The sequence below is a fragment of the Caballeronia eucalypticola genome (assembly GCF_047608185.1).
Lineage (GTDB): Bacteria > Pseudomonadota > Gammaproteobacteria > Burkholderiales > Burkholderiaceae > Caballeronia.
Map to the genome: position 1 here is coordinate 1 of NZ_JBLKRU010000040.1, position 57,671 is coordinate 57,671.

At 56.7% G+C, this 57,671-nt stretch carries 51 protein-coding genes and 2 tRNA genes; 15 read left to right on the plus strand and 38 right to left on the minus strand.

Annotated elements, in window-relative coordinates; all coding sequences use genetic code 11:
* Window positions 1-31 precede the first annotated feature (31 nt).
* Window positions 32-1,054, minus strand: a complete 1,023-nt coding sequence (locus ACMX25_RS31505) for an IS30 family transposase (RefSeq protein WP_414948293.1) — start codon at window positions 1,052-1,054, stop codon at window positions 32-34.
* Window positions 1,054-1,884 (minus strand): hypothetical protein, encoded by an 831-nt coding sequence (locus ACMX25_RS31510; RefSeq protein WP_414953828.1) that lies wholly within the window; start codon window positions 1,882-1,884, stop codon window positions 1,054-1,056. The genes ACMX25_RS31505 and ACMX25_RS31510 overlap by 1 nt, the downstream gene beginning before the upstream one ends.
* Window positions 1,885-2,197: 313 nt before the next feature.
* Between ACMX25_RS31510 and ACMX25_RS31515 the strand changes: the two genes are divergently transcribed.
* Complete coding sequence (locus ACMX25_RS31515; protein WP_414953829.1) at window positions 2,198-3,730, plus strand: hypothetical protein; 1,533 nt, start codon at window positions 2,198-2,200, stop codon at window positions 3,728-3,730.
* 115 nt (window positions 3,731-3,845) lie between these two features.
* Here ACMX25_RS31515 and ACMX25_RS31520 read toward each other — a convergent pair whose 3' ends face one another.
* From ACMX25_RS31520 to ACMX25_RS31535, 4 genes are read right to left on the minus strand one after another with little or no spacing between them, the layout of a single operon-like run.
* Window positions 3,846-4,727, minus strand: a complete 882-nt coding sequence (locus ACMX25_RS31520) for a hypothetical protein (RefSeq protein ID WP_414953830.1) — start codon at window positions 4,725-4,727, stop codon at window positions 3,846-3,848.
* Between the two features lie 7 nt (window positions 4,728-4,734).
* Window positions 4,735-6,510 carry an AAA family ATPase gene (locus tag ACMX25_RS31525; RefSeq protein ID WP_414953831.1) on the minus strand — a complete coding sequence of 592 codons (1,776 nt, stop codon included), beginning with the start codon at window positions 6,508-6,510 and terminating at the stop codon, window positions 4,735-4,737.
* Window positions 6,511-6,552: 42 nt separating this feature from the next.
* Window positions 6,553-6,756: a hypothetical protein gene (locus tag ACMX25_RS31530; RefSeq protein ID WP_414953832.1), complete on the minus strand. Its 204-nt coding sequence runs from the start codon at window positions 6,754-6,756 to the stop codon at window positions 6,553-6,555.
* Complete coding sequence (locus tag ACMX25_RS31535; RefSeq protein ID WP_414953833.1) at window positions 6,710-7,345, minus strand: hypothetical protein; 636 nt, start codon at window positions 7,343-7,345, stop codon at window positions 6,710-6,712. The genes ACMX25_RS31530 and ACMX25_RS31535 overlap by 47 nt, the downstream gene beginning before the upstream one ends.
* A gap of 319 nt (window positions 7,346-7,664) precedes the next feature.
* Here ACMX25_RS31535 and ACMX25_RS31540 point away from each other — a divergent pair, with 319 nt between their 5' ends.
* From ACMX25_RS31540 to ACMX25_RS31550, 3 genes are all read left to right on the plus strand, one after another.
* Window positions 7,665-8,114, plus strand: coding sequence for a hypothetical protein (locus ACMX25_RS31540; protein ID WP_414953834.1), 450 nt, complete (start codon window positions 7,665-7,667; stop codon window positions 8,112-8,114).
* A 29-nt stretch (window positions 8,115-8,143) separates the two neighbouring features.
* A complete protein-coding gene (locus ACMX25_RS31545) occupies window positions 8,144-8,917 on the plus strand; it encodes a uracil-DNA glycosylase family protein (RefSeq protein WP_414953836.1) in 774 nt (257 codons plus the stop codon).
* Between the two features lie 187 nt (window positions 8,918-9,104).
* Window positions 9,105-9,449, plus strand: a complete 345-nt coding sequence (locus tag ACMX25_RS31550; protein ID WP_414953837.1) for a response regulator — start codon at window positions 9,105-9,107, stop codon at window positions 9,447-9,449.
* 252 nt (window positions 9,450-9,701) lie between these two features.
* Here ACMX25_RS31550 and ACMX25_RS31555 read toward each other — a convergent pair whose 3' ends face one another.
* The 4 genes from ACMX25_RS31555 to ACMX25_RS31570 all read right to left on the minus strand — a co-directional run bounded on the left by ACMX25_RS31555 (window position 9,702) and on the right by ACMX25_RS31570 (window position 18,811).
* Window positions 9,702-13,319 (minus strand): SIR2 family protein, encoded by a 3,618-nt coding sequence (locus ACMX25_RS31555; protein ID WP_414953838.1) that lies wholly within the window; start codon window positions 13,317-13,319, stop codon window positions 9,702-9,704.
* 598 nt (window positions 13,320-13,917) lie between these two features.
* Window positions 13,918-17,847: an SIR2 family NAD-dependent protein deacylase gene (locus ACMX25_RS31560; protein ID WP_414953839.1), complete on the minus strand. Its 3,930-nt coding sequence runs from the start codon at window positions 17,845-17,847 to the stop codon at window positions 13,918-13,920.
* 245 nt (window positions 17,848-18,092) lie between these two features.
* On the minus strand, window positions 18,093-18,353 hold the full coding sequence (locus ACMX25_RS31565; protein WP_414953840.1) for a hypothetical protein: 261 nt from the start codon (window positions 18,351-18,353) through the stop codon (window positions 18,093-18,095).
* Entirely contained in the window at window positions 18,350-18,811 is a 462-nt protein-coding gene (locus ACMX25_RS31570; protein WP_414953841.1) for a hypothetical protein, read from the minus strand. The genes ACMX25_RS31565 and ACMX25_RS31570 overlap by 4 nt, the downstream gene beginning before the upstream one ends.
* A 389-nt stretch (window positions 18,812-19,200) precedes the next feature.
* Between ACMX25_RS31570 and ACMX25_RS31575 the strand changes: the two genes are divergently transcribed.
* Window positions 19,201-19,350, plus strand: coding sequence for a DUF4113 domain-containing protein (locus ACMX25_RS31575; protein WP_414953842.1), 150 nt, complete (start codon window positions 19,201-19,203; stop codon window positions 19,348-19,350).
* Between the two features lie 52 nt (window positions 19,351-19,402).
* Window positions 19,403-20,086, plus strand: a complete 684-nt coding sequence (locus ACMX25_RS31580) for an SOS response-associated peptidase (RefSeq protein ID WP_414953843.1) — start codon at window positions 19,403-19,405, stop codon at window positions 20,084-20,086.
* 343 nt (window positions 20,087-20,429) lie between these two features.
* On the opposite strand, the gene ACMX25_RS31585 is transcribed toward ACMX25_RS31580, so the two are convergent.
* Window positions 20,430-20,630 carry a hypothetical protein gene (locus ACMX25_RS31585; RefSeq protein ID WP_414953844.1) on the minus strand — a complete coding sequence of 67 codons (201 nt, stop codon included), beginning with the start codon at window positions 20,628-20,630 and terminating at the stop codon, window positions 20,430-20,432.
* Window positions 20,631-20,941: 311 nt separating this feature from the next.
* Here ACMX25_RS31585 and ACMX25_RS31590 point away from each other — a divergent pair, with 311 nt between their 5' ends.
* Window positions 20,942-21,220 carry a helix-turn-helix domain-containing protein gene (locus ACMX25_RS31590; RefSeq protein WP_414953845.1) on the plus strand — a complete coding sequence of 93 codons (279 nt, stop codon included), beginning with the start codon at window positions 20,942-20,944 and terminating at the stop codon, window positions 21,218-21,220.
* Window positions 21,221-21,482: 262 nt separating this feature from the next.
* Here the strand turns inward: ACMX25_RS31590 and ACMX25_RS31595 are convergent, their stop codons facing one another.
* The 3 genes from ACMX25_RS31595 to ACMX25_RS31605 all read right to left on the minus strand — a co-directional run bounded on the left by ACMX25_RS31595 (window position 21,483) and on the right by ACMX25_RS31605 (window position 23,432).
* Entirely contained in the window at window positions 21,483-21,698 is a 216-nt protein-coding gene (locus ACMX25_RS31595; protein WP_414953846.1) for a hypothetical protein, read from the minus strand.
* Between the two features lie 82 nt (window positions 21,699-21,780).
* The gene (locus ACMX25_RS31600) at window positions 21,781-22,338 is read right to left on the minus strand and encodes an HAD domain-containing protein (protein WP_414953847.1); all 558 of its coding nucleotides are present in this window, start codon (window positions 22,336-22,338) and stop codon (window positions 21,781-21,783) included.
* Between the two features lie 728 nt (window positions 22,339-23,066).
* On the minus strand, window positions 23,067-23,432 hold the full coding sequence (locus ACMX25_RS31605; protein ID WP_414953848.1) for a hypothetical protein: 366 nt from the start codon (window positions 23,430-23,432) through the stop codon (window positions 23,067-23,069).
* 292 nt (window positions 23,433-23,724) lie between these two features.
* Here ACMX25_RS31605 and ACMX25_RS31610 point away from each other — a divergent pair, with 292 nt between their 5' ends.
* Entirely contained in the window at window positions 23,725-24,180 is a 456-nt protein-coding gene (locus ACMX25_RS31610; protein WP_414953849.1) for a helix-turn-helix domain-containing protein, read from the plus strand.
* Window positions 24,181-25,369: 1,189 nt separating this feature from the next.
* On the opposite strand, the gene ACMX25_RS31615 is transcribed toward ACMX25_RS31610, so the two are convergent.
* The 4 genes from ACMX25_RS31615 to ACMX25_RS31630 all read right to left on the minus strand — a co-directional run bounded on the left by ACMX25_RS31615 (window position 25,370) and on the right by ACMX25_RS31630 (window position 27,265).
* Window positions 25,370-25,446 (minus strand) — tRNA-Arg (locus tag ACMX25_RS31615).
* Between the two features lie 410 nt (window positions 25,447-25,856).
* Window positions 25,857-26,687 (minus strand): undecaprenyl-diphosphate phosphatase, encoded by an 831-nt coding sequence (locus tag ACMX25_RS31620; protein WP_414953850.1) that lies wholly within the window; start codon window positions 26,685-26,687, stop codon window positions 25,857-25,859.
* Window positions 26,638-26,904 (minus strand): hypothetical protein, encoded by a 267-nt coding sequence (locus tag ACMX25_RS31625; protein ID WP_414953851.1) that lies wholly within the window; start codon window positions 26,902-26,904, stop codon window positions 26,638-26,640. The genes ACMX25_RS31620 and ACMX25_RS31625 overlap by 50 nt, the downstream gene beginning before the upstream one ends.
* A gap of 7 nt (window positions 26,905-26,911) precedes the next feature.
* The gene (locus ACMX25_RS31630; protein WP_414953852.1) at window positions 26,912-27,265 is read right to left on the minus strand and encodes a hypothetical protein; all 354 of its coding nucleotides are present in this window, start codon (window positions 27,263-27,265) and stop codon (window positions 26,912-26,914) included.
* On the opposite strand from ACMX25_RS31630, the gene ACMX25_RS31635 reads away from it, so the two are divergent.
* The 3 genes from ACMX25_RS31635 to ACMX25_RS31645 all read left to right on the plus strand — a co-directional run bounded on the left by ACMX25_RS31635 (window position 27,264) and on the right by ACMX25_RS31645 (window position 29,444).
* Complete coding sequence (locus tag ACMX25_RS31635; protein ID WP_414953853.1) at window positions 27,264-28,166, plus strand: aldose epimerase family protein; 903 nt, start codon at window positions 27,264-27,266, stop codon at window positions 28,164-28,166. The genes ACMX25_RS31630 and ACMX25_RS31635 overlap by 2 nt on opposite strands.
* Window positions 28,167-28,341: 175 nt before the next feature.
* Window positions 28,342-29,040, plus strand: coding sequence for a peptidoglycan DD-metalloendopeptidase family protein (locus ACMX25_RS31640; protein WP_414953854.1), 699 nt, complete (start codon window positions 28,342-28,344; stop codon window positions 29,038-29,040).
* A 128-nt stretch (window positions 29,041-29,168) separates the two neighbouring features.
* Entirely contained in the window at window positions 29,169-29,444 is a 276-nt protein-coding gene (locus ACMX25_RS31645) for a hypothetical protein (protein ID WP_414953882.1), read from the plus strand.
* On the opposite strand, the gene ACMX25_RS31650 is transcribed toward ACMX25_RS31645, so the two are convergent.
* The 3 genes from ACMX25_RS31650 to ACMX25_RS31660 all read right to left on the minus strand — a co-directional run bounded on the left by ACMX25_RS31650 (window position 29,407) and on the right by ACMX25_RS31660 (window position 31,036).
* Complete coding sequence (locus ACMX25_RS31650; RefSeq protein WP_414953855.1) at window positions 29,407-29,640, minus strand: hypothetical protein; 234 nt, start codon at window positions 29,638-29,640, stop codon at window positions 29,407-29,409. The genes ACMX25_RS31645 and ACMX25_RS31650 overlap by 38 nt on opposite strands.
* A gap of 368 nt (window positions 29,641-30,008) precedes the next feature.
* On the minus strand, window positions 30,009-30,542 hold the full coding sequence (locus ACMX25_RS31655; protein ID WP_414953856.1) for a transcriptional repressor: 534 nt from the start codon (window positions 30,540-30,542) through the stop codon (window positions 30,009-30,011).
* 417 nt (window positions 30,543-30,959) lie between these two features.
* Window positions 30,960-31,036, minus strand: a tRNA-Pro gene (locus ACMX25_RS31660).
* Window positions 31,037-31,179: 143 nt separating this feature from the next.
* Between ACMX25_RS31660 and sixA the strand changes: the two genes are divergently transcribed.
* Window positions 31,180-31,638: a phosphohistidine phosphatase SixA gene (sixA, locus tag ACMX25_RS31665; RefSeq protein ID WP_414953857.1), complete on the plus strand. Its 459-nt coding sequence runs from the start codon at window positions 31,180-31,182 to the stop codon at window positions 31,636-31,638.
* A 195-nt stretch (window positions 31,639-31,833) separates the two neighbouring features.
* Window positions 31,834-32,667 carry a GNAT family N-acetyltransferase gene (locus tag ACMX25_RS31670; protein ID WP_414953858.1) on the plus strand — a complete coding sequence of 278 codons (834 nt, stop codon included), beginning with the start codon at window positions 31,834-31,836 and terminating at the stop codon, window positions 32,665-32,667.
* Window positions 32,668-32,859: 192 nt separating this feature from the next.
* Here ACMX25_RS31670 and ppx read toward each other — a convergent pair whose 3' ends face one another.
* Entirely contained in the window at window positions 32,860-34,377 is a 1,518-nt protein-coding gene (gene ppx, locus ACMX25_RS31675) for an exopolyphosphatase (protein ID WP_414953859.1), read from the minus strand.
* Between the two features lie 342 nt (window positions 34,378-34,719).
* On the opposite strand from ppx, the gene ppk1 reads away from it, so the two are divergent.
* A complete protein-coding gene (gene ppk1, locus ACMX25_RS31680) occupies window positions 34,720-36,783 on the plus strand; it encodes a polyphosphate kinase 1 (RefSeq protein ID WP_414953860.1) in 2,064 nt (687 codons plus the stop codon).
* A gap of 48 nt (window positions 36,784-36,831) precedes the next feature.
* Here ppk1 and phoR read toward each other — a convergent pair whose 3' ends face one another.
* The 11 genes from phoR to ACMX25_RS31735 form a co-directional block, all read right to left on the minus strand.
* Complete coding sequence (phoR, locus tag ACMX25_RS31685) at window positions 36,832-38,145, minus strand: phosphate regulon sensor histidine kinase PhoR (RefSeq protein ID WP_414953861.1); 1,314 nt, start codon at window positions 38,143-38,145, stop codon at window positions 36,832-36,834.
* Window positions 38,146-38,220: 75 nt separating this feature from the next.
* Window positions 38,221-38,931, minus strand: a complete 711-nt coding sequence (phoB, locus tag ACMX25_RS31690) for a phosphate regulon transcriptional regulator PhoB (protein WP_299718529.1) — start codon at window positions 38,929-38,931, stop codon at window positions 38,221-38,223.
* 60 nt (window positions 38,932-38,991) lie between these two features.
* Window positions 38,992-39,696 (minus strand): phosphate signaling complex protein PhoU, encoded by a 705-nt coding sequence (gene phoU / locus ACMX25_RS31695; RefSeq protein WP_414953862.1) that lies wholly within the window; start codon window positions 39,694-39,696, stop codon window positions 38,992-38,994.
* A 38-nt stretch (window positions 39,697-39,734) separates the two neighbouring features.
* Window positions 39,735-40,490 carry a phosphate ABC transporter ATP-binding protein PstB gene (gene pstB / locus ACMX25_RS31700; protein ID WP_031363387.1) on the minus strand — a complete coding sequence of 252 codons (756 nt, stop codon included), beginning with the start codon at window positions 40,488-40,490 and terminating at the stop codon, window positions 39,735-39,737.
* A gap of 153 nt (window positions 40,491-40,643) precedes the next feature.
* Entirely contained in the window at window positions 40,644-41,540 is an 897-nt protein-coding gene (gene pstA, locus ACMX25_RS31705) for a phosphate ABC transporter permease PstA (protein ID WP_414953863.1), read from the minus strand.
* Window positions 41,537-42,520, minus strand: a complete 984-nt coding sequence (gene pstC, locus ACMX25_RS31710) for a phosphate ABC transporter permease PstC (protein WP_414953864.1) — start codon at window positions 42,518-42,520, stop codon at window positions 41,537-41,539. Before pstC ends, pstA begins: the two co-directional genes overlap by 4 nt.
* 84 nt (window positions 42,521-42,604) lie before the next feature.
* Complete coding sequence (gene pstS, locus ACMX25_RS31715; RefSeq protein WP_414953865.1) at window positions 42,605-43,636, minus strand: phosphate ABC transporter substrate-binding protein PstS; 1,032 nt, start codon at window positions 43,634-43,636, stop codon at window positions 42,605-42,607.
* A 377-nt stretch (window positions 43,637-44,013) separates the two neighbouring features.
* Window positions 44,014-45,372 (minus strand): phosphoglucosamine mutase, encoded by a 1,359-nt coding sequence (gene glmM, locus ACMX25_RS31720; protein ID WP_414953866.1) that lies wholly within the window; start codon window positions 45,370-45,372, stop codon window positions 44,014-44,016.
* A gap of 75 nt (window positions 45,373-45,447) precedes the next feature.
* Window positions 45,448-46,386: a dihydropteroate synthase gene (gene folP / locus ACMX25_RS31725; RefSeq protein WP_414953867.1), complete on the minus strand. Its 939-nt coding sequence runs from the start codon at window positions 46,384-46,386 to the stop codon at window positions 45,448-45,450.
* Between the two features lie 215 nt (window positions 46,387-46,601).
* Entirely contained in the window at window positions 46,602-48,497 is a 1,896-nt protein-coding gene (gene ftsH / locus ACMX25_RS31730) for an ATP-dependent zinc metalloprotease FtsH (protein WP_414953868.1), read from the minus strand.
* Window positions 48,498-48,694: 197 nt separating this feature from the next.
* Complete coding sequence (locus tag ACMX25_RS31735) at window positions 48,695-49,357, minus strand: RlmE family RNA methyltransferase (RefSeq protein ID WP_414953869.1); 663 nt, start codon at window positions 49,355-49,357, stop codon at window positions 48,695-48,697.
* Between the two features lie 395 nt (window positions 49,358-49,752).
* On the opposite strand from ACMX25_RS31735, the gene ACMX25_RS31740 reads away from it, so the two are divergent.
* Window positions 49,753-50,307: a YhbY family RNA-binding protein gene (locus tag ACMX25_RS31740; protein WP_414953870.1), complete on the plus strand. Its 555-nt coding sequence runs from the start codon at window positions 49,753-49,755 to the stop codon at window positions 50,305-50,307.
* 70 nt (window positions 50,308-50,377) lie between these two features.
* On the opposite strand, the gene ACMX25_RS31745 is transcribed toward ACMX25_RS31740, so the two are convergent.
* The 5 genes from ACMX25_RS31745 to ACMX25_RS31765 all read right to left on the minus strand — a co-directional run bounded on the left by ACMX25_RS31745 (window position 50,378) and on the right by ACMX25_RS31765 (window position 57,589).
* Window positions 50,378-50,899 carry a DUF4149 domain-containing protein gene (locus ACMX25_RS31745; RefSeq protein WP_414953871.1) on the minus strand — a complete coding sequence of 174 codons (522 nt, stop codon included), beginning with the start codon at window positions 50,897-50,899 and terminating at the stop codon, window positions 50,378-50,380.
* Window positions 50,899-51,375: a transcription elongation factor GreA gene (gene greA, locus ACMX25_RS31750; RefSeq protein ID WP_414953872.1), complete on the minus strand. Its 477-nt coding sequence runs from the start codon at window positions 51,373-51,375 to the stop codon at window positions 50,899-50,901. The genes ACMX25_RS31745 and greA overlap by 1 nt, the downstream gene beginning before the upstream one ends.
* Window positions 51,376-51,528: 153 nt before the next feature.
* Window positions 51,529-54,783 carry a carbamoyl-phosphate synthase large subunit gene (carB, locus tag ACMX25_RS31755; protein ID WP_414953873.1) on the minus strand — a complete coding sequence of 1,085 codons (3,255 nt, stop codon included), beginning with the start codon at window positions 54,781-54,783 and terminating at the stop codon, window positions 51,529-51,531.
* Between the two features lie 66 nt (window positions 54,784-54,849).
* Complete coding sequence (gene carA / locus ACMX25_RS31760) at window positions 54,850-55,989, minus strand: glutamine-hydrolyzing carbamoyl-phosphate synthase small subunit (RefSeq protein ID WP_414953874.1); 1,140 nt, start codon at window positions 55,987-55,989, stop codon at window positions 54,850-54,852.
* 364 nt (window positions 55,990-56,353) lie between these two features.
* A complete protein-coding gene (locus ACMX25_RS31765) occupies window positions 56,354-57,589 on the minus strand; it encodes an MFS transporter (protein ID WP_414953875.1) in 1,236 nt (411 codons plus the stop codon).
* Between the last annotated feature and the right edge of the window lie 82 nt (window positions 57,590-57,671).

A 57,671-nucleotide genomic window follows, 5' to 3' on the forward strand; every position in this document is an offset into this window, starting at 1 on the left:
GGCGGTCTCAAGTCGAAGTGCAACAACTGGTCTAATGTTTAGATGACGTTGCGAGATCCGCTGCTTTTAGTGTCGCGGCAAATACCTCGAAGGGTGAATGAAACGCATGCGTAGCACGAGGGCGGTTGTTCAAGCTGTCTGCAATGACGTCGAGGTCGGCCTGACTATGGACGGAAAGGTCGGTGCCTTTGGGCAAGTACTCGCGCAACAGGCCGTTGGTATTTTCACAAGTTCCTCGCTGCCACGGGCTGTGTGGATCGCAAAAATAGACATTCACGCCTGTTTGAGCGGCAAGTTCTTGATGCCGTGAGAGTTCACGCCCCTGGTCGTAAGTGAAGCTGTGACGCAAGTGCTCGGGGATCGAGTTGAGCTTGGCGGAGAAGCCAGCCAGTGCAGATTCGGCTGTGGCATCGTCCATCTTAGCCAGCAGCACTAGACGGCTGGTTCTCTCCACCAACACGCCCACTGAAGAGCGATTGCCTTCGCCTTTAATGAAGTCGCCCTCCCAGTGCCCGGGCATCACGCGATCCTCTATTTCAGGTGGGCGCACGTGAATGCTGACCATATTTGGAATTTGCCAGCGGCGATCACTACCCCGTGTCCGCGACATACGGGCGCGATGAGCACGACGCAAACAAGCAATGAGTTGACGCCGTAGTTCGCCGCCTGGGTGGGCGTAGATAGTGGTGTAAATCGTTTCGTGCGAGACCTGCAAAGTCGGATCGTTTGGGAACATACGCTTGAGGACTCCAGAGATTTGCTGAGGCGACCAACGCCACTCCAGCAGCGTGAGGACGACCCTCCAGCAAGCGCTGTGAGGCCCGAGTTTGGGCGCGACCGCACTGTTGGATCGTCGGGCCGAACTGAGTGCGTGCGCCGCTGCTGGGACATAACCAAGCACAGAACTATTGCGCCTGAGTTCGCGGCTAAGGGTAGAGGCCGAGCGCCCGAGTATTCGGGCCATGGCCCGAATACTAGAACCCCGTTGACGTAGGCTCGCAATCTCCAAACGTTCCTCAGCTTGCAACTGCTCGTACTGATTTGCTTTATGCATTACAACACCTTATACGCTTTGGTGTTGCGCTTCAATTTTGAGCCCGCCCTGCCTTGGTCATCATCGACCTCTGTGAAGTCGCCTGAAATTGGCAGTAGAGTCTCCAGTTTTCTCGCCAGCCAATTCGGTTCGAGAGTCGAAAGCTCCACATGGATAACAACGTCGAGCCATACCCATTGCGAGACATTTTTAACGACCGGCTCAGCCACTTCCCATTGCTTTCGCCACAGACGCTCCTCCTCGACCGCGTACTGAGAGCGGGAAGACATGCGTTTGCATTCCACGAGGAAGCTGTCGCCGTGCATCTCGACTCGCATATCGGGAGTCCGGGCACTGCCTTCTGGAATGAATTCGACCGTGAAACCTAGCTCGGCATAAGACAGTGCAACCAATATCTCGAAGATTAAACCATCTGGCTCGCGCTTTCTCTCAGTCGCTGTCTCTAATAGTTTCGCATCGAGGTTACGGACCGAGGCCTGATAATGCAGCTTGCGGCCAATTGCTCCGAGGAACGGCAAGACTCTGGACGAGTAATAGGTAGGGCTTTCATGTGGGCGTGCGATGGTCAATTCGCAAAGGTAGAGATACCAGCCAAATGTGTCTTCAAGCCAGAAGATGGGTACGTCGACCAGTCCAATGGATGCGGCAGAAAAAGCTTGGTATTCAGCTTCGATTGCATCTCGGCGCCGCAACCAGTTTTCGATTCCTATTTGCGAGACGAAAGCGTCGAACACGCGGCGCAGGATAACCTCGTCGGCCTCTAACACCTCAACGTCGGAGTCACCATTCGTATGCGACGATACGTTAGCCCAGATTTGATGCGGTCGCATCAAGTTGTCGAGTCGATTCGAGCTGTCCGAATTGGATTCGGTCCGAGTTCTCATGGTCAGCACCTTCGTTTATAGTTCACATCGACCTCGCACGCGCCGGCCAAAGGCAGCCTCCGCAGCCGCATCGGTTCTGTCAAAGAGTCCCGACACGGCCGGATATTTCGCATGCTACCGCTTTCGCACGAAAATTGAATCAGTATTAGTCACACTGAGAAGTCAATGCACATGCCATCCGCAATTACGCTTGGCACTTAATTCCATCCTTCATGCCGCGAACATCGCTCGCGAAGCTCACGATTATCGTGGCCAACTCATGCCAAACAAAGTCGAATTCTTCGTTCCGGACCCTGCACAACTCCCCCTGGTCTTTACATTAGCGCCCGCAGGCTTCATGGCCCAATTCACTCCCATGATGGTCCCGGGACCGGAGGTTGCAGCGGTCGCGTCGCCGTTACCTAACCCGTCCATACCCAACGAATACATCGTGCTTCTCGCCGATGCGCTGGACTCGGGGTATGGCTCCAACGCTACGCCTATGCCCACAATGCCACTCGCTGACCGCATCGCGTTTTACTGGCATTTAGCGTTACAGTTGGATTTGGCATTCACCCTAGTAAAGCCGTTGCCTCCCGTGGGGTGGGTTCTGCAACCGTTCGCGTCTGAAATCGAAAAGACAGCAAAGACAACGTACTCGTACCTACTTGGTATGCTTTACACGAGCGTCGCCACACGGCTTTGGGGCGAAGCAAATGGTTGGGGGAATATCCGTGAGTTTTGGCATTACGGCGTCCTGGCAAGCCGTGCTACTAACTTCATGGCCGGAGTTGCATACCAGCAAGAGAATCCTGATTTTCTCGTCGAATTTCACGGCGGAGCCGGGACTTGGGCTTGTGTGGAGGCAAAAGGAACGCTGCACAATCGGGATGATGCAGCCATTAAGAAAGGACTTTCGCAGGCCTGTAAGTTGACGCAGGTTAAATGGCAAAGCATTGGTGCGCCAGTGACAGTTGTGTCGCCGGCTCAACAGGCGTGCGTCATGACCTATTTTCATCCTCTGCAGCAAAATTCGTTGGAAGTCGTAGTGATAGACCCGCCGGCAGATACGAGTATCAGACCATCTGCGGACTCCAAGGCGCCGCTATTCTTTAAACAAGGCGGAGATTTGGTTCGCTGGGGGCAAGCGTTAGACCAGTTCGAATCCATGGCTAAGGCAGCCGAGGGGGAGGACCCGCGTTTGCAGCTCGAGCGGTTTGATTGGGCGCGCACCAACAGTCAGCATGACGTGTGGGTGGGCGTCCCGAAAATCATGCGGACATATGCTGGGACGATAAACTCTGCGCTGGTTCTGCTAGATTGGCTGGTGCCGTATTTGAGCTCCTGGCGAAAGAAACCGAGCGTCACCCCTCGAGGAGTCAACATGCGGTTAGCTAACATGGCTAGCTATGCCAAGACGCGTGCGAACACCGTAGAACCAGACGGCATCGAGAATCACGCACTAGTGTGGTCACGCGTGGCGCTGTTCCTCGACGTACTCCGCAAGGGAAACAAAGAAGTCCTCGCATGGGAAATGGTGCTCCGCGATATTTGGTCTTTGCAAATATTCCGGCGGTTGGACTTGCCGGCAAATCTGGGATACAGCGCAGTCAAGACGCTGGAAGACCTGTGGACCATGTTCAGCAGGGCGGTCGTCATCGAGCGCGACCAATGGGAAATAGCTGATGCTGCGAATGGTGCAGACGCCGGAAACGTTCCGTACGCGAAGACGATGCACGGTTTGATAGTCGTTGCGTTGAGTCCGGATTCGAATAAAATCGTGCGGACGGAGCGCCGTCCACTACGTTTTTGACGCCACCTGAATGGACTGCGGACACACTGAGTCCATTACTGGCGTTTGCGTGACGCTCAACAATGACCACTTCCGCGCTCTTAGTCAGCAAGGCATCTACAGCATCGCCCCTTCCTTATCGGTTAGGTCGAAGGTCGAGTTGACCTAGTTCCTCAAGCGTTAGAACGACCGCCTCGACCATATCGCCGTCGAAGTCATCTCTTTCAGCCTCTTCGTGTGTACCTTTATTCAGATAAGTCCAGACAAGATTCTGCGCAGGTATTCCGAGAACCCGCCCATAAGCTGCAATCAACGTTTCCTTATTTACGTGAGCAAACGTCCCAGCTTCACGCAACCGCCTGAGCTGTGCTTCGCACAGGTTCCGCAGCGCCGGTTCGGCTCCAACTCCCGCGAGCGGCAAGCTGATTAGGCCGAGTTGGTGGCTGACGAGCCATTTCCACACCTTCTCAGAAAGCATCTCAAGTGCCTGCCGGGATGCTGCCAAAGCCTCCCGGTCATTGAGTTCATTGCGAGCCGCACGAGCTTTCAAGATGTAGTTGGCGCTTGACACGTTGCCCGTTACCCGTGGCTGGTAGTCACCCGTATGATGTCGCAAAACATAGACTTGGCAATTGTTTCGACGCTGAGCCGGAAGATGGTTCTGAATGTCCTTAATGAATTCGTTGCTGTGACAGGTGACGATGAACTGAGTATCGGCGAAGATGTCGTTCTCAAACAGCGCTTCGCGGATGCCGCCACGATGGTCATGGTCGATGGCATTGATGGCGTCGTCGAAGATGATGGTGGGGCAATGGACACTCTTTGCCTTTGCCAACAGAATCGCAAGTCCCAAGCATCTAATGTGGCCTTCGCTGAGGACATGCAAAGCATCGACCTTCGCATTAGGGCTGCCCCGGAACGCAACCTCAATCTTGCCCTCCGCTGTGACCGGCAGATAAAGCCCGGAGAGCTTATCGGCGTCGAGGTCGTTCCGGTTGAACTCGTTATACAGAGCCATCGCCGTTTCATTTAGGCCGGCCATAAGCTGCCCCCGGCAGCTGGTCACGATATGCTTTTAACTCTTCGAGGAATCTATTGTAGACCTGCTGCAGGGGAGTATCTCGCTCGATTTCTGCACGCTCTTGGTTCGCCTGCGCAATCAATTCCGCGTTTGCTGCAGAGAAGGCTGCTATTCGGGCCTTTGCTTGCGTGATGCCATCTTGTGCCTGCTGCCGCTTCAAGTCTTGAGCTTGAACCTTGAGTTGAAACTCGTTCAAGCGTCGGCGCTCATTACTATTAGCCTGGCGCTCTTGTTGCGCTTGTTGGTTTGCCTTATCGAACGTCTCGATGGAGTCGGCAACTAACAGCAATTCTGCCAGCACATCGTACCCTTCACGTTCGACTTGTTTCGCTGCGAGTACCTCGTGCCACTTCGCAAAGGGCTGAGCAGGAATTTTTTCGAGAACAGTAATCAGTTGCACGGGCTTCGCTGCCTGGGCTGACAGGTGTTTCGACACAAGTCCGACAAGTTGATGAAGCGCCCGCGATGCGTCATCCGCGCCATTTTGTGCCTGGGTCAGTGTAGATTGAAGGAGCGCCAACTCCTTCAGGCCTTCCAGCCCTGAAGTCGCTTTCTCGTAAGGGTTTCGGACAACCTGGATTTCACCAGTCAACGGCGTGTCGCAGGCTGGGCATCGGTCGCCCACGGAAGCTTGCAAAAAAAGAACAGCGTCGTAAAGCTTTTTGAACGACACCTGCTCACTGCGCGTGCGAAGGGACTCAGCGGCTTCGGTTACAACCGCCTGCTTAGCGTTGGTGGTATCGAGTGCATTCACGAGACCTTTGCGAGTAACTCCAACGACGCTCGGCAAGACCTTATCAAGGATGGCGTCCAACACGTGCAGTCGGCCGGGCGCCTCGTCTGAACCAATTAGCGTCTTAAGTCCATTAAACGTCATGCCTTCCGCAAACTCAAGCCCCAGGTTCGATTCCGCGACGGTAATGGCCTTGGTTACATCTTCCTCGCCTTGAACAAGAGTCAGGTCGTTCGCCAAGGTCGCCTTTTGCGTAGCAAGCGCGGTTTGCTTTACATTGGTGAGCTTGAGCTGGTTATCAATGTTCTCGTTGAAGTTACCGACGAAATCATTGAATTGGTCCATCCCAAACAGCGTTGCTATCAGCTCAGCACGTTGCGTCGGTGAACGGGCCGCTAGCCTAGAGAAAGAATCGATTCGATTCTTCTCGATAAAACAGAACCGATACATGTCTGCATTTGGCGTAACGTTGATTTCCCTGCCTTCGTTATCAACTGCGGTGAGCACTGGAGGCACGAACCTCCGGGCATGAAGGTTCGTGAAATATGTGCGAGGTGCTATCCGTTTGCTTTCCGCCTCTTCAACAGCACCCAATAGTGCGTGCTCAAGGCCTTCACAGACACTCGTTTTACCACTTCCGTTGGGGCCGTAGAAAAGTACATACTGTTTCGCTAGGTCAAAGGACTCCGACACACGGAATCCGCGAAACGGCCCGAGGGTGAACGTCCGTAACTTGTTCCACGACCAAGCGTCATCGTTTTCTTCAACTGCCGCAACGGGCGCTTCATCGACAACTGAGTGCAGAGAACGCCTGGCGATATCGACGAGGTAGACCGAACGGGCGCTGCGCTGCCGAGTCTTCTCAGCAATTGCATTGAAATCTCGCAAGCAAAGTAGTGCAAGCCGGCGGACATCTGGTGGAATTTCGCGCTCCGGCTGATAAAGCCACGCAACGAAACGTTCAAAGTCCTGCTTGGCGGTGGCCATGACTTCCTCTCGGTTCTTTTTCTAGTGTTGAGCACGATGATGCTAAGCGCATAGTGAGGATGAGAGAATATCTTTCCCGTGCTTATCGGTGACATCAAAAGCGTTGTGATGTAGGTATTCGCCAGCGAATGGCAGGTCAACCAGGTTCTGTAGCAAATCGCGTCTTAGGGCCGCCGGCCGTAAATTCGTGGCTATTTCGTCAGCCGCCCTTGCTCTTGAAAAGTCGCTCGTGCATCCAGCCATCATTTGTGGCTACGAGAACCGCTTTGTCACCAGCATTAGCCCTCAAGTCCTTTTGCAACGAGGGATATAGGGCTTGAATAGCGGGCTGCTTCGCCCATGCCGGCGCATCGTCAACCGTGTAGAGATAGTTCACTTGGGAAATCTTGGTGCCGAACATATCGGCCGGTTCTGTAAAGTTCTCGACTTCCTTTACTTTATATTTCCCACCGCAGAATCCGTCCCAACCGCCGAGGTTACCCGACCCGCCCTTGACGAGATACTTTTTCCCTTCATCGGTGAGAGTGTATTCCGAGCCTGCGACCATCCTATTCGACCCCATGAGAGGAACGGCAGTGTCGCGTGCTGATAACAATCCGGCGCTCACCAGTGCCGCTGCCTTCTCGTGCTCTTGATTGAAGTTGAATCCGCCGACCTTCTCTAGTTTAAAAGGTGCATCCTTCGCCGGCAAAGCGATGCACACGCCGCTTCTGGTATCAAGATAACTTTGAATTGCGGATTCGAAGTTGCTTTTATTCGCGTCTTTCTTGCTTCCACAGCCTCCAAGCATAGCAAACGCGAGGATTGATACCCCGATGACGTTAGTTCTCTTCATTTCACGTTCCTATTGTCGTCGTTTTTAATCGCTTCGCGCACTGGCGGCGCGGCGCGATTATCTCGCGGCCAACAGGCTTCGCCAAACGAACTTTCAAATTGAATTGCGTCCGATTCGAAGTATTCCAGTTCGATTGGCAACACCCCTAAAGTATCTCGAATCGAAGCCGTTAACCTCTGCATCAAAACTTTAAAAGAGAGGTATCGACGTGAGATTGCATCTGACATTGGTCGCAAGTATGGTGGCGCTAGCTGGTTGCGCGGAGACGGGCGCGGCGCTTCAAAGCCTTAACAACGGGCTTGCTCAAGTGAACCAAACGATGGCAGGTACTTCAAGCGGTGCGCCATCGATGTTCGGGCCGACACTTTCGACGGAGCAGCAAGGACAAATGCGAGGCGCAATGACGGCATCGCTGGGTTCCCGCGACGCCACGTTTCGCAATCTCATTGGCTCCGCGCAACCGGTCATGGTCGCTGTAATGTCGAAGGCTGCCTGCTACCAGGAGTACAACGACTCACGCGTGCTCAGCATGTATTCCTCGGCGAGAATAGGTAATGGCTGGATTGCGTCGCCATGGAGCAACATTAAGTACGCGCCAAAGAGTCGTTGCCTGAGCGTTCTTCGTACTGATTCGTGGACACAAAAATCTTTGAACTCGTTCCGATACCGTACGGTGTATTACAGTCCCGAGAGTGGCGAGAGCCAAGCGCTCACATATGAGTTCATCAATCAAGACGGCACCTGGCTGCTTAACGATGTGTCGTTCTAGTGGGTATCCCAAGTCCGCATGAGGACAGTGTGTGCAATGAAAACAATGTTAGCTCCGTCAACTTCATACCCTGGATTGGCTCCGAATATGATGTCACCGGATTCGACGGCCTGCGCGTCCTCATCGTCGCGGAATCACACTATGGCAGCAAACGCAGCGAACGCCCGACCGCAACGCCAGAGCTCGTAAAAGCGCTTGGTCAACGGCAACAGCACCCGAGCGCGACAGCTCGCCTGCGCAAGCACCCGCATTTTGCCCGCATCGTCACTACCGTCAACAATGCCAGCCAAGCATCCAAGTTCAGCACGATGCAACGGTCGGATTTCTGGGAGCACGTCAGCTACTACAACTTTCTCCAAGAGTTCATGTCTGCAGCCCGAGTTCCGCCGTCTGACAAAGCGTGGGCGGACGGACGTGAAGCGTTTCCGGAGGTGCTTGATGCGCTCAGGCCAGACCTCGTCATCGCGTTTGGCAAGAGGTTAAGCAGGCATCTCGACAAGGTGAGCGGCAATTGCGCGGTCGCGAAAGTGCATCACCCGTCGACGGGGTTCTCATATAACCGATGGAATCCGGTAATCAACGCGGCTCTCGCGCAGGCAGCGCAGATAAAGCGAACAGCCATGCGCTCGCAACACAAGTTGCCTGCGAACCTCAACTTCGTGGAGTGGTACGAAACGTCTCGTAAAGTGCTGCCATCACATGGCCCGCATCTGCCGGCGGCCATGCTCGCCGAGGCGCATGTGACGTGGGCACGGCAGATGACCGAGTTGAGGAGGCGCAGAACCTCTACCGGTCAACGCTAGCAGACGGTGCCGTTGCAAGAGGCCGAAGCTTGAAGGGTATTGTTCGAAACTGACCTCAATATAGCTGTTGGATTGGACCCGAATTCGCCCGTTTCCATACAAGAAACGCCACTTGGTGATAAACGCCAACGAACCGGTCATCAGATATAGTTGCGGACAACTCAAACTGAGACCTAGGAGACAAGCCTTGAATGTCTTGTTTGTTGACGACAATCCTGATTCTGCAGATGCCCTAGCCAGCCTCGCGGCGGCGATGGGACACGAAGCATCTGTGGCGTACGGTAGTCAAGGAGCTGTTGCGCTTGCGCGCGCCACGACTTTCGATTTGATACTCCTGGATATCAAGCTTGGAGAGGCGGATGGGCGAGACGTTTGCGCGGACATACGACGCGAAGGTGCCTCACAGCATTCTCAAATCCTTGCGATGACAGGGCATGTTGGATTGGAGCAAGGGGTTAGTCTTGGCGACTTCAATGGTTACGTCTTGAAGCCCATTGAATTTGACCGCCTTGAAGAGCTGCTAACGTCATAGCGTTTAGTCTTCCTTTAAGTCAGAAGGCGGTTGAGTCGGTGCGAAAACCGGGCCGCCTAATTGATGTATTTGGTGGACTGGAACGCGGGCGTTCCAAGGCTTCTGTCGCAGTCGGCATAGCGGTTGCCGAAGAACTCTTTCGTCACAACTCTGAGTCAGAAGCGTGCAAGTGAGACCACACATTGGCCGCGACGGCAGCAAGCAGAATCTGTCGACGTCATCCGCCGAATGTTGTTGCGCGGCCATCAACGGTCATTGCGAAAGAAGGCCTGCCAAATCTCGCCACGACTTACGTGTCCTCATGCTCTTATCCGCGTCGGCGAGCACATCCAATATCGCGCCTAACTGATATGGCGCACTCGATGTGTCGAGACGGACGGTCTTCGTCAATACGGCAAGGGTTTCCTCGGGCCAACGTGCCGCTATCGTGGTCCCATCTTGGACATCCAACAGGCCGAAAACTAACGTGTCGGGATAGTCAACGAAGGTAAGGTACTCGTGGATAACCTGTACTACTTCGGGAAATCGGGCAGGCATATTTGTGGCGAGGCGAACCATGCACTCAGTGCTAAAGCCGGACCGATAAATCACCTCTCTTGGCCACGCAGATTGAAAAAATCTCCTGCCAAAACTATCCCAATTTTTCTGTATCGGTACGATTTGTTCGACTGCCCACAAAGCAGCGTGGCGGCCAGACTCACTGCAGGAACGCAGCGCATCTCTGCATTCGACGAAGCTGACATATCCCGGGTTTTCAACATTCCAAAACGTCGCCTGCACCAGCATCTGAGCAATTTCTCGGTCTGCGCCTTCGTCAAGATGATACATGTTGGGTTCGTGCAGAATCTTCAGAAAATCGGACTTTATAGCCTTGAAGAATTCAGCCGGGTATGGCAAGTCGGACTTTGCAATTGCGCCTGCCCAAAAAGACTCAGATAATGCGTCTTCCGTAGAAAGATGGGGTAGGACGTGACGTTTGAACCATCGTGCATCGACGAAGTACAGGAAATTTAGCCGCCTCCCGAGCAAAATGGCGGCATGCGATGCTCCGTCTCCTGGCGCGCTCAACGTGTTGCGTACCCTCCGGCGAAAGTCGTGAGAAAAGCCCTCGCCTTTAACAAACTTCTTGTCGGCGAGGGTGTTGAACAATGCGTTCAACAAGTGTCCCATTGGACCGTTGATGGCATGGGTCACTGTCTTCGTTGAGCGCGGGATGCCCTCCGAATCCCTTGAGGAAACGATAGCGCTGGCCGTCGCCGTTTCTGTCTTCTGACCGAGCGCGTTGAATAGGCTGTCCCAAATTAGCCAGAACTCCGTGGGTGCGAGTTGATGAAAACGGGCGGCAAAAATCTCCATCCATCTTGTGACTTCGTGCCTAAGCTCGAATACCGTCTCTACAGGCAAAGTGGCAAGCCGGCGCGCAAACATCAGAAAGAGCCTTGGGGATGTCGACGGTGGCCACGCTGAGATGAGTTGGCGCCAGAGGAGGAGTGGAAAGTTTCTCCTTCTACGCTCAATGGTCAGCGCCAGAAACGCCTTTACTGGATGTTTTTCAATCAGACCGACGAACGGGCGCTCCTCAACGAAGTCATTGCGATGGCGACCCGACAGTTCGAGCGCGCGTGAAACAATCTGTCCGGTAGCAAGCCCGCCGAGTTCGCTCGGGTCTTTACGCTGCTCTACCCAACCGGCTTGGCCTTCCCAATCGTGGTCTGCACCGCGTTCATGTTCAATGGACCAGTCTTCGGCTCCTCGAATCATTCCCAGAGCCTTTTCGGTGCTGCCAGAAAGCACACATCCGTTAAGTTGCAGCCATCCCAATGACGTCCCAGCATCATATTTTGATGACGCAAGATGCTCTTCTACTGACTCGCCGTCATAGCGTTGACGACCTCTCAAGATGCGACGTTCGACATCGCGTCGGCGAGCATTTGAGAAGTCGCTCCAGCGTGCTCTCAACAGGTGAAGTAACTCGCGTCGGACATACGGATTCCAGAAAATTTCGTCCGGAAAACCTTCAATGCTCATTCCAACCGTGAGGCTGTCGAAGAGACTTCTGTCCATCCAGAAGTGTAGCTGCAGCCTCGCGAAAAAATAGCCGTCAGCGTTTGGCCACGCCTCCATCTCTTCTCGCAAGGATTTCGGAGACAGTTTACGCAGCCGCTCACAGAGGTCAACGAACCACAGGAAATCAGCATCTATCCCGCTTAGGTGATTCAGTCGGGAGCCGCTTTTATCTTCTGGCGAAATCGCTGGCGCCCGATAGAATTTGTGCGAGCCCTGGACGTCGTCTAGAAGCGTTATTGCACACTCAAGCGTTCCCCGCATGATTTGGGTGACCGGGCGCACGAATTCATCAGGGACCTCAATGTCGGCTCCTCTGCGACTATGCGTTTTGACGTCAAAGCGAACTAACTGCCCGACGTCAACAGGTTCTCCGTTGACCGGCGGGCGGTCAAAATTGAAAATTACCGGACGCGCGGCCAAATATGGTTGAGCGAGGTCCCGTAGCTCCCGCAGGACCGCATTCGTCCATCCCTCTGCGCGAACTCGCATCTGAAACGTAACCCACTTAAAGTCGTCAGTGCTTTTGCCCGAAGACGCCAGGCCTTCATACAACAGGGCCCAGACGCGCTTCGTCGAAGCATCGAGCGGTGACGCAGTCGGGTCCAGAATCGTGAGCCTGCGTCTGATGGCAGCAAGCATCGCGGGATGAAATTCGTGCTGACGTACTGCCCACCAAACAGCACTCGGTTGCTCTAGGACACTTACGAACCATTGCATGAGGTGCCGAACGCGAGTGCCAAGTGGCACCTCCCGGCATAGCACATTCGAAAGGCGAGCATTAACTGGCTCGATAGCATCTGTGGGCAGTGTTGAGAGAAGGTCGAGGCCTTCTTGGATAGCGCGCGGTCCAGCTGCTACAACCCGAGGCGGGTCGTCATCGAGTCCGTAGTCTTCGTGAGGGTCGACGTCATCTTGTCGCAGTGGCGGGCGAGCCTTCTCTACGCGACCATACCGAGACAACTTATCAAAAACGCAAATCCATTCTGCCGGAGGCTTCGGCACGGCTTCCGAGAATGACTTCGCGCCCTCCGGTGTTGCGACCAAGGCTGCTACCTGACCTCGTTGAAAGGCATGCAGAGCGCGCGGAGAGGTGCGGGCTAAGGAGATGACTTCTGATACCCAACCGTTCTTGTCGCTCGACCGGTTGGCCCAAGCTTCCAGTGTCGCCCAGAGGTGTGAGAATTGGTCGTATCCAATCCCCACAATCCCAAGCTCGCTCCATTTAGCACGCACATTTTCCGCTGGGCCTTGACCAAACGCGTAGATAGTACGCAGTTTCGAGGACGAACTCGCAGAAAGCCCTTCTAGCAAGTATCGAATCGGTGGGTCGCCGGCTGAATATCCCAGCAAGACGACCACTCGACGTTCGAGCAGTTCTCGCATGAAAACGGTCGACCACCCGTCCGCCAGGTAAGCTCTGCCAAAATCTCCCGAGCTGAGAATTAGATTTCCGATTTCGTCGTGATTGTGAGCTAGACGCCCATGCAGATAGACGATTCCAGTGGGCGACTCATTAAAAACCATCGACGGTAGCAGTGGGGCTGACCATCGCTGCAGTTTGCTATCTAACTTCTCGAACATAAGGTCGAAGTTCGTCGTCACGACGAAGGGCTTGCCATTTGCGTCGGTCGAGAGTTTAAGTATCGATTCGTGGTTTTTTGTTTCGACCTTGCGTGGCGTTTTAAGTAGCGCTCTTACCTCCGTTTCGATGGTGGAGCGAGGATACTCCCGCTGCAACAACCCAAATACTTGGTCGAGTGGGGGGGCAAGTGCGGGGTCGTTTTCGCGTATCGCGTTGGCCATTGCGATGCCAACTTGTGATGTTGCGGACACCCCCAACCGGGCCATCACTTGTGTGGTAAGTCGAAAAAAGCTTGGCAAGCCGACGGGCATAGAAACCCCAGCCCCGCAAAAGAAAACAACCTCTCCCCGGTCTCGGTAGGCGAGCAATTCGTTGGGGATAATTGGACCAGCAGCGAGGAATCTCAGTTTATGCTCCTATTCGAATGCATGTTCAGCACATCTTCGCCAAGAGAAAATCATATAGGACCGCGTCGACACGGCGGTGTCCTCGAATGACTATGTATGTCGAAAACATAACGCGTCGGTCGGAGGCAAGTACTGAAACTGTCGCTCGCGTTGATATCTGGCTCGGAATTGGTTATTCAATAACTCGCGTTATTGTAGAGAATCGAGCGCCCACAGATAAGCGAATTCTTGTCTTCCGCGAGGACTGTGCGCTTCTCGTTGCAAAAAACTTCTCTCTGCTGGCTCAACCTATTTTGACAGCGACTCTTAGAGAATTAGTAGTGGACGATTGAAGTCACCTCAAAAGCGGTCCCACTCTTCAGTTCTACCCCTCACCCAGAAGCATCTAACGTGGGCCGGCTGACGATGCTGTCTATTCCAATTGATTCCGAACCAGAAGAATTGGGTCTGTCCTAACGATATCCGCTGCGACACGCCAATTTTCATCGAGCACGCAGTGCGGCACCCTCTCCTTCAAGACCTTCAATGTTTTCCCAACAGCGACCCGCAGCAGAGGCGTTGCGTAAAAGTTCACCCGCCGAGACCTGCTCGCGGCTCCGCTCCTCAGGTCGTCTAGCAAAGAGCAAAGCGTTCCGCTAAGCGTCTCCAAGTAGGGTTCGATATGAGGTGTTGATGCTTTCGATAGCAGGTAACGAACAGCGCCGAGCTTTTGCTCGACTAAAAAGTCGGGACCGCTTCGAAGGCTATTGATGAGGTAATGCACCAGACGACTCGTTTGCACTGAGGGCAATTGATGCTGACAAAGCCACTCGTTAGCCATTTGCAAAGCGTCGGCCGTTACCTCTCGATTCGAATTGCTCTCTAATATGTTAACGATGCGGTCGATGACCAAATTGGATTTGTCCGGCCACCAATGCAATCCAGCGAATAGGAAGGCCGTTGCGGGCAACTCAAGAAGAACGGAAGCGTCCCAAAGTTCGGCGAACCAGACGTCAAGTCGTTGCGTCTGAAGCATCGCAAGGCTCAAATTAGGCCGCAGTACGTGGAGGCAGAAATACGAAATGGCGCGAAGCCGGTGGCTAAGCATCAGGCCATCTAACCCATCTGACGAAGGTTCTCGCATAACCTTTTCCAAAAAACCAACGCCTTCCCGCGTCCACCACGTTCTCACTTTGAGGACTGCGGCTATCAACTCCATCCCTTCCCATCGGACCGGCACCGGCAAAATCGCGCCGTATGTAAGCGATGAGACCAGAAGGTCATTAGGGAGAAGTGCGAACTTCTGCCTCCTCCCCGCAAACTCTTCCTCGCGCACAATGTCGGGGCATTCCAGCTGAACTACCCATTTTTTAAACAACTCATCTCTTTTGGGTCTTCCGGGCACCGTGGGCCAGGAAAGAAAGGCATACTGATAAAATCCGTGGGTGAGGGGATGACTGTTTACTGCGACCCCCTCCCATAAATTCTTAGCGAACAGATTCTCCTGAGTTCGCGTCAAGAGCTTTCCTTTATACAACCAATCGAGTGCGGCAATGTGCCTCGCACGAACTGTCTTGTCGACGCTAGCACTCAGTTTTACGAGAATCTCGTCTGCGAGGATGGCCACCACCTCTGTTGGGTCAACATCGTTCGACGGTGGCCCAAGCAACGAAACGGGATTTGGCCACAAATGCATAAGGTCAAGCGTGTCGAAATCGACAAGCGTGAGAGCGATGACTCGAGGAATGACGACCCTGCGACGCGCCTTCGGCAGCAGACGTACGGCCCGGGCAAAAAAGGCCGAATATCCCATGTGAATCGAGTAGTCGCGCTGGAGCGCCCTTGAGCTGTAGAGCTTAATTGCAACGTCACACACCGTCTCCGCGTCGTCCGGGTCAAGCCTGAACGCCAGTCGGGAGACTATTTCCATGAGAGCTTTCAGGGTAGCGACCCCCTGAGCATCCAATTCCATGTCCACGGCGAGAGAATTGAGAGCGGTAAGCGCATTTTCGAATGCAGACTTGGCTAGCGTCTGCTTCAGGGCCGACACTGTGGCAAGGTCTAGCTCATCCACAGAGTTACCTAAACCATCACATGCGCGAAGCATGAGTCTCAGGCTCGATGTCTGGCCGCCGGATGTAGACAGAATTCGAAAGCAAGATGCAATGGTCCTAGCAGTGTATGCGACACCAACTAAGACGGGCGGCAAGGAAACGCACTCGGTTAGCCGAACATACTGCAATGCTAAAGCTTTCGCGTTCGTGACAAGCCCCGGCATAACCCTATTGTCAGGAACTGATACGGCATCGATGTTTACCGCACTCTCCTGCAATAGCCGAACCGCCTCATGAACCCCGGCGCGCGCTTCGTCCATGATGAGTGTTGGATGTTCAATGCTGTCTCTTGCCTCTTCGTCCCTAACAATCCTTTGGTCCATGCCCTCTCTGCGCGCTGCATCATCGTCTGTCGTGTCTACCCCGTACGGATTGTCGTTGTGAATGCTCTTCGCTGAATCGGCTTCAACCCGAAGTCCTGGCTCCGGCGACCATGGAACTTTATCACTGCGAGTCGAAAATGATTCCGCGCCTTTGACAGCGACCCGAAATGTTGAATACAACCATTCTGCCCACTGTTCGCGTGAGACCAACTGAACCTTTTCGCCTTCGAACTGAATCGCCTCACGGATGGACCTTAGCCCGTCTCGAACACGGTTGAAGCCTGTGCGAAGATGACCGAGCTCCCCGAAGAGTGCTCCCACCCGAATCGGCCAATATGAATCCAGTGCGCGCGTCGAGAGCTGGTCCAATTCCTGAACCAACAGTAAAGCTTCCTCTTTCGCGCGGCGCTCGAGCTTGAAAAGGATGGCCTCATACAGCAAGCCGCATCGTTGCTCGATGGAAAGCTTTCCAAATTTTTCTTCCTTCAGTCTTCCGTACCATTCCTCGAACACGACGTCGTCATTTGTTTCTCGCGCATTCCTCAGGAGCGCAAACGCGAGGTTTGCTTTCAGTATCGAGTGGTCTTCACAACGAACAGAAAAATTCTCATTGCGATTTGGGGTCCGATTTTCGAACACGACAGCATCTTGCAAAGCCCTATCAGCTAGCTCATCGTTAATCAAGCGCGCAGCGTCTTCTGGAAGTGGACTGAGAGTTACATCAATCAGCCAGACGAGCTCGTCGAGGAACACAAGGCGGACCCAGCGAGGCAATGACTCTCGCAAAGTCTCGTAGGCTTGAATTGCAAAAGTCGGAATTCGCGAGTCAAGCGCTCGCCGTCGACAATCTGCGGGAGCAATAATCCAGCCGGGGTATTCGGCTCGATTTCGCTGGACCTCGGTCAGCCATCGGCCAAGCTGCCCGGAGTTCGCGGACATTGGAGGCAATATTTGAACGTTCGACTCGTAAGGCCATTCCACGGTGCGTACGGGAGGGTCATCCCTCCAAAAACTCAACAGAGCTGTAAGCGCTTTCGCATAATCGCGGACATCTTTTGACCCGTTCAGCTCAGCAATGCTGATTGAAAAAATCTTTCTCTTTTCCAGAAGTATTCGCTGGCCCTCAGGGACAGGACGAAAAGTAATTAGGTAGAGTGGCGGAGCGTTCTCCCGCAAGTGGTCCCGCACCCATCCTGCCCAAGCGAGAAAATTTGGGTCATCTCCTGAAAACCCAATCAAAACGAAGACGTTCTCAAGCATTGATTGCTGTACTGTGTTGACGAAGGACGCGTAGTCTTTCGGATACTCACGGTAGTCGGTCTCGGTGACAATCAGCTTGCTTCCGGAGCGGAGCGACCCATGGAGTTTGATGATTCGAGGCCTACCGTCCCGCCTCGAATACGGAACGTCTCGTGCCGCAACGACTACCCGATAACGCGATTTGATAGTTGGGAGCAAAGCGCTACGGTCAGCATCTAAAGTTCGCTCAAGGAGCGTGTCGTAGTTCGTCGTGAAGACATCGGTCCAGTTCAGAGCAAGCAACTTTCTGTGAATATCGCCAGGAAAGACGACTCCAGCGTCGGGCAGCAACTGATGAAGTTTCGCTTCGAGACGAGCGCGGTCAAGCACCGCGACGTACTCTTCCGCCAGCCTAAGCATACCGCTCGTCCCGCCGAACCTTCGCTTAGCGCTTACTCGCGTGGCCTCGTCTGGATATATGTCTTCAAGCAAACCATCTATTAACTCTCCCCAAAGCGGTAAATGATTTCCTCCCTTTGCGTTCAAGCTGAATCCCGAACCAATCATGACCGCAGCATGGCCCTGCTTTAGTGCAGTTCGGATGGTGAAGAGATGCCCACCACCGGCAATCCGACCGACGATTTCGCTGGTGGATTCCTTGCTTGTAGCGTTTTCTTGTTGAGTCATCGCTGTCCGTCGGTAAGGTCCAAAGACCGTGCTGCTGTCAAATGGTTGTGCGCAAATGGTAAGTTTGTCGCAAGTGACGTCTTCCGGCTGTTACACAGCCTAGAGCTTCTTTGCACGAACCTAGTTGCAATTCGTGTTGACCGTATTTCCGAGGTTGGTCGACGCACAGGAAACGCTTGGACCAGTTAGGCGGACGGTCTGTGGCTGCCGCGCAATGACCGCCTGCATGTAGTTGGCCCACGCATTCATACTGTTGGCGAACTAGCAAGCTGCTGTTCCTGTAGCTGGCGCTCTCGGTCTTGTGTCATCCGCGCTTCGCGATATTGGCGCCCCGCATCCATTGCGGCCCTTCCAATCGCATACCGGCGCTGCGCGAATTCCCCGTATGTGACCTTCTCCTGATAAAGACCGACGACAAGCTCACTGACTTTCGCCTCGCCTTCGAGGCCGAAAGCCATCTCCTGCCGGATGGACGATTCATTGCGTAGAGTGGAATTTAGTGTCATCGGATGGCATGCTCACGCTCAATGCATGTGTCGCGCAGCGTCGCCCGCTTTGCGCTGAGCGGCCGCTCGACCGCAGTCGGAAACAAATCAAGCGACGCATACGGGACCAGGGAGTCGAGCTTGCGACCAGACTGAATCGTGTCGCGTAAAGGGTTCAGGTCGACTACGGCCATATCGGCCTCACAGCGACTGCGTCCAGCCTCGAATAGGGCCGCAAGCGAATTGCGCTGTGCGTCCGATGCTTCAGTCGCTTCTTTACGATGGAGACTCCCACCTCCGTTTGCATACCCTCTCGTCCCCGGAAGGCAATCCGCCCAAGCGATACCGAGTGCGCAATCCGCAGGGTGGTTGGCAAAACCAGGTCCGACGCTAATGCCCGCTTCGAGCTTCGCAAAAACTGCGGAGGCATTGACGAGTTTCTTGTTCATTTTTAGGGGGAGTTTGATGCGGATGCTCATCAGTCGAGCCGGCGGGGCACTCCACGCTATTAGGTGGTATTTCCGGTGAATTCTACTATCCGGATGCAATGCAGTCAGGACAATATATGAGCCGCGCGTGCGCAGAGGTTCGCGTGCCAAGAATTATCCGCAGCACCTAAAGAAAGCATCCCACATGCCTTAATCACCGTCAGCGGTTACGACTCGTCAAAATCAAACGAAAAAATCGAGGAAGCAGGTGGCAGTGGTTAACGCGTACGCTCGTCGATTCAGCCCTTCTAGGACTAAGTCAGATTTATCGGGAGGGCTTCCGTTACGCAAAGGCAAGCGTCCTGCTTCACGAACTTCAAGCAACGTCGGTCGAACATGGTGAGCTCTTCGGCCGAGATGCAACCCGGCAGGCGAAGTTGATGGTCGCACTCGATGCCATCAATGACAAGTATGGGCGCGGCACGCTGAAAGTCGGTGCGGTCGAGCAGCGTCGCACTTGGCACATGAATCAGGACAGGCGAAGCCCCAGTTATACGACGGACTGGTCGGCGCTTCCAATCGTGCGCTAGCAACGTTTTTCCGCGCCGGCAGTATCATAGGCTCGTCGACCGGAGGTGAGCCGTGTGCACGAGTTACGAGACTAATGAGTACCGGAAATTTGAAGCGTTCACTATCTTCTCGAAGCCGAACTTCGCATTTAAGTCAGAGATTTACAAGGACTACCCCGGCGCAATTATCCGGCGTATCGCTGATGGTTGGAGCACCGACTTGGCGACTTTTGGGATGGTGCCCAGAGAACGGATTCCGCCTCATGTCAAGGCGTATGACACCATGAATGCACGGGCGGAGAGCATCGGCGAAAAGCGCAGCTTCTCAAGCGCATGGAAGAATCTCCAGTTGTGTCTCATTCCGTGCGAGACGTTCTTCGAGCCAAGCTACGAAACCGGCAAGGCCGTCCGCTGGCGCATACGTCTTGCGGACGAGCAGCCCACGGCAATCGCCGGCCTATGGCGGGCCTGGGAAGAGCCTGATGGGCAGCCTTCGTTCTCATTTACTATGCTCACAGTGAATGCGGACTCCCATCCGCTTATGCGCCGCTTCCACAAGCCCGACGCAGAGAAGCGGTCTGTTGTCATCATTCGTCCAGACGCTTACGAAGATTGGCTAGCTTGCCGGTCGACTGACGAAGCCCGGTCGTTCCTACAACTATATCCCGCTGACGAGATGCATGCAGAACCGTTCCCACTGCCCCCAAGGGCGCCGCGCGCAAAACCTCCAGACGAGTCGCAGCAGTCGTTGATATGAACTGGACCAAACTGCGCTGACGTCGCAACCTGGTGATGTGAATGGCTGCTGAAATTAAGGCGCTGCTCTTTGACGTCGTTGGAACTGTGTGGATTGGCGCAATGGCGTTGCGCAAGAGGCGGAGCCCCTGTTCAAAAGTCACGGCCTAAATATCGACGCCTTCGAGTTCGCTGATTCATGGCGTGCTCAATACGCGCCCGCAATGGAGAAGGTGCGTAGCGGAAGGCGTCCGTTCGTCCGCATCGATGTTCTACATCACGAAAATCTCGTCCAAGATATTGAGCTTCGGCGTGGACGCCAAATCAATTCGAAATGCGGTCGGCACCAGTGGCTATTTCCCGTTTCAATCCTTCATGCGGAGCATCGCACGACACTGCTTTAAGTCTTTGCTGAGCGCGTCTATTTCCGATTGCATGCCGGCCGTTCGCCTGAGCAACTGCCCGACTTGGTACCAGTATGCATAACCCAAGTCTCCGTCCGCCAAGGCAAGTTCGTGGATTTTACGCAGGGCAATCTCTAGGTCGATTTGGTTTTCTGAAGGCATGTTTTTTTCTCTAGTACTTCAAGGTTGATGATTGGGCCGCGAAACTGGCGGGGTCTGAACAAGACCCCGTCGTTCACAAAAACGCTTCTTGATGCGTAACATGACCAAGGTGGGTAGACCGTTATTTTGCTGAGGCTCACGTCCGCCATATAGTGACGTGGTGCACTGCATCCCTTGTGGTCGGACAGGCGCGCCCCTCACTACCGCTCGTACCGTACAGCTGCGATTGATGACTAATTCGTCCCGACCACCCTAGACCCGTTCGTTTTGCATCACAATAGATAAATAGCTCTTGAGTGCGGAGAGGTACCATGCCAACGGCTTTAAATGCTGCTGCGCACGACCGGATGTTATCCACCGGGGAAGTAGCGACTATTTTGAATGTGTCTCGTCCTTATGTAGTCAGGCTGGCCGACTCGGGCCAATTAGGCGCAGTAAAAAGAAACGCAGACGGCCGACGACTAATCCCTGCTGCGGCAGTTGAAGACTATCGCAGGGAGCAAAACTCCAATGCAACCATTGCGCTTAATGAGCTTGCTGTCATATCGCAGGAAGCCGGCTTGTACGACGCCGGCGGACAGGATGACTGAAGACCGGACATCCGGTGATACTGGGTACCTTTGCTTACATGCCTGCCGCGACGTCTCTTTTATTCTGGGCCGGCGGGTCAAAGCGAGCGTGCTGGATTGGACATATGCATTCCGCCGCGAGATGCTGCAGTTTTGGACAGACAGCTCGTTAGCTGCTGGATTTTTGGACAAGTTGAAATCAACACTCGCTTAAGCGTCGAGAAATTGGACACTCTCTCGCCGACGTCTCGCAATCGAGGCATTCAGGACAGAGCACACTTCGCTAGCCTTCGATTCCACTTCGAAAAACCTCGCGCACGATGGCTTCAACTCGTTGCAGAACATCGTCTGGCAGATATCCGTATCGGCTACGCCCATCGAGAGGTAGCCGCCCGCGATTTGCGACAATTGACCGAATGAGGGCCGATACGTCGTACTGCGGGATGTCGAACTCCGCATCAATCCTGAGGATTGCAAGTTCGTAAGCGTCGTGGCTCATACAACAACCTTCCTATTTCCGGTCGTCTAGCAATGACACCTTGGTGTTGAAAGACGGTGCAGTCGTATTCCATCGGAACATCCTACGCCCCTTTATCAGGCGCAAGCCCGAACATCCACTCAAGCCTTTCGACAAAACGTATTTGCACGTCTTTGTCCCCAAGACCCACGCCGGGCTGGCAGTGGACAAGGCGTGATTCGGCGCCCTCAAAGCCGCCTCGCATGTCATCAAGCGCGAGCCACCTTTTGATGCCAAACGTTTTCGCATGCCGGCGGATTTGCTGTCCTCGGGGAGTCTGCGACCACACGTACGGCAGGTCTCTGTCCGGATTGAATGTTGAATCCACTACCCTTGCGCGCAGCGAAGGCATAGGCAAGCTGGCGCGTGCAACTTCGAAACCAAGTGCCTCTACCCAGCTTGTCGACAAGACAATCTGTACTGCCGGATATGGCGAGAGTAACTCTTCGAGCACACGTGCAAACTCGAAGAAAATCGCTGAAGGGTCACTCGGAACTGAGCCGGCCGCAGTTTTGTACGCATCACAACGATGGAGGCAATTATCGAAGTCGACGTAGAGGACCTGCGCATCGCCGTTGAGCTTGCGCATGCTAGAGCGGGTGCGTTCTTCAGGCGTTGTCATCGTCGACCTTGGCGCTGCATCTGCTGATTTATGCGCATTTTTAATTCCTTTGAACGTCATGTCGCACGCCTCAAAAGCTTTTACGCATGAAGGACGGAACCGTCTACTCGACGCCGTCGACTTCGATTGAAAATACGTTACCCGATACCAGCTTATGGGCCAGGTGAGCGCTACTTATACCTCGAAGTCGACCAAGGTTGTCTGTAGGCAAAAGCTCCCGATTGCGTACCATCGTCCTACGCGCTTTCAGCACATCGCGCGGCATATCCCGCAGCCATTTGGGTGTCGAACTCGCCATCGCGTTTAATCACCACGGGAAATGTCGCGACCTGAGAAATTCGTCATCGACAGACAGTACAACTACGGCGAGCGCATCATAGACGACGTTATCGCATTGTTGTCTGAGCTCGCGATGAGGCTCCCCTGCGTAAATGAATTCATAGGGTCGACCTTTATCGACCCCGCGTTCACGTGTCCAATGTGGTCCGAAAGTCGCGAAGGCGTTGACATTTTCCAGTTCGTCCTCGTCGGCCCCCGAAGGCAGAAACATGACCATCGCGTCGGGTTCGGCGTCTCTCAACTTATGCAGTAAGTCTCGGACTCTCATAGCCACCTCTGGTTTTTTACAAATGCCTGGACCCATACAATTAATGGGAGCAGGGTTGAAGGCTGGATTGCTGAACAACAAATCAGCATGCGAGTTCGCGCTTGCGGCCTCCTTGAACACACTACGTGAAGCGCCGCGAGTTTAAGAAGGCCGCATCACTGGCCACAACGACAACTTCGACGGAATCAACGGCAATGTTCTCGCTCTCCGTCCGGAGTTCCTCGCGAGGCTCCCCTGGGTAAAGGGATTCGTACAGTCGCCCCTTTTCGGTGAGGCGTTCACGGGTCCATTTTTCTGTTAACACAGCTACGGCGCCGACTACCTCAACTCCGTCCTCGTCAGCCCCCCACGGCAAAAACACTACAGCAGCTCGCGGATTAGCGGTACGCAATAATTCAATCAGTTCACCAGCAGTCATGGTTTCCGTTCCCTCTCCGGACGGCGAGATATCGAGGCCGTTCTCGACGAAGTCGTCACCGATTTCCATGGTCATTCCCCTGCAATTCACCGCACGTCGAATCCATCGACCGAAGCAAGTGAGCCTCGGCCTTTCAACTGAGGTCTCTAACAGCGACCACGTAAGGGCAAATTGCACCTCAATCGTCCGCATGGGTCATCGCTTTCGCACTGCAAAACTGTCGCCCTGTGCCTGCAAGAGCTAACGCTTCTAGGAGGCAGTGTAGCATTCGGATTGTACTTTTCAATGATGTCAATTCGAATACCGTGGACGTTGGAATTGTAAAGCCGGAAAGTGCAGGCTTTACAATTGACAAGGCCGAATGAAGAGCTTGCGCGAGTCCTTCGCGGTGGCAGTTAAGCGCCGCCGTCTGAATTTAGGTGTGTCGCAGGAAGAATTAGCACTCCGCACATCGCTCGACCGCACCGGGATAAGCCGATTAGAACGGGTAGCGCCGAACATCACGCTGGATACGGCCGACTCCGTATCGAGGGCACTCGACAGTTCGGTGCCAGAACTTTTAGGAGAACAAGTATCTAAAGAACACAAATTGGCGGCGTCAAGAGATGTTTTCGCAGCCCGAGTGCGTGAGGAACGGGTTGCCCACAGCCTCACACAGGAGGAAGTCGGCGACCGGGCAGGAGTCGACCGAAACTATGTTAGCGATGTTGAACGCGGAAAGAAAAACTGCCGGCTAGACACGGTCGACGCATTCGGACGGGGCTTGGGAGTGCGACCATTGGTGCTGCTCAAGTTTGATATTGAGATAAATGAGTGACAGCGAAATAATCGGGCCCGTACATGCGGTACAAACTGAAGCGTGATGACGCCCCTTGTAGCAGGCACGTTAAACCTGAATATACAGCCGATGACCAGAAAAAATATAAACTAACTCGGAGGACAGGGAGTAACTTCGTAGATGCGTCCCGTTCAATGGGGAAGCAACGGCACTTCTCCGGCGCCGCGCAGCACAGAAACGCGCAAACAAATGTTGCATGTTTGAACTGCCATCGCCGCACAAGCTCATTAGTCAACTTGCTGGAACCGGTAGTATTTTAGGCACAGTTTTCGAAGAAAACTAACAGTCCTGCAAAGGCAACCTTCTCAATGCTTTCACATACAAGCTGATACTGCCGCCAATCATCACCGTTTAGCGGCCAAATATGCTGCTAAATTAGGTAATCAGAACTCGTTACTATGTGCCAGACAAGGTTTGAATTCAACTGACGGAGGCAGGTTGCGATTCAGTTGAACATCTTATCGATACCTGCTGACGAAGGTGACCCCGCAAAAGCAAATGAAACTGCCCCGCCCAGATTGGTATCGACCTGCACTTGGCGTGAACCTCGCTGCAATTTAATTGGAGCTTAGCCTCGCCATGCTCCGACCAATAGTACAAAGCGCGGCAACGGCCTTCGCTTAAGTTCGAAAAACCCAAAGGCCATCTTGAATAAGCGCGGCCGATAGCCACTTAGCTAAATCTGCCCGCAAACGCCTTTTTGGCTGCGCCCCAATCGAAAATGATAAGGCTAACGATAAAGCCATTATTTATACGCAAGCTAATAATAAATATCGTTTTAAAGCGCGGTTCGCACGGTTTTTTGTTGCTTTGGCTATGGAAAAGTCGACCCTGTCGACTTCGTGGGGACAACCTATGGACAAACTCGGAAAACCATAAGGCCGGTTTCCCGAAGTTTGCCCACAGGTTGCCCCCACTTTTCCACAGCAGCTGTTGGCATATCACGCAAATGCGCTATCAACTAATTGTAGATAAATCTCGTTAATAGTATAAGCGGGCCCGCAGATGCGAACATCAGCTAAGTGTTAGTCAAAACTTTCAGAAGGGAAATCGAAGAATGCTAATGGAAAACTAACGGTAGAAATTGCGTATAAAAATCCTTAACGCCGCGTCGCGCCTGCGCGTATAAAAACACAGGGAAGTGTTTTGAGAAGTTGGTGCGGCGGTATGGCCTGCCCTACTGGAATCGAACCAGTAACCTCGCGCTTAGAAGGCGCGTGCTCTATCCAGTTGAGCTAAGGGCAGATAGAAAACCCGATTTTACCGCATTTGACACTGAACTTTGCCCATTAAGCAGGAACGTCGAAAAGTAATCGCCGCGAATCAGCGTCAAGCCAACGCAATCCTACGAGACGAGGTCGGCGGGTAGACACTCTGCAATCGAAGACACCCGCAGCGGCAAAACGTCTCTTAAACTCAACTCAACATGCAAATGTAATACTCAGCCGCTAGGCAGGCCCTACAACGGTCGCCGGCAATTCCAACATGCGCCCGAATGCTACCCCCAATAAGAACCCCCGCCCCTCGGCTTAGAAGGCCGATGCTCTATCCAGCTGAGCTACTGCCGCAATGCAGATGATCCGGGATTTTACCTCATCGAAAGGATGCGAGGCCTCATTCCGGGGCCTCGCATCCTCCAACGCGCTTTAAAACCCTTAAACCGGTTGCTGATGCAACATGAACCAGCCAAGACAGAACGCGCCCGCGACCACGCAATACAGCCCAAAAGCCGCCAGGCGGCCGCGGCCTTCGAAGTAACGCATCAGGAAACGCACGCTCAAGTACGCCGCGATTCCCGTCAACACGCCGCCTAGAAGGGCATCGAAGAGTTGATCCGGTGCGTGGAACAGCTTCGGCAATTCAAGCACGCCAGCCGCGAAGATGATCGGCGTACCTAGCAAGAATGAGAACTCCGCTGCTTTCTCGGAACTCATTCCAGCGCCGACGCCCGCGATAATCGTCAAGCCGCTGCGCGAAAATCCTGGAATCAGCGCGCCAATCTGCGCAAGACCAACCAGGAACGCCTGCTTGAACGTGAGGTCTTCAGGCGCACGCTCGGCACGCGCACGCGTCAACCGGTCGCCGACCCACAACAGCACGCCGTTCACCATCAACGCCGCCGCGACGATTCGCAGATCGTGGAACAGCGCCTCAAGCCGCTTTTCAAGCACCAGTCCGACGATGCCCGTCGGAATCGTGCCGATGATCAGCGCCCACATCATGTGCCCATCGGCGTTCTGGCGTCCGCGCAACGAGCCGATAAACCCCTTGATCAGCGCAATCCAGCGTTTGCGGAAATACCACAGCAGCGCGAGCGCCGTGCCCAGGTGCAACGCGACCAGGAACGGCAACAACTGCGGCGCGTGTTTATCGATGTGCATCCCGATCAGGCCGGGCACCAGGAGCGTATGTCCAAGACTGCTGACCGGGAACAATTCAGTCACACCCTGGAGTACGCTCAGAAAAATCAGAAACCACAAAGTCACGCGTCGATCCTCTTTCGTTATTGGCGGCAGGCACATAGCCGCGGCGGTGCAGCAACGCCCCAAGCAAACCGGGCCGATTATGCCGTTCACCAAAAGCAGCGCCAAGCTTTGCGTAATGCCTTTCGTTATCGAAAGCAAATCGTTTGGATAAATAAATATATACGTAATAATAAAAAAAGCCCGTTGTAAGAACGGGCTTTTTATTTGACTGCTTCACATCCGCGTCACGGTCGCACCTTGTATAAAAACAGCAGCGTACCGGCGCCGAACGTGCCGAAAATAAACACTCCAAACATCATCGCCAGATCCATATCATCCTCGTCGTTCGGCAGGGCCACTTGATCGGTGTGAGACACAGACACGTCAAGGTCGAAAGATGTTTCATGCGCGTTACATCGTGCTTGCATTATCAAGGCAATGAAAGCAGCTGTGTCAGTCGCAATTTCCCCAAAAGGGTTTCCCCGTAGAATTGAGCCGCCCGTTGCAGCAGACCGTTTGTTCGTTGCACATTCGAATACTCTTCGTCCGCCCAGTTTGCCCACCGCAATTTGCCGATTAATCAAGGAGACAATCGACATGTCATCCCAGCCTGAAGACATCCTGGAAATCACGTTCGATGACGCCGCTCTCGAACTCGCGCCGCGCGCGGGCGGACGGCTGATGACGTGGCGCGTCGGCGGCGAGCCCGTCATTTTCTGGCCTGCCGCGCCGGACTGGTCCAACTTCGTCAAGATCCGCGGCGGCAATCCATTGTTGTTCCCGTTTCTCGGCCGCCATTTCGTCGATGGCGAGATCGGTAAGTGGCGTGATCCGGAAGGCGTCGTGCACGAGCTCCCCATGCACGGTTTCGCGCGCAACCTGCCATTCGAGCACCGCAAAGACGCCGACGGCCACGGCGTGCGCATGACGCTCGTGGACAACGATTTCACGCGCCAGGGTTATCCGTTCGCGTTTCGTTTCGAGGCGGCATACAGGCTGGTCGACGCCGTGACGCTAGACGTCGAGCTCACCACGTCGAATCCCGGCGAGGTGCCGCTGCCCTACTACGCGGGTCATCATTTCTACTTTGTCCTGCCGCACGACCAGCGCGGCATCAGCAGCCTGGAATTGCCGCGTACGGAGATTTGCCGGCAACTCGACGACGGCGCCATTTCTGACTCGCAAGCGGGCGCGGCGCGCTATGCGCTGGACGACGCGAACATCCTGGATCGATTCCATTGTTTTACCGGTCCGTCCGATCACCCGGTTCGTCTGGTCACGCCCGGTTTGAGGCGCGCGGTGAATTTCGACTTGCAGCGCCCCGACTCGGTACCCTGGTATTCGGTGACGACCTGGACGGAAGCGCCCACATCGGATTTCTACTGCGTCGAGCCGTGGGTCGGCCTTCCCGATGCCATCCACAACGGCCGCGGATTGCGGTGGCTCGCGCCGGGGAAGACCGAAACGGCGTCACTGCGGATGACCATTTCGCCGGTTTGAGACGGAAAAGAAGCAGCTCAGAAAGCCGTTCAGCCAGCGGCGACTAGCCGGCCGCGTGGGCCGCTTCTGAGGGCAGCGACGCCGGGACGGTAAAATCGGACATTTCGCCGATACGCGTCCTGGTTTGTTTGCCGCGGCGTTGTCGGTTTGTGCGGCGCTTTACGAGGTTTTGGGTTTGCTAAAAATAATTCGACGGCTGACCTGCGTGTCATTGGTCGCCGTGCTAGCCGCGTGCGGCTCCGCGCCGGTCGGACCAGGGTTTTATCGAGTTGAACGGGGCGATACGGTGTCGAAGGTGGCGCGGACGAACCGGACATCGGTATCGAACATCGCGCGCTGGAACAATCTCACCGACCCGAACGCGATCGAAGTCGGCCAGGTGTTGCGTGTGGCGCCCCCGGCGGGAAGCGTGACGCCGGCCGGGACATCGGCCCCGCCGGCCCGCACAAGCAGCACGCAACCATCGGATTCGTCGCCATCGTCGTCCGCATTGGTGACGCCGGCCAGCAGCATTTCGCTCATCTGGCCGACGCAAGGCAGCGTGATCCGCGGTTTCGATGGCAAGAGTTCGAAGGGTATCGACATTGCCGGCACGGCCGGGACGCAGATCGTCGCGGCGGCTGCAGGAACGGTCGTTTATGCGGGGAACGGGTTACGCGGTTACGGCAACCTGCTGATCGTGAAGCACAACGCCGACTACCTGACCGCCTACGCGCATAACCGCGCGCTGCTCGTGAAGGAGGGCCAGAGCATTACGCAAGGGCAACCCATCGCGGAAATGGGCGACACCGACACGAACCGCGTGATGCTGCATTTTGAATTGCGTTACAAAGGCAGTTCGATCGACCCATCGCGCTACCTGCCGGCCCGCTGACGCGCCGCTCAATTGAACACGGGCACGCTCGACGAACACGGGCGTGCCCAACTAAACACAGGGAAGAATCGATGAAATTACAAATTTGCGCCACGACGCTTGGAAAAGTAGCCGCGACGGTTGCGGTAATGGCGGCTGCGCTGACGCTCGCTGGCTGCGCCGACTCGGCGAAGAGGACCTATCTGCCGTCCGGCGACACCGGCTTTGCGATCAATTGCAGCGGTGGCGACGCGAGTACAAGCTGGGGAGAATGCTACAAGAAGGCGGGCGAGATGTGCGGTTCGTACGGCTACGACGTGGTGTCGAAGGATGTCGATAACGGCGCGACATCGGGTGGAACAGTGGCCGGGATTTTCGGCGCGAACGTCAAGAACCGGTCGATGGTGATTCGCTGCAAGCAATAACGTCTGTGTGTTTCTTGATCGAACGGCCAACGCGCGCCAGTTGTTCACCCACCGCCAGGTTTGTTCGCGGATCCAGCGAACCCAGCAGTTGTGCGCCGCGCCACCGGCCGGACAACGGGTCGATATGCGAGGAAAACACGACCAGTGAACCCAGCGCAACTGGACAGATGGCGAGGAAAATCCAGAACAAGGTCATGATCGGGAATCGAACTCAGGAATTGGGATCATACCTTTGCGGCAAGAAGTTCGCTTAATACGCCGGCATGTTGGTCGTTTGCGTAGTAATTACGTGCCGTGGCCTTCGTTGACCAGACAGGCTTGATCCCTTGAAACGCCCTGTGCACATTGGGTTACGCGTTGATACAAGTGATCACAATCAGCCCGATTGGTGCGCTCTAGAATACGTTCAGCCTGCGACTTTCTGCGCGAACAGTCTTCGTGGGTCAGAAGCCCCGGTGTGCCCGCATCGGAGCTTCGCTCAGACATAATAAAAAAGGCCGTTTCCAATTGAAGTTGGAAACGGCCTTTTTTGCACGCTACGGTTTTACACGTCGTGCGTGAAAATCAATGTGATGCGTGATTGTGATCGTGCTGATGCGCGCTGGGATCTTCAGCGGCCTGACATGCAGGACAAATCCCCTTCAACTCAATGTCGTCCCCCGCCAGCCGATACCCGCTCGCCTCGACCTGCGACATCAGGCTCTGACGCAACTGCTTTTGCTGCTGCAACTCGGTCACGCGGCCACATTGCTGGCAAACGATCAGCACGCCGTGCTGACAATGCGTGAGGTCGTGACAGACGGTGAACGCGTTGATCGACTCGATCCGATGAATCAGCCCCGCCGACAGCAGGAAATCCAGCGCCCGATACACCGTCGGAGGCGACGCGTTCGGATGCGCTGCCCGCATTTCGTCGAGCAGCGTATAAGCTTTGGTCGCGCGGCCCGACGCCAGCAGCAATTCAAGCACGGTGCGACGAATAGGCGTGAGTTTCTGACCCCGCTCGCGACAATAATCGTCGGCCATCGTGACCGCCGCCTGAAGCGCGTCGGCGGACGAATGGGCGTGAGACGGGGTGTCGTTGGCGGGCGTGTTCATAGACGGATTATACGCTGCGGCATGAGGACCAAGCCGGGCCCCATCGTGGCGGCTGAATACAGCGTTATTGCGGCTGTTCAGGCGCGGCCGGCGCGATGATCATGACGGGCGGCGTGGTATCGGTGGGCACGCCTTTGTAATCGGGCGGATCTTGCGGTGGTGAGTGGTGAGGCACGGCTGCGTCGGCGCAAGCAGACAAAACCAGGGAGCAGAGTAGCAAAGCAGCAAGACGCGGCATGGACGGCCCGGAAATAAAGTTCAGGTACAAAGACGAAGGGTGAACGCAGAAGATTAAACGATATCGGGAATTTGCGACGGAACGGCAACGCTGGGCGGCCATGCCCCTGGCACATAAAAGCCGCGCCAGAAAAGGCAAAGGGGTCACGAGTTAAACTCGTGACCCCTTCATTTGAAACGTGGTCGGAGCGAAAGGATTCGAACCTTCGACCCTCTGATCCCAAATCAGATGCGCTACCAGGCTGCGCTACGCTCCGACAAGAACGAGATGATAGCGTTTTACCTGAACCCGCGCAATCGAAACTATTGGATGCCATATTGAGCCCAACGCCATAGCACGTTCGCAGCGGCGACCAGTCCACATTGCAAATCTTACGCACCACCCAAAAGGAGACATTCGATGGACCTCATTCTCTGGCGTCACGCCGAAGCAGAAGACCAGGCAGCGAGCGATCTCGCGCGCCAACTGACGCCGCGCGGCATGAAGCAGGCTCAGGCGGCGGCGAAGTGGCTGAAGAGCCGCTTAGGCGACGATGCAGTGTTTCTCGTCAGCCCCGCCACCCGCACGATCCAGACGATGGAAGCTTTTGGCGACCAGTATCGAGTGGTGAAGGAACTGGCGCCAGGCGGCAGCGCCCAGGCCGTGCTGGATGCAGCGGAGTGGCCGCGCGGCGTCGCGGAAACGGTGGTTGTCGTCGGACATCAACCGACTCTCGGGCGCGTCGCGGCATCGCTGATGACCGGCCATGAAGCCGAATGGACCCTGAAGAAAAGCGGCATCTGGTGGTTCCAGCAACGCTCCCGCGCGGGCGACGATCAAGTCGTGCTGCGTGCAGTGACAAGCCCCGACTTGTTGTAGGTGTAGCGTGTAGCTAGTCGACAGTAACAACCGAAACAAGAGCAGCAACAGCAGAAACAGCCCCCCAAGGCGGCAAACCCGTGGCTTCGCGGTGACGCTTCATTGAATCGTCATGGTCGCGCCATGCGAGCGTCATTCGGAATACTTACATTGGCTGACATTAATACGTCAGCCAAATCCACTTGGGGGTTGCCAATGCAGAAATCGACGACGCTCGCTTCATTGAGCACATCGAATGGACTGAGCGGGTCTGGTGGCTCGAACGTTAGCGAATTCTGCCGGCACTTGCCGAGCGCGGCGGAGACGGTAACGGGGCAACATCGGCTGCGGGTATCGTGGGCGCATTCCGAAGCTGAATTGCGTGAAGCGCAGCGTCTTCGGTACCGCGTGTTTGCCGACGAAATGGGCGCACAACTGAAGGGTCCGGCGGGCTTGGACGTCGATGCATTCGATGCCTATTGCGACCACTTGCTGGTCCGCGACCTGAACACGTTGAAGGTAGTGGGAACGTATCGCGTCCTGCCGCCGCATCAGGCGGCGCGCGCCGGACGCCTGTATGCCGAGAGCGAATTCGATGTCTCCCGTCTCGCGCACTTGCGCCCGAAGCTGGTGGAACTCGGCCGCTCGTGCGTGCATGCGGACTACCGCAGCGGTGGCGTGATCATGTCGTTGTGGGGCGGCCTGGCCGCATACATGAAGCAGAACGGCTACGAGACCATGCTGGGTTGCGCCAGCGTCGCGATGGCGGACGGCGGGCATTACGCTGCAGATCTGTACGAGGGCCTGGAGAAGGAAGCGCTAACATCGCCGGAATACCGGGCATTTGCGCATACGCCGTTGCCGGTGCAGGAACTGCGGACCGGCGCCACGGTAGCGCCACCGCCTTTGCTGAAGGGCTATTTGCGCCTGGGCGCGAAAATCTGCGGCGCGCCGGCATGGGATCCCGATTTCAACACGGCGGACTTTTTGACGTTGCTGCGTATATCGGAGATTGGGGATCGTTACGCGCGCCACTTCATGGCCGACTGACAGCGTCGACGAGCAATAGACAGCAGAAGAGACCAGGCGCGCCAGCGATATACCGATCAACCAACCCTGCTGGCGCGATTGCGCTTTTATTCAAGTATTCAAGCGCAAGAAAAAGCTTCGAAGTCCGTACTACTTAGGCGCGCTGAAAAAAGGCGATGACCTAAAGAAGCCATCGCCTCATCTCAGGAACGCTCAAACACCCGTATATACCACCCGATACGGCTTGCCGATCTTCTCCCACTCAGCCGCTTCCTGAACGAGGCTGTAGTCAGTGAGCGGATTCAGTGCGACCCACGCGTTGGGCAGGCGCACATCGAACCCGCCGTTGGCTTGCGAGACCTGGATAGCCGGAAACCCGACATCGGCCCGCCGCCGGCAAAGCAGCGCCCCAAGCCGCAGGCAAAACAGCAAAGTCCAGTCGACATCGCGAGCCTGCGAAAGCTTGCCCAACTTGCCGACATGCCCCAGCACCAGGCCGGCTAACCGGGCCTGATCGGTTCTCGAGAACCCGGGCATATCCGCATGACTCGCGATATACGCGGAATGCTTGTGATAAGCGCTATGCGAGATAGAAAGCCCGATCTCGTGCAATGCCGCCGACCATCCGAGGAACATGCGATTTTCTATCCGCCGTTCCGGATCTGTATCGCCGCCTTCGAGTTGTTCATAGAAACTGATTGCCAGCTCGGCAATCCGGTTTGATTGCTCGCCGTCCACCGCATAGCGCCGCTTGAAACCTTCCACCGTGACCGTGCGCATGTCCTGGTGCTGCGTGCGTCCCAGCAGGTCGTAGAGCACGCCGAGTCGCAACGCGCCGTCGGTGGTATCGACATAATCAACGCCCAGTTCTTCGAACACGCCGAGCATGATCGACAAGCCGCCCGCGAGTACCGGAATTCGGTCAGCCTTCAACGCGATCAACTTCAGCCGGTTCACGTTCTCGGCCTTGATCAGCGCTCTTTTCAGCCGTTCCAGGCCGCCACGCGAAATGCCGTGTGTGATGCCGGGATCGTTGAAACCATTCGCTTCGATCAACTCGGCTAACGCGCGCGCCGTACCCGACGATCCAATTGCCTGATCCCAGCCCGTCTGTTTGTATTCGCTCGAGATAATCTCGATTTCGCGCTTGGCGGCGAGTTCGGCTTGCCGCATGGAATATTCATCAACATTACCGGCTGCAAAAAACTGCCGGCTATGGCTCACGCAGCCTATATACAGGCTCTCCATATGGATGGGCGTATAGTGCGAGCCGATAATAAATTCCGTCGATCCCCCGCCGATATCCACCACCAGCCGCTTGCCCGCGCTTGCCGGCACTGAATGCGCAGCGCCCGCATAAATAAGGCGCGCTTCTTCGCGGCCGGCAATTACTTCAATAGGAAAACCAAGCGCGTTCTGCGCTTCGGCCAGGAATTCGTCGGCGTTCTTGGCGACGCGCAATGTATTGGTCGCGACCGCGCGCACGTGGTCGGGATGGAAGTCCCGCAGCCGTTCGCCGAACCGTTTCAATGCATCCCAGCCGCGCAGTTGCGAGGCCCGGTCAAGGAATTTGTCCCGTGACAATCCCGCCGCAAGCCGCACGGGTTCACGTAGCGCGTCGACCTGATAGATCGGGCTGCCGGAAGGCGTCTCCTCGACGCGCCCGACGATCAGCCTGAAGCTGTTCGATCCGAGATCTACGGCTGCCAAAAGATGAGGGGGGTTGACCATCGATTTTCCAGGTTCCGTAGGGTTGTGCCCGCTGGCGTCTTATCGCTCCAACGGTCGGGCAGCATTGGAACACGCCGCGCCGCAGCAGCGCGCCAATTTTAAGTCCAAGCGGACGACTGTGCTGGTCTTGCAAACAATCCAGTGCAGCAAACTGCGCCGATGAATCCGCTTTCGATTGTTATACGAAACAGGACGCAACGCAGGGCGAACCTTGCCAGAATCAACCTTACCTGAGCCCTGCGGTAGATTTATGACACGGCGATTTCACAAAAACGTCATCATACTGTGAACCATTCCGAGCGATCCTTGCACATTCTGTTTTTTTGACTGCCAATACTATCGATGTCCTTACGCTATCCCCTTCTCAATCGCGAACTGGGCATTCTGGGTTTTAACGAACGTGTATTGTCGCAAGCCGCCGATACCGCCGTTCCGTTACTCGAACGGCTTCGCTTCATCTGTATTACCAGCAGCAACCTGGACGAATTCTTCGAAGTCCGCGTGGCCGGCATGCAGGAACAGATGCGCGATAACCCGGGCTCGCTTTCGCCTGACGGCATGTCGCTGCAGCATGTGTACGACCTCGTCGTCGAACGTGCGCATCGACTGGTCCATCAGCAATACGTGATGCTTCAGAGCACCGTGTTTCCGGCGCTGGAAAGCGAAGGAATCTACTTTCATGGCGTGGAATCGTGGAGCGAGGCGCAGACCGACTGGGCCCGCGATTATTTCCAGAACGAGTTGCTGCCGGTGCTCACGCCTATCGGCCTGGATCCCGCGCATCCGTTTCCGCGCGTGCTGAACAAGAGCCTGAACTTCGTGGTCGAGCTGGAAGGTAAGGACGCGTTCGGCCGTCAGGCGATGATGGGCATCGTGCAGGCGCCGCGCGCGCTGCCCCGGCTCGTGCGCATGCCCGAGGCGCTGTCGGGCTATCCGCACGGTTTTGTGCTGTTGAGCTCGCTGATGCAGCGTTTTGTCGACGCGCTGTTTCCGCATTTGATGGTGCGCAGTTGCAACCAGTTTCGCATCACGCGCAACAGCGAATTGTTCGTCGATGAAGACGAAATCACCAACCTGCGCGTGGCGCTGCAGGGCGAACTGCCCGCGCGGCATCTGGGCAATGCGGTGCGACTGGAAGTGTCGGCGGAAACGCCGCCGCACATGATCCGGCGCCTGCTCGACGAGAGCGAACTGAACGACCGCGATTGTTATCGCGTGAACGGGCCCGTGAATCTCGTGCGCCTGATGCCGTTGCCCGAGATGGTCGACCGGCCGGACCTGAAGTTCGTGCCGCACATTCCAGCGGTGCCGAAGGCGATTGCAGCAGCGTCGAACATGTTCGATGCCATCGACCAGGGCGATATCCTCCTGCATCATCCGTACGAGAGCTTTCAGCCCGTGCTCGAGTTGCTGCTGCAGGCGGCCAAGGACCCTCAAGTGGTCGCGATCAAGCAAACAATTTACCGGACCGGCACGGACTCCCCGTTGATGGACGCGCTGATGCAAGCCGCGCGCAACGGCAAGGAAGTGACCGTCGTGGTGGAATTGCTCGCGCGCTTCGACGAAGAGACCAATATCAGCTGGGCGTCGCAACTTGAGGCGGTGGGCGCGCATGTGGTGTACGGCGTGGTCGGCCACAAATGCCACGCGAAAATGATGCTGATCGTGCGGCGTGTCTCGCAGCACGGCAAGATGGTGCTCAGGCGTTATGTGCATCTAGGGACGGGAAACTATCATCCGCGTACGGCGCGTCTTTATACCGATTTCGCCGTGATGACCTCGGATCAGGAAGTCTGCGAAGACGTGCATCACGTGTTCCAGCAACTCACCGGCATCGGCGGCGAATTACGCCTGCATCAGCTTTGGCAAGCGCCTTTTACGCTGCATCCGAATTTGATCGAAGCCATTCGTGCTGAAGCCGACAACGCGCGCGCGGGAAAGAAAGCGCGGATTGTCGCGAAGATGAACGCGTTGCTCGAACCAACCGTGATTATCGCGTTGTATGAAGCGTCGCAAGCCGGCGTGAAAATCGACTTGATCGTGCGTGGCGTCTGCGCGTTAAAACCCGGTGTGGAAGATCTCTCCGAGAACATTACGGTGCGATCTATCGTTGGACGCTTTCTCGAACATCACCGCATCTTTTATTTTTACGCGGGCGGAGAAGAGAAGGTGTATTTGTCGAGTGCGGACTGGATGGACCGCAACTTCTTCCGGCGCGTTGAAGTGGCGTTTCCGGTGAACGACCGGCGCCTGAAACGGCGCGTGATTGCGGAAGGGTTGTCCGTATTTCTCGGCGACAACCAGTCGGCGTGGCTCATGCAAAGCGATGGGCATTACAAGCGGCGACGTCCGGGCAAGTCGATGCGCAATGCTCAACTGGGCCTGCTCGCGAAGTTCTGCCCTTGATGCACTGACTGGCGGCGTTATAAGCCGCCTTCCCCTTGAAGCCACGATTCAAGCCGCGATCGATTTTCTCATCGCCGTACGGGCAGCCGAAAACTTGACCGAGAAGGTGCTTCCCCGCCCTTCCTCGCTCTTGACTTCGAGATCGGCCAGATGGCGTTGCAATACATGCTTGACGATTGCAAGCCCCAAGCCCGTACCACCGGTATCGCGCGAGCGGCTTCTATCCACACGATAAAACCGTTCGGTCAAACGGGGAATATGTTCGGGCGGAATACCGAGTCCGCTATCGCGCACTGAAAACACTGCGCGATCTTTAACGCGCTGCCACGAGACATCAATCGTTCCACCATCCGGCGTATAACGAATTGCATTCGTCACCAGATTCGCGAGCGCGCTCACAATTTCCGTTTCCGAACCGGACACCGTCAACGCTTCATCAACATCGAATGTGATTCGATGCCGGCCATTCGAAAGATTATCGGCGTCCTCTTCAAGATGGCGCAGTACTGCGCGCATATCGAGAACATCGTCGCTCGGTGGTTTGACATCGCCTTCCAGATTCGCAAGCACAAGCAAGTCGCGCACAATGTTCTGCATCCGCGACGACTGCTGCTCCATCATCTCCAGATATCGCGCCCGGTCGGATTCATTTAGCGGCAACTCGCGCATGGTTTCGAGAAAGCCGGACAACACCGTCAACGGTGTCTTCAACTCGTGCGAAACGTTCGCGACAAAATCGCGGCGCATGGAATCGGTTCTTTCCAGTTCCGTTATGTCCTGAGTCAGAATCAGTTTGCGGTTTTCGCCGTAGGGAAATATTTGCACCGACAATACATGCTGCCGGTTCAGCCCCATACCGCGCATGACCAGCACCGACTCATAATGTTGCGAAGCGAGATAACGAACGAAATCGGGCTGACGCACGAGATGCGTAATGTGCTGGCGCAAATCGCGTTTTGCATCGAGCCCGAAATGGGTTTCCGCAATGGCGTTGCACCACTCGATCTGGTCGCTGTCATCGAGCATGGCCACGCCATTCGGCGACGCCTGGATACCCTGGATAAACCGTGAATGCTGCTGCTCGACCTGACGCACCTGGGCATGCCAGCGCTTCGCAAGCTTATGCAGCCGATAATAAATCTCGCCCCACACGCCGGGTGCGCTCGGGACTTCGCCATACACGGGCGCATCCAGCAAGCGCCACAGGCGTTGCGTATGAAAGGTGGTGAAGAGGGTTTGAAGAACCAGCATGACCAGCGCGAAACAAAGTCCGGCGCGCACTCCGAACAGCGCGCCGACGATCCCGCTCAATACCGCGAGCAACGCGAGGGACACGAGAGAACGCGTCCAGATGATATTCATGAATTAGCGGATCGAGATTATTACCACGCGACCACGATTGGTCGCGGGTCTCATTGACTCTTGTCGTGCACTCTATCAAGCGCTCTTGGCTAGCCTGTAACCGCTGCCACGAACCGTTTCAATCATAGCATCGCAACCCGCGGGCTTCAGGGCGGCGCGCAGACGCTTGATATGCACGTCCACCGTCCGCTCTTCCACGAATACGTGATCGCCCCACACCTGATCCAGCAATTGTGTGCGGCTATGCACGCGCTCGGGGTGCGTCATGAAGAAATGCAGCAAGCGGAACTCGGTCGGTCCGAGATCGAGCTTGATATCGTCGCTGCCATGACCGTTTGAATGCGCCGCCACCCTGTGAGTGGCCGGATCGAGACGCAGGCCATTGATTGCGACCACGTCTTCCGTTAATTGCGGCGCGCGCCGGCGCAATACCGCCTTGATTCGCGCCATCAATTCTTTCGGCGAAAACGGCTTCGTCACATAATCGTCCGCACCAATCTCTAGTCCGAGCACCTTGTCCTGCTCGTCGCCGCGGGCAGTAAGCATGATGATCGGAATATGTTTCGTGCGTTCGTTGCCCCGTAATTCCCGCGCAAAGGCGATACCGGATTTACCCGGCAGCATCCAGTCGAGAAGCACCAGGTCGGGCAAGACATCGCTGATCAGGTTTTGCGCCTGTTCCGCGTTATAAGCACGAATGGGGCAATGGCCCGCGTGTTGCAGATTCACCGAAATCAATTCGGAAATCGCGGGTTCGTCTTCTATAACGAGAATGCTGCTGGGCATCGGCACCTCTGTAACCTTCTTCGCGTAAGTTAAACAACCAACATTGGGATCAGAAAAGCATCAGCTCAGTGCTTCGCGTTCGAGTTGATCGCGCGACACATGGCGGACATCCGTTCCCTTCACAATGTAAATAATGAACTCCGCAATGTTCTTTGCATGATCGCCAATCCGTTCGACCGCTTTAGCGATGAACAGATAATCGAGGCCCGCCGAAATCATGCGCGGATCTTCCATCATGTACGTGACCAGCTTGCGCACGAACGCACGGAATTCTTCGTCGATGGCTTTGTCGTCGCGAACAATTTGCGCCGCGGCGACCGTATCCAGACGCGCGAATGCATCTAATGCACGGCGCAAGATAGATACCGCCATTTCGCCCGACAACTTGATCTCCGCGATATTGACGTTACGCCCCATGCCATCTTCATTAATGCGTCGCACACGCTTGGCGATCTTCTCGGCTTCGTCGCCGGCACGCTCGAGATTCGTAATCGTTTTCGAAATTGCCATTAACAAACGCAGGTCACGCGCAGCCGGCTGACGGCGCGCGATGATGTTGCTGCATTCCTCGTCAATCTCGACTTCCATGGTATTCAGGCGCGTCTCGGCGAGCACCACCGCTTCGACAATATCCATGTCGAACGTATTGAGCGCCTGCATGGCCTGGATGATTTGCGACTCGACCAGACCGCCCATTTCCAGCACCTTCGATGACACCGCATTCAGATCGGCGTCGAACTGGCTCGACAAATGTTTATCGGACATATGTGCTCCCTGAAGTCCTTTTTTAGCCCGTTATGCTCTCAACCAAACCGGCCAGTGATGTAGTCTTCCGTTTCCTTGCGGGACGGCTTGATGAAGATCTTTTCCGTATCGCCGAATTCAATCAATTCGCCTAGATACATGTAAGCAGTGTAGTCCGAACAACGCGCCGCCTGCTGCATGTTGTGCGTGACGATCACGACCGTGTAATCGTCCTTCAGTTCGGCGATCAATTCTTCAATGCGTCCCGTCGAAATCGGGTCGAGTGCCGAACACGGTTCGTCGAGTAACAGCACTTCCGGGCGAATTGCAATGCCGCGTGCAATGCACAGGCGCTGCTGTTGTCCACCCGAGAGGCCATAGCCGCTTTGTTGCAGCTTGTCCTTCACTTCGTTCCACAGCGCCGCTTTCGTCAGCGCCCACTCCACGCGGTCGTCCATCTCCGAGCGCGACAGTTGCTCGAACATCTTCACGCCAAACGCGATGTTGTCGTAGATCGACATGGGGAACGGCGTCGGCTTCTGGAACACCATGCCCACGCGTGCACGCAGCAGCGAGATATCGCGGCTGGTATCGAGCAGGTTGTTGCCGTCCATCAGGATCTCGCCTTCCGCGCGCTGCTCCGGATACAGCGCGTACATCTTGTTGAACGTGCGCAGCAGCGTGGACTTGCCGCATCCCGACGGACCGATGAACGCAGTCACCTTATGTTCAGGAATCCGCAGGTTAATGTTCTTCAGGGCATGAAACTTGTTATAGAAGAAGTTGAGGTTGTTCACCTCGATCTTCGGTTTCATCGATCCGACCGGCGGCGCGTGATGGGTCGGCTTGAAGCTGCCGGGCGCTGCACCGCGTTCGACTGGGGCGCCGGAATTGTCACTGCCGGCGGCCGGATTAGCGCTTTTAGCGCTTACATCGCTTGCGACTGTGTTCATGGAATGATTTCCGCCTTATTTTTTCGAGAAGATCGTGCGTGCCAGGATGTTCAGACCGAGCACGCCAAGCGTGATCAGGAACACGCCGGCCCACGCGAGCGCTTGCCATTGTGGGAACGGGCTCATCGCGAACTTGTAGATCGTGACGGGCAGGTTGGCCACCGGTTGATTCATGTCCCACGAGAAGAACTGGTTGGACAGCGCCGTGAAGAGCAGCGGCGCCGTTTCACCGGTGATGCGTGCAACGGCGAGCAAGACGCCCGTCACAATGCCGCTCACCGACGCCTTCAGCGTGATCGAACAGATCATCTTCCACTTCGGCGTGCCGAGTGCGAAGGCCGCTTCACGCAGCGCGTTCGGCACGAGCCGCAACATGTTTTCCGTCGTGCGAATCACGATGGGAATCTGCAGCAAAGCGAGCGCGATCACGCCGGCCCAGCCGCTAAAGCGCCCCATTTGCGCGACTACCAGCGCATACACGAACAAGCCGATCACAATCGATGGCGCCGACAACAGGATGTCGTTGATGAAGCGCGTCACGCTGGCGAGCCAGCGCTTGTCGCCGTATTCGGCGAGATAAACGCCCGCGAGAATCCCAAGCGGCGTGCCAATAAAAGTTGCGAGCAGCACGAGCATCAAGCTGCCGACAATCGCGTTCAGCAAACCGCCGCCATCGGTGTTGGGCGGAGGCGTGTTCTGCGTGAACAGTTCGATCGACATACCGCCAATGCCGAGCTTGACCGTGGTGAACAGAATCCACACGAGCCACAACAAGCCGAACGCCATGGCCGCCAGCGACAACACCAGCGCGACCACGTTTTTGCCACGACGGCGCCGTTGCAACTTGATGCGCGTGGCTTCTTCCCGCTCCGGATTACCGGAACCGGGGAATGGAGTAGTTGACCGGTTCACTTGCCACCCTCCGACTTTTCGAGGCGCAGCAACATGAGTTTGGACAGTGAAAGGACGATGAACGTAATCAGGAACAGGATCAAGCCCAGTTCCATCAACGCCGATGTATGCAGGCCCGGGCTCGCTTCAGCAAACTCATTCGCAAGCGCGGAGGTAATGCTGTTGCCTGGCGAAAACAGCGAGACGTTATCGAGCAGATTGGTATTGCCGATCACGAAAGTCACCGCCATGGTTTCACCGAGTGCGCGGCCAAGGCCGAGCATCACGCCACCGATCACACCGGTTCGCGTGAACGGCAACACGATCTTCCACATCACTTCCCAGGTCGTGCAGCCAATGCCGTATGCCGATTCCTTCAGCAGCACGGGCGTGACTTCGAACACGTCGCGCATCACGGCCGCGATGTACGGAATGATCATGATCGCCAGGATCACACCGGCACACAAAATGCCTATGCCAATAGGCGGTCCCTGGAAAAAGCGGCCGATCAACCAGACGTTCCCGAGCGCGCTGCCCAGCGGCTTTTCGAAATACGTTGCGAAGATGGGAGAGAACACCAGCAGGCCCCACATGCCGTACACAATCGACGGGATCGCGGCCAGCAGCTCAATTGCCACGCCGAGCGGCCGGCGCAGCCACGCGGGCGCGAGCTCGGTCAGGAACAGCGCAATGCCGAAGCTCACGGGCACGGCGATGATCAACGCAATGATGGACGTAGCGATGGTGCCGTAGATAGGCACGAGCGCGCCGAAACTATCGGTTTGTGGATCCCAATCGGAACGCCACAGGAAACTGAGGCCAAATTTTTGAAGCGTAGGCAGTGACGCTATGATCAGCGACACAATAATGCCGCCCAGCAGCAGCAGCGTGACGACGGCGGCAAGCCGTGTCAGCCCACCGAAAACGATATCACCGAGACGACCCGGAGCGCGTTGAGCGCGGCTGGCGGGCGGAGTCGATGCGAGGTTGATGTCCGACATGGGAACCTTCGGAAGGGCCGCGCGGCGGATGCCGCGCGGCAATACGGACAGAAAAGCCAGAAGCTTGGTTACGTGCTACTAAACTTATTGCGCAACTGCCTTGCCCGACGCGTCCTTGACCTTCTCTTTCCACTGCGTTTCGATTTCGGCAACGACCGAATCAGGCAACGAGATGTAGTCGAGTTCGTTCGCTGCTTGCGTGCCGTTCTTGAACGCCCAGCCGAAGAACTTCAGCGTTTCCGCGCCTTGTGCTTCCTTGTCCTGCGTCGTGTGGAGCAGCACGAAGGTTGCGCCTACGATCGGCCATGCGTCCTTGCCCGGCTCGTTCGTCAGGATTTGATAGAACGACTTCGACCAGTCTGCGCTCGCTGCTGCAGCCTTGAACGTTTCCGTCTTCGGCTCGACCACTGCGCCCGCTGCATTCTTCAAGTCGACGTACGTCATCTTGTTTTGCTTAGCGTACGCCCATTCCACATAACCGATAGCACCCGGCAGACGCTGAACGAACGCGGCGACGCCGTCGTTGCCCTTGCCGCCCGTGCCTGTCGGCCAGTTGACCGTCGAACCTTCACCGACCTTGCTCTTCCACTCGGCGTTCACCTTGGACAAATAGTTCGTCCAGATGAAGCTCGTGCCCGAACCGTCAGCGCGGCGCACGACAGCAATGTCCGTATCCGGCAGCTTCAGCTTCGGATTCAGTGCGGCGATAGCCGGGTCATTCCACTTCTTGATCTTGCCGAGGTAGATGTCGCCGAGAACTTCACCCGACAGCGTCATCTCACCTGCCTTGATACCCGGCACGTTGATCGCCGGGACTACGCCGCCAACCACTGTCGGAAACTGGAAAAGCCCCTGCTTGGCCAGTTCGTCGTCCTTCAGCGGTGCGTCCGAGCCAGCGAAATCCACCGTCTTCGCGATGATTTGCTTGATGCCGCCCGAGGAACCGATACCTTGGTAGTTAACCTTGCCGCCGCCCGACTTCTGGTACGTATCGGCCCATTTCGTGTAAATCGGTGCAGCGAAGGTACTGCCCGCGCCGGTGATGTCCGCAGCTTGAGCTGACATCGCAAACATTGCGCCGACGATGCCTGCAAGCGCGGTGTGCATCAATTTCATGTGATCTCCAGGGTTGTGAGCAAGTGGCTCGACACCGCGAAGGATAGGGGCTCAATGTGACAGTCCGATGACGAATGATGAAGCCAGCGTGACAACGGGCTTACGGTAACGAAAGTTTAAAGTTCAGAAGTTAGCCCACCAAGGCTTGATGGGACCGCTGTTGAGCCGATTCGGCCATGTTTCTTTCAATTATTTTTCAGCCGCACAATGCCGCGTAATCTTGCGGTCCAATTGACGTGATTTTTTGGATCGCTCGTTCTTTTAAAGACGTCGATACCTGGAACAGGCATCCGCAATCACTTGAATGCAAAAAAAACGCCACGGCGCAAACCGTGGCGTTTTCGGTACTCTGGTCGTGCTTCAATCGTTTGCGACGCTTAAGTCGTCGCGTCCTTCACTACCTTCGCAATGCTTTCTGCGTGCGCGACCGCGTCCGCCTCTGACGCAGCTTCCACCATCACGCGCAGCACCGGCTCCGTTCCCGACGCGCGGATCAGCACCCGGCCATGCGATTCGAGCGCGCGCTCGGCGTCCTTGATCGCCTGCTTGATCGTGTTGCTGCTCTTCCAGTCGGCGTCGGGACTCATGCGCACATTGATGAGCTTCTGCGGGAACAACTTGATGCCGTCGAGCAGGTCGGCGAGCGGCTTGCCGCCGCGCTTTATTGCCGCGAGCACGAGGAGCGCCGAAACGATGCCGTCGCCCGTGGAATGCCGGTCAAGCGACAGGATATGCCCCGACCCCTCCGCGCCCAGCATCCAGTTGTTCTCACGCAGTTTCTCGAGTACATAGCGATCGCCCACGGCGGCGCGCACGAACTGCACGCCCGCCTGCTTCAGCGCGACCTCGACCGCCATGTTCGTCATCAACGTGCCGACGGCGCCGTCCACGCGCCCGTCCGTCGCAATGCGATCCTTCACCAGCACGTACAGCAGTTCGTCGCCGTTGTAGAGCCGTCCTGAGGCATCGACGACCTGCAGGCGGTCCGCATCGCCATCGAGCGCAATACCGATATCCGCACGATGCTCCTTGACCGCTCGCACCAACGCATCGGGCGCGGTTGCTCCCACGCCATCATTGATATTGAAGCCGTTCGGGGACACGCCGATCGTCACCACTTCCGCGCCAAGCTCGTGGAACACTTGCGGCGCGACGTCGTACGCAGCGCCGTGAGCGCAATCAACCACCAGCTTGAGACCGTGCAAATCGAAGCTGGCCGGGAACGTACTCTTGCAGAATTCGATGTAGCGGCCGCGAGCATCGTCCAGCCGGCGAGCCTTGCCCAGCAGTTCGGACGGTGCGCAGGACATGGGTTCGTCAAGTTGCGCCTCGATCTGCAACTCGACTTCGTCCGGGAGCTTGTTGCCATCGGCGGAAAAAAACTTGATGCCGTTGTCGTAGTACGGGTTATGCGATGCGCTGATCACCACGCCCGCCGCGAGGCGCAAGGCCCGCGTCAGGTACGCGACGCCCGGCGTCGGAATCGGGCCGGCCAGCATGACGTCGACGCCTGCGGCCGAAAAACCCGACTCCAGCGCTGCTTCCAGCATGTACCCCGACACCCGCGTGTCCTTGCCGATCAGCACCGTCGGACGGCTGCCGCGCTGCGCCCATCGATCGGCGCCCGCCAGCACTTTCCCGGCTGCATAGCCCAGCCGCAACACAAAATCAGGCGTGATCGGAGCTTCGCCGACCTTCCCCCGAATACCATCTGTTCCAAAATATCGACGTGCCATCGTTTCGTTTTTATCCTTGCGCAAAAAATTGAGCGCGAACTGTGAACTTCAAATGTGTTGGGCCAACCGCAATGGCTATGCCTTCGTCATGTCGGTCATTGAGTCAAGCGGACTCGTCCTTTGACTTGAACGGTCGGCAGCATGCATCGCCTGCCAAACCTTCAATGCATCGGCAGTCGCCGCGACGTCATGCACGCGCACAATGGCCGCGCCTTGCTCAGCCGCACAAACCGCCGCCGCCACGCTCGCCGCCACACGCCCGGCCGGTTGCGTTCGCCCGGTCACGGCGCCGAGCATCGACTTGCGCGACATGCCAGCCAGCAACGGGACGCACGAATTCGCAGGCCGGGTCTCGGCGAAATGCGCCAGCAAAGTGTAATTATGATCGATCACAGACTTGCCGAATCCAAAACCGGGATCGAAGCAGATTCGCTCCGCGCTGATTCCGGCCGCCGTCAGCGTAAGCAGCCGTTCCTCGAAGAATTCGCGCACGTCCGCCACGACGTCTTGATACACAGGCTCATGCATCTGCATGGTTTGCGGCTCGCCAAGCATATGCATGACGCAGAGTCCGCACGTGCTGTTTTTGACAGCCTCAAGCGCGCCTTCACGACGCAAGCCCCAGATGTCGTTGACCATATCCGCGCCGGCGGAAAGCGCGGCGCGCATGACCGCTGGCTTGTAGGTATCGATGGAAAGCGGCACGCCCGCCGACCGCAACGCTTCGATTACCGGGATCACGCGCTCAAGCTCCTCGTCCAGCGGGACTGGCGGCGCGCCCGGACGGGTCGACTCGCCGCCAATATCGATGATGTCGGCACCGTCGCGAATCATCTCAGTGGCCTGCACGAGCGCGGCGTCGCGCGCGACGAAACGACCGCCGTCAGAAAACGAATCCGGCGTGACATTGAGGATGCCCATGATCAACGGGCGCTCGAAAGTCAGCGTGAACCGGCCGCATTGAAGCGGCTGAGCAATGGCGCGATGCCCGTTCGGGAGAGGTGAAGACTGCATAGTGGTCAGGCCAGCCGATGAAGGAGCTACGTTGCTATTAGTACGCCGAGTACACCGATCGGTCCGCCGTTCGACGTCCATACGGCCAGGTTCAAACAACAATTGCCGCTCCAAGCCGGTGAACCTCCGCTTGGATACCTGAAAAAGCGAACCACAACGGAAAAGGGGCTGGTGTGAAAACACACCAGCCCCTTCTGACTTGCTTCAGGATCGCGTCAGGCTGAAGCAGGAGCCGTGGCGTTACCCGGTTTGACTTCCGCGCCGGCATTTCCACCACCCGACGACGGATCACCCGACGGCGGCGGCAGATTCTTCGGCGGACGTGGCGGACGACCGCCCATGATGTCGCTAATCTGCTCCGCGTCGATGGTTTCCCATTCCAGCAGCGCCTTCGTCATGGATTCGACCTTGTCGCGGTTGTCTTCCAGCAGCTTGCGGGCAAGCCCATACTGATCGTCAAGAATCCGGCGAATTTCAGCATCGACCTTTTGCTGCGTGGCTTCGGACACCGTCTTCGACGCCATCTTGCCGAACACGCCGTCTTGTTCCGTGTCGACATACACCATCGTGCCGAGCACATCCGACATGCCGTAACGCGTCACCATGTCACGCGCCATCTTGGTCGCGCGCTCAAAGTCATTCGAAGCACCCGTGGACATGGAGTTCAGGAACACTTCCTCCGCTGCACGGCCACCGAACAGGATGGCGATTTCCTCGAGCATCTTGTCACGATACAGATTGACCCGATCATGCTCCGGCAACTGCCACGTGATACCCAACGCCCAGCCGCGCGGCATGATGGAGACCTTGTGAACCGGATCGGCGTGCGGCAGGAGCTTCGCCACCACCGCGTGACCCGACTCGTGATAAGCCGTATTGCGACGCTCTTCTTCACGCATTACAGCCGACTTACGTTCCGGACCCATGAAGATCTTGTCTTTCGCGTCTTCGAAGTCAGCCATTTCGACGATCCGCTTGCCGCGACGCGCTGCAAACAACGCTGCTTCGTTCACAAGGTTCGCCAGATCGGCGCCCGAGAAGCCCGGCGTGCCGCGTGCGATCACCGAAGCGTCGACGTCGTTCGAAATAGGCACCTTGCGCAGATGGACCTTCATGATGTGTTCGCGGCCGCGGATATCCGGCAAGCCCACGTACACCTGACGGTCGAAACGGCCTGGACGCAGCAACGCTTTGTCCAGCACGTCGGAACGGTTGGTTGCAGCGATCACGATCACGCCGGAGTTCGCCTCGAACCCGTCCATTTCCACGAGCATCTGGTTCAACGTCTGTTCGCGCTCGTCGTTACCGCCACCCATGCCGGCGCCGCGATGACGGCCCACAGCATCGATTTCGTCGATAAACACGATACACGGCGCGTGCTTCTTGGCCTGCTCGAACATGTCGCGCACCCGGGCCGCGCCCACACCAACGAACATTTCAACGAAGTCCGAACCCGAAATACTGAAGAACGGTACTTTCGCTTCGCCGGCAATGGCGCGCGCCAGCAGCGTCTTACCCGTACCCGGAGGCCCGACCAGCAATACGCCGCGAGGGATACGCCCGCCCAGCTTCTGGAATTTCTGCGGATCGCGCAGGAAGTCGACTAGCTCGGAGACCTCTTCCTTCGCTTCGTCACAGCCTGCGACGTCGGTAAAATTGATTGCGTTGTTGTTCTCGTCGATCAGCCGCGCTCGCGACTTGCCGAACGAAAATGCTCCGCCTTTCCCGCCGCCCTGCATCTGCCGCATCATGAAGAACCAGAAACCGATGATCAGGATCGTCGGTCCGAGGTAATACAGCGCGGAAACGAGCGCGTTCGGTTCGTCATCAGCCTTGCCGCTGACCTGGACGCCGTACTTCATCAAGTCGCCGACCATCCAGATATCGCCAGGCGACACGATTTGATATTTCTGACCGTCTGCGGGAGTAACGGTGAGATTACGGCCCTGAACGGTAACTGTCTTAACCTTACCGGACTTCGCGTCGTCCATGAATTGCGAATACGAAACACCTTCCTGGACGCGGGGCTTGTCGAACTGCTTGAACACCGTGAACAGCACCAGTGCGATAACCAGCCACACCGCTGCCTTAGAGAACATATTGTTGTTCAAAGCACCACTCCTTCACTCATAGACGGGCGCCTACATTCGCCTTGCGGCACCACCAAAGCATTCTAATCCAGACCGCAAACCCCTGCTATAACCTTTAGCTAGCACGAAGATAGCGGCCGGGACCCGATTGTTTGGACATATTCGGCAAATCAACCGTCGGGACACCCGGTCCCCGGCGGCGTTTCCACCTGCAACTCTCAATCCCGACGCTTGAGTTGCCTGCCCAAAATAAACGTTTCGGACGATTTGTCGCGCGATGCCTTTGGCTTGCGCGGCGCGACGATTTTGAATTGATGCTTGAACTTCTCCACTATTTGACTATAGCCGCTGCCGTGAAAACATTTGACCAATAAGGCGCCTTCCGGCTTTAAATGGTTCTGCGAGAAGTCCAGCGCCAGATCGCACAGATGTTCCATTCGCGCCGCATCCGCGCTTGCAACTCCTGAGAGGTTGGGGGCCATGTCGGAAATTACAAGGTCGACTTGATGGTCGCCCACGATTTCCTTCAACTGGTCCAATACCGAGTCTTCGCGGAAATCACCCTGGATGAAAATCACGTCGGCAATCGACTCCATGGGCAACAGGTCGAGCGCGATGATCTTGCCATCGATCCCGCCTTCGCGCGTTTCACCCCGCTTGGACCCTTTAGCCAATTGGTTGCGCGCGTATTGGCTCCAGCTCCCCGGAGTCGAGCCAAGGTCGACAATGATCTGGCCCGGTTTGATCAACTTATCCTGCTCGTCGATCTCCTTCAGCTTGTATGCCGCGCGCGCCCGATAGCCCTCGCGCTGCGCGAGTTTCACGTATGGGTCGTTGATGTGGTCGTGCAGCCACGAGTAATTGAAGCGGTTTTTTGCCATTAAGAATGAACTCTTGCTGCGTGAAACTGTGCTTTTAGCGGATAATACGCGTCTAATTCGGGCTGCTGCTCATTTATGAGGCAGCCTTCGTCGATGTGGACAGCCGAAGTAGCTAGCCGACTCAGGCACCGTTGCGCCCTGTGTTTGCCAGCGACGTTTGCCGGAGACCCGAAGCTGATAATGTGCTTCGGGCTTATCTGGCAAGGGGCGGCGTCCGAGCTCCGGCGATTAAAGATTCGTTAAAATCAAGTCCGTTGCTCGCCGCATCGCCTCGCGCCGTCCGTCATTTTCTTGAGCAAGGCGTCCTGCCCTGCCCGTCTTTGTTTTGCAATCGCGACCGTTTAGCCACTTTTACGCTACGGCGCCTCTCATTTTAGTCGAGTCCGTTACTTCTCATGTCAGCTCTCAAACTTTCTCCCGCCCAACGCGCCGACCTGCGCTCCCAAGCTCATGCGCTCAAGCCCGTCGTACTCGTTGGCGGTGACGGGCTGACCGAGGCCGTTCTGGCCGAGATCGAGGTGCACCTTGCTGCACATCAGCTCATCAAGATCCGCGTGTTCGGCGACGACCGTGAAGCCCGTGTCGCCGCCTACGCCGAGATCTGCGACAAGCTAGATGCCGCGCCGGTCCAGCAAATCGGCAAGTTGCTCGTGGTATGGCGGCCGGAAAGCGACCAAGCGCCCAAGCCGTCGCGCGTTGCCGGTGTCCGCGGCGCCAACCGCATAGCGCCTCCGAGCGCAGGCGAAGCCGCCGCTGAGACCTCGTCGAAGGGACGTGCGCCGCGCGTGGTCAAGGTCGTCAAGATCACGCGTGACGCACCTGTGGTCCGCAAGCCGAAGAAGCAAAAACTGTTGGTTCGCGGCAACGAACGTGTGACCGCTGGCGGCAACGTCAAACGCGCAAAGAAGCGTCTGCCGAGCGCCAAGCGGCACCATCAATCGTCGAAATAAGCCTGTTCCGGTTCGTCCGGAAAGCAAAAAGCCGGTCACGCCCGATACCCCCGGGCATGACCGGCTTTTTTTAACCGCGCGCGCGACGTGCCGCGACGCTAGCCGTTTTTCCCTTCGGAATGACCGATTGCGCTGGAAATTTTGCAGGCGGCAGGCGCCAGAACAACAACAATCCGAGCACGCTCTCCACCAGATAGAACGCGCTGGAGAAGCCGTGCAGCATGCCAAAGCGGCTTGCATACGGCGATTGCGCGAGTTCCACCCCGCCTTCCTGGGCCGCCACGCGCAGCGCATTCATGAATGGCTGCAGCGCGAAATACCCGATCAACACGCACAACAACATGCCCGCGATGACCCAACGGGTCCGCTTGTATTCGGCGAAACCCGTTCGAACGAGGCGATTAGCCAATACCAGCAGCAGCAGCGCGCAGATCACGCCGAGAAATCCCTCGATGCGAAACAGTTGCGCGGCAACCGATCCCGCCGACGTCCGGTCAAGCATGCTGAACAGCACCGGGGCCGCCACGTACCCGAGCGTCAGCACGCTGCCGACCCAGATCATGGCGATAATCCGAAAAAATCGATGGGCCATCAGACGTACTTGACCGCGATGATTTCGTACTCGCGCGCGCCGCTCGGCGCCTGGACCGACGCCACGTCGCCCTCGCTCTTGCCAATCAGCGCACGGGCGATGGGCGAGCTGATGGAGACCAGGCCGTGGTCGATGTCCGCTTCGTCGTCGCCGACGATCTGGTAAGTGACCGTGTCGCCCGTAGCCGTCTCTTCCAGTTCGACCGTCGCGCCGAAAATCACGCGCCCGTCAGCCTCCACGGTCGTTGGGTCAATCACTTGCGCCCCGGCCAGCTTCGACTCGATCTCGGCAATCCGGCCTTCGATAAAGCCCTGCTTCTCCTTGGCCGCGTCATATTCAGAGTTTTCGGACAAGTCGCCCTGCGCGCGGGCTTCGGAGATCGAATTCACGACAGCCGGACGCTCCACGGATTTGAGGCGTTGCAATTCGTCGCGGAGCATTGCCGCGCCGCGTTTAGTCAAAGGAACTGTGCTCATAAACAACTCATTACGCAAAGATGCAGACGTAAAAAAATTACCGCGGTTAAGTGCATCTCCCGGTAAAAAAGGAAGACGCCGCTTAACCGCGGCCCTTGAAACTTAGACTTCATTTGGAGACTGCTGATACTGCAGAGACTCGAATCAGAAACCTTAGTTTAGGCGAGCATGGAGTCCTTGTAAATCATAGACTTCTAGGTCCTTCAGATATCGCAGTCCTTCGACCGCCGCGCGCGCGCCCGACATAGTCGTGTAGTACGTGACCTTGTTGGCCTGTGCGCTCATGCGGATCGAGCGGGAATCGGCAATCGCGGCGCGGGTTTCATCGACGGTGGTGAAGACCAGCGCAATCTCGCCGTTCTTGATCATGTCCACGATGTGCGGCCGGCCGTCCTTCACCTTGTTGACCACCTTAACCGGCACGCCCGCGGCCTGGATAGCCGACGCCGTGCCCTTGGTCGCCACGATCGGGTAGCCCAGCTCGTGCAGCATGGTCGCGACTTCCACGGCCTTCTGCTTGTCGGCATCCATGACCGTCAGCAGGACCGTGCCGCTTTCCGGCAAGCGCGAACCGGCCGCGAGTTGCGACTTGAACAGCGCTTCGCCGAACGTGCGGCCCACGCCCATTACTTCGCCCGTCGAGCGCATTTCAGGTCCGAGCACCGGATCGACAGCCGGGAACTTCACGAACGGGAACACCGCTTCCTTGACGCTGAAATACGGCGGGATCACTTCCTTCGTTATGCCTTGATCGGCGAGTTTTTGACCGACCATCGCGCGGGCGGCGATCTTGGCCAAAGGCAAACCCGTCGCCTTCGATACATACGGCACCGTCCGCGAAGCGCGCGGATTCACTTCGAGCACGTAGATCACGTCCTTCTTCGACCCGTCTTCCTGTACCGCTTGCTGGATCGCAAACTGCACGTTCATCAGGCCGATCACGTTCAGCGCGCGAGCCATGGCGCCGGTCTGGCGCTTGAGTTCGTCGATGGTTTCCTGCGACAGCGAATACGGCGGCAGCGAACATGCCGAGTCGCCGGAATGCACGCCCGCCTGTTCGATGTGCTCCATCACGCCGCCGATAAACACCGCTTCGCCATCGGAAATACAGTCGACATCGCATTCGATGGCGTCGTTCAGGAAGCGGTCGAGCAACACGGGCGAATCATGCGAAACCTTCACGGCTTCGCGCATGTAGCGTTCGAGATCACGCGGCTCGTGGACGATTTCCATTGCGCGGCCACCGAGCACGTACGACGGACGCACGACCAGCGGATAGCCGATTTCTTCGGCGAGGCGCAGCGCTTCGTCTTCGGCGCGTGCCGTGCGATTCGGCGGTTGACGCAGGTTCAGGTCCTGCAGCAGCTTCTGGAAACGCTCGCGGTCTTCGGCGGCGTCGATCATGTCCGGCGACGTTCCAACGATAGGTACGCCGTTCGCCTCGAGGTCCAGCGCAAGCTTCAACGGCGTCTGTCCGCCGTACTGCACGATTACGCCAACCGGCTTTTCCAGATCGACGATTTCAAGCACGTCTTCCAGCGTCAGCGACTCGAAGTACAGACGATCGGACGTGTCGTAGTCGGTGGAAACGGTCTCGGGATTGCAGTTGACCATGATGGTTTCATAGCCGTCTTCGCGCATCGCCAAGGCTGCATGCACGCAGCAATAGTCGAACTCGATGCCCTGCCCGATCCGGTTCGGGCCGCCGCCCAACACCATGATCTTCTTTTTATCGGTCGGATTCGCTTCGCACTCTTCCTCGTAGGTCGAGTACATGTAGGCGGTTTTCGTTGCAAACTCGGCGGCGCACGTGTCCACGCGCTTGTAGACAGGACGCACCTTCAACCCGTGACGATGCTTGCGCACAGCCGTTTGATCCGACCCAAGCAATTTGGCGAGGCGTCGATCCGAAAAACCGCTCTGCTTCAGATACAGCATTTCATCCTTGGTCAGGCTATCGACCGTGCGGCCGCTGAGCGCCTTTTCCTTCTGGATGATCTGCTCGATTTGTGCGAGGAACCACGGATCGATCGATGTCTCTTCAAAGATTTCCTGAGCGGTCAGGCCAAGACGGAATGCGTCGCCCAGGAACCAGATCCGGTCCGGACCCGGCTCACCGATTTCGCGAATCACTTCGTCGCGGCTGGTGGTCTTTTCATCGAGACCGTCCACTCCCACTTCCAGTCCGCGCAACGCCTTCTGGAACGATTCCTGGAACGTGCGGCCAATGGCCATCACTTCGCCGACCGACTTCATTTGCGTTGTCAGGCGTGCATCGGCTTCGCGGAATTTCTCGAACGCGAAACGCGGAATCTTGGTAACCACATAGTCGATGGTCGGCTCAAACGATGCCGGCGTCTGACCACCGGTGATCTCGTTCTTGAGTTCATCGAGCGTATAGCCCACGGCCAGTTTCGCTGCGACCTTGGCGATCGGGAAACCCGTCGCCTTCGATGCCAGCGCCGACGAACGCGACACGCGCGGATTCATCTCGATGACCACCATGCGGCCGTCTTTCGGGTTGATCGCGAACTGTACGTTGGAACCGCCCGTGTCCACGCCAATCTCGCGCAGCACCGCAAGCGATGCGTTACGCAGGATCTGATATTCCTTGTCGGTCAGCGTTTGAGCCGGCGCGACGGTGATGGAGTCGCCGGTATGCACGCCCATCGGGTCCAGGTTTTCGATCGAGCACACGATGATGCAGTTGTCCTTTGTATCGCGGACCACTTCCATCTCGAACTCTTTCCAGCCCAGCAGCGACTCTTCGATCAGCAATTCACGCGTCGGCGATAAATCCAGCCCGCGACGGCAAATCTCTTCGAATTCCTCCTTGTTATACGCAATCCCGCCGCCCGATCCACCCAGCGTGAACGACGGACGAATCACCGTCGGATAACCGCCGCTGCCCGTCAGCGCGGCAATTTCCGCCTGCACCTGCAACGCTTCTTCCATGGAATGCGCGATGCCCGACTTGGCCGAACCGAGGCCAATCTTCGTCATCGCTTCCTTGAACTTCTGGCGGTCTTCGGCTTTATCGATAGCTTCCGGCGACGCGCCGATCAACTCGACCTTGTACTTTTCCAGCACGCCGTGGTGGAACAAATCGAGCGCGCAGTTCAGCGCGGTTTGCCCGCCCATGGTCGGGAGGATCGCGTCCGGGCGTTCCTTGTCGATGATGCGCTCGACGACTTCCCACGTGATCGGCTCGATATACGTGATGTCGGCCGTGTTCGGGTCGGTCATGATCGTCGCGGGATTGCTGTTGACGAGAATGACCTTGTAGCCTTCCTCGCGCAGCGCCTTGCAAGCCTGCGCGCCCGAATAGTCGAACTCGCACGCCTGACCGATGATGATCGGTCCCGCGCCGATGATGAGGATGCTCTTGATGTCTGTCCGCTTCGGCATAACTGCTCTCAATGATTGTGTTGCGTGTTCTGTCTTTGCGTGTCTGGCGTGTCTGCGCGCCTATATTCAAGCCGCTTCTTTTTGCGCTTCCATCAGGCCGACGAATCGATCGAACAAGTACGCAATATCGTTCGGTCCCGGCGACGCTTCCGGGTGGCCCTGGAAGCAGAACGCGGGTTTGTCGGTGAGCGCGAAGCCCTGCAGCGTGCCGTCGAACAACGAGGTATGCGTGACCTTTGCGTTGGCGGGCAGCGTGGTGGCATCGACGGCGAAACCGTGATTCTGCGATGTGATCACCACGCGGCCGTTTTCCAGATCCTTGACCGGATGATTCGCGCCGTGATGGCCGGTCTTCATCTTCAATGTCTTCGCGCCGACAGCCAGACCCATGATCTGGTGCCCGAGGCAAATGCCGAACGTCGGAATGCCGCGTTTGATGAATTCGCGCGTGGCTTCAATCGCGTAATCGCACGGTTCCGGGTCGCCGGGGCCGTTCGAGAGGAAGATGCCGTCGGGGTTCAGCGCAAGAGCGTCTTTAGCGGTGGACTGAGCCGGCAGCACGGTGACGTGGCAACCGCGCTCGGCCAGCATGCGCAGGATGTTGTACTTCACGCCGTAGTCGAACGCGACCACGCGGTACTGCGGCGCCTTTTGCTCGCCGTAGCCGCTTTCCAGACGCCATTCGGACTGCGACCATTCGTACTTTTCTTTCGTCGACACAACTTTGGCGAGATCCATCCCCGACAAACCCGGGAACGAGCGCGCGAGTTCCAACGCCTTAACTTCGTCGTCACCAGCCAGAATGCAGCCGTTTTGCGCACCCATGTCGCGCAGGATTCGCGTGAGCTTGCGGGTATCGATGTTCGAAATGGCGACGACGTTTTCCGCTTTCAGATAGTCGGCGAGCGATTGTTCGGAGCGAAAATTCGAGGCGAGCACCGGCAGATCTCGAATGATCAGGCCGGCGGCATGGACTTTGGTGGATTCGACGTCTTCAGCGTTCACACCGGCATTGCCGATGTGCGGATACGTCAGGGTGACGATTTGCTGGGCGTAGCTTGGGTCCGTCAGGATTTCCTGATAACCGGTGATAGCGGTGTTGAACACCACTTCGCCGATCGTGTGACCGGACGCGCCGATCGAGTGACCACGAAAGACCGTGCCGTCGGCGAGTGCGAGGATTGCGGGAGAGAATGACGGCAACACGGGAGGCTCCTTTGGAACACCCTGTTTGCCGACCTGTCATCCGACCGTGGGGTCGCGCGCGGCCGAGAAGTGGCGCGCGCAGACCCGCATCGCGTTCGATTGCATCGGGCACAAGCCTCGCCGGTTTCGCTGTTCGGGCTCCAATGACTGGACGCGCGAATCAGGCGTTTGGCGGGATGCGCGCGTGGTGCAAGGCGCGGCGGATGAACGGTGAGTGGGAGGTAGGCGCTAGGGTGTAGGTTGATTTGCTCAAACCTTCGAATTATAGCCGTAAAACGCCCTTCCCTCCAAATTTGAGACGCGCAGCACGCAAGACGCGTTCCAGGTTAATCGTGGCAAGCCTTATCCGGCGGCCTTACGGCCATCATGACGCCACGCCGCCGCGCTTTTCGAGAACGCTGCTCGGCAGGACATACCAGATGGCGCTAGCAATTTGCATCGCGATCAGCGCACCCCAGACACTTAGGTGCGCCGTAACGGGATAATGGCCGCCCTGGGTTGGCCATCGCGACAGCATCGCGCCTATGCCCACCTGCAATCCGAAGATCAGGATGAACAGGACAAGCGTGAGCGTGCTGTGCGCGCGGCCGATCATGTGCGTCGGGAAATATTCGGCCATCACCGCGTAGCTCAGGATGCCCGTTCCGCCAAACACACCGTAACTCGCGATCAGTAACGCCGGGGCAATCGGCGCGCGCACGAGCATCAGCACTTGAACGAGCACAAACAGCCCCATGCCGAAGCCGCAGAACGCGTACACCGTCACTCCGCGTTTCTGCAGGCCGCGCGCCGCTACGCCAAAACCGACGCAGCCGATCATCATCGCGATACCGAGCACCGATACCAGCACCGCGGCGTATTGAGCGCTCAGGCCCATGACATCGAGGAGATAGGGCCTGATCCATAGCGATTGCATCGCGTAGAAAACGCCTTGCGTCACGACCGAAAACGACGCGATCTTCCAGAACGCGCCGCTGCCGAGGATGTGCCACGTGCCCTTGAACTGCGTGAGCATGTCGGCTTTTCGATGCACGCCATCGCGATGTTCCGGGGCAAAAAGGAAGATGGCCGCCGCGACCGAGAGGGTCATGGCCACCAGTCCGAAACAGATGTTGCGCCAGTCGGTCACGCCGAGCAGGATGGCGAGCGGCGAGCCGACGACCACGCCGCCCAGACCACCCACGGCCATTACGAGGCCGTTGACCATCGGCAATTGTGCGACGGGCAGGATTTGCGCAAGCGCCTTGAACGCCGCGCTCATGCAGACGGACACGCCCACGCCAATCAGCAGCCGCCCCAGCATCATCGCGCCAATGCCGTGCGCCGCCCCGAATACGCCGATCCCAAGCGCCGCGAACAACAGCATGAACGCGGTGACCCGGCGCGGGCCAAATCGATCGAGCAACATGCCAACGGGAATTTGCGCCGCCGCGAAACCAAGGAAATACAGCGACGTGAGCAAACCAAGATCCGCGCCCGACAAACCCAGGTCGTGCGTGATATAGGGCGCAAAGCCGAGATTGACTCCGCGGAATACGTACGAGACGAAATATCCGGCGGAAAACAGGAAGAACACGCGAAGACGAACGGAGGACGTCATGTGCGGCGCAAGGGCCTCTTTTGTATGAAGCGGCAGTTTAACGCGCGCGCTTAAATGAAAACGCCGTCACCTTGGTGACGGC

Coding starts and splice junctions, on each gene's coding strand:
- ppx (WP_414953859.1), bottom strand. CDS start 34,377: ATGGTCAACCCCCCTCATCTTTTGGCAGCCGTAGATCTCGGATCGAAC.
- ACMX25_RS31745 (WP_414953871.1), bottom strand. CDS start 50,899: ATGGCCCATCGATTTTTTCGGATTATCGCCATGATCTGGGTCGGCAGC.
- ACMX25_RS31520 (WP_414953830.1), bottom strand. CDS start 4,727: ATGGCTCTGTATAACGAGTTCAACCGGAACGACCTCGACGCCGATAAG.
- ACMX25_RS31765 (WP_414953875.1), bottom strand. CDS start 57,589: ATGACGTCCTCCGTTCGTCTTCGCGTGTTCTTCCTGTTTTCCGCCGGA.
- folP (WP_414953867.1), bottom strand. CDS start 46,386: ATGCAGTCTTCACCTCTCCCGAACGGGCATCGCGCCATTGCTCAGCCG.
- ACMX25_RS31515 (WP_414953829.1), top strand. CDS start 2,198: ATGCCAAACAAAGTCGAATTCTTCGTTCCGGACCCTGCACAACTCCCC.
- greA (WP_414953872.1), bottom strand. CDS start 51,375: ATGAGCACAGTTCCTTTGACTAAACGCGGCGCGGCAATGCTCCGCGAC.
- ACMX25_RS31670 (WP_414953858.1), top strand. CDS start 31,834: ATGCAGAAATCGACGACGCTCGCTTCATTGAGCACATCGAATGGACTG.
- ACMX25_RS31635 (WP_414953853.1), top strand. CDS start 27,264: ATGTCATCCCAGCCTGAAGACATCCTGGAAATCACGTTCGATGACGCC.
- ACMX25_RS31540 (WP_414953834.1), top strand. CDS start 7,665: ATGGCAGGTACTTCAAGCGGTGCGCCATCGATGTTCGGGCCGACACTT.
- carB (WP_414953873.1), bottom strand. CDS start 54,783: ATGCCGAAGCGGACAGACATCAAGAGCATCCTCATCATCGGCGCGGGA.
- ACMX25_RS31570 (WP_414953841.1), bottom strand. CDS start 18,811: ATGAGCATCCGCATCAAACTCCCCCTAAAAATGAACAAGAAACTCGTC.
- phoB (WP_299718529.1), bottom strand. CDS start 38,931: ATGCCCAGCAGCATTCTCGTTATAGAAGACGAACCCGCGATTTCCGAA.
- ACMX25_RS31610 (WP_414953849.1), top strand. CDS start 23,725: ATGAAGAGCTTGCGCGAGTCCTTCGCGGTGGCAGTTAAGCGCCGCCGT.
- ACMX25_RS31530 (WP_414953832.1), bottom strand. CDS start 6,756: ATGATGGCTGGATGCACGAGCGACTTTTCAAGAGCAAGGGCGGCTGAC.
- ACMX25_RS31655 (WP_414953856.1), bottom strand. CDS start 30,542: ATGAACACGCCCGCCAACGACACCCCGTCTCACGCCCATTCGTCCGCC.
- ACMX25_RS31585 (WP_414953844.1), bottom strand. CDS start 20,630: ATGCCTTCAGAAAACCAAATCGACCTAGAGATTGCCCTGCGTAAAATC.
- pstC (WP_414953864.1), bottom strand. CDS start 42,520: ATGTCGGACATCAACCTCGCATCGACTCCGCCCGCCAGCCGCGCTCAA.
- ACMX25_RS31600 (WP_414953847.1), bottom strand. CDS start 22,338: ATGACAACGCCTGAAGAACGCACCCGCTCTAGCATGCGCAAGCTCAAC.
- ACMX25_RS31535 (WP_414953833.1), bottom strand. CDS start 7,345: ATGAAGAGAACTAACGTCATCGGGGTATCAATCCTCGCGTTTGCTATG.
- ACMX25_RS31590 (WP_414953845.1), top strand. CDS start 20,942: ATGCCAACGGCTTTAAATGCTGCTGCGCACGACCGGATGTTATCCACC.
- ACMX25_RS31565 (WP_414953840.1), bottom strand. CDS start 18,353: ATGACACTAAATTCCACTCTACGCAATGAATCGTCCATCCGGCAGGAG.
- ACMX25_RS31505 (WP_414948293.1), bottom strand. CDS start 1,054: ATGCATAAAGCAAATCAGTACGAGCAGTTGCAAGCTGAGGAACGTTTG.
- glmM (WP_414953866.1), bottom strand. CDS start 45,372: ATGGCACGTCGATATTTTGGAACAGATGGTATTCGGGGGAAGGTCGGC.
- ACMX25_RS31735 (WP_414953869.1), bottom strand. CDS start 49,357: ATGGCAAAAAACCGCTTCAATTACTCGTGGCTGCACGACCACATCAAC.
- pstS (WP_414953865.1), bottom strand. CDS start 43,636: ATGAAATTGATGCACACCGCGCTTGCAGGCATCGTCGGCGCAATGTTT.
- ACMX25_RS31605 (WP_414953848.1), bottom strand. CDS start 23,432: ATGGAAATCGGTGACGACTTCGTCGAGAACGGCCTCGATATCTCGCCG.
- ppk1 (WP_414953860.1), top strand. CDS start 34,720: ATGTCCTTACGCTATCCCCTTCTCAATCGCGAACTGGGCATTCTGGGT.
- ACMX25_RS31595 (WP_414953846.1), bottom strand. CDS start 21,698: ATGAGCCACGACGCTTACGAACTTGCAATCCTCAGGATTGATGCGGAG.
- ACMX25_RS31630 (WP_414953852.1), bottom strand. CDS start 27,265: ATGTCGATTGTCTCCTTGATTAATCGGCAAATTGCGGTGGGCAAACTG.
- pstB (WP_031363387.1), bottom strand. CDS start 40,490: ATGAAACCGAAGATCGAGGTGAACAACCTCAACTTCTTCTATAACAAG.
- ACMX25_RS31525 (WP_414953831.1), bottom strand. CDS start 6,510: ATGGCCACCGCCAAGCAGGACTTTGAACGTTTCGTTGCGTGGCTTTAT.
- ACMX25_RS31740 (WP_414953870.1), top strand. CDS start 49,753: ATGTCAGCTCTCAAACTTTCTCCCGCCCAACGCGCCGACCTGCGCTCC.
- ACMX25_RS31560 (WP_414953839.1), bottom strand. CDS start 17,847: ATGACTCAACAAGAAAACGCTACAAGCAAGGAATCCACCAGCGAAATC.
- phoU (WP_414953862.1), bottom strand. CDS start 39,696: ATGTCCGATAAACATTTGTCGAGCCAGTTCGACGCCGATCTGAATGCG.
- ACMX25_RS31510 (WP_414953828.1), bottom strand. CDS start 1,884: ATGCGACCGCATCAAATCTGGGCTAACGTATCGTCGCATACGAATGGT.
- ACMX25_RS31555 (WP_414953838.1), bottom strand. CDS start 13,319: ATGGCCAACGCGATACGCGAAAACGACCCCGCACTTGCCCCCCCACTC.
- ACMX25_RS31575 (WP_414953842.1), top strand. CDS start 19,201: ATGGTCGCACTCGATGCCATCAATGACAAGTATGGGCGCGGCACGCTG.
- sixA (WP_414953857.1), top strand. CDS start 31,180: ATGGACCTCATTCTCTGGCGTCACGCCGAAGCAGAAGACCAGGCAGCG.
- ACMX25_RS31650 (WP_414953855.1), bottom strand. CDS start 29,640: ATGACCTTGTTCTGGATTTTCCTCGCCATCTGTCCAGTTGCGCTGGGT.
- ACMX25_RS31645 (WP_414953882.1), top strand. CDS start 29,169: ATGGCGGCTGCGCTGACGCTCGCTGGCTGCGCCGACTCGGCGAAGAGG.
- phoR (WP_414953861.1), bottom strand. CDS start 38,145: ATGAATATCATCTGGACGCGTTCTCTCGTGTCCCTCGCGTTGCTCGCG.